Source organism: Dyella sp. ASV21, assembly GCF_016428975.1.
Classification (GTDB): Bacteria; Pseudomonadota; Gammaproteobacteria; order Xanthomonadales; family Rhodanobacteraceae; genus Dyella.
On sequence record NZ_JAELTT010000025.1, the window covers coordinates 1 to 57,671 of the forward strand.

The 57,671-nt window shown below is 62.7% G+C and carries 49 protein-coding genes and 1 pseudogene (1 of these 50 running past the window's edge); 26 read left to right on the forward strand and 24 right to left on the reverse strand.

Features of this window, described 5'->3' with window-relative positions; translation table 11 throughout:
• Positions 1 to 264: 264 nt before the first annotated feature.
• The 5 genes from JHD67_RS10440 to JHD67_RS10460 form a co-directional block, all read right to left on the reverse strand.
• A complete protein-coding gene (locus tag JHD67_RS10440) occupies positions 265 to 1,311 on the reverse strand; it encodes a TniQ family protein (RefSeq protein ID WP_199099123.1) in 1,047 nt (348 codons plus the stop codon).
• Entirely contained in the window at positions 1,292 to 2,230 is a 939-nt protein-coding gene (locus JHD67_RS10445) for a TniB family NTP-binding protein (protein ID WP_199099124.1), read from the reverse strand. Before JHD67_RS10445 ends, JHD67_RS10440 begins: the two co-directional genes overlap by 20 nt.
• 4 nt (positions 2,231 to 2,234) lie before the next feature.
• Entirely contained in the window at positions 2,235 to 4,085 is a 1,851-nt protein-coding gene (locus tag JHD67_RS10450) for a Mu transposase C-terminal domain-containing protein (protein WP_199099125.1), read from the reverse strand.
• Positions 4,082 to 4,588: a hypothetical protein gene (locus tag JHD67_RS10455; RefSeq protein ID WP_199099126.1), complete on the reverse strand. Its 507-nt coding sequence runs from the start codon at positions 4,586 to 4,588 to the stop codon at positions 4,082 to 4,084. The genes JHD67_RS10450 and JHD67_RS10455 overlap by 4 nt, the downstream gene beginning before the upstream one ends.
• A gap of 409 nt (positions 4,589 to 4,997) precedes the next feature.
• Positions 4,998 to 5,252: a hypothetical protein gene (locus JHD67_RS10460; protein WP_199099127.1), complete on the reverse strand. Its 255-nt coding sequence runs from the start codon at positions 5,250 to 5,252 to the stop codon at positions 4,998 to 5,000.
• Between the two features lie 107 nt (positions 5,253 to 5,359).
• On the opposite strand from JHD67_RS10460, the gene JHD67_RS10465 reads away from it, so the two are divergent.
• The 8 genes from JHD67_RS10465 to JHD67_RS10500 all read left to right on the forward strand — a co-directional run bounded on the left by JHD67_RS10465 (position 5,360) and on the right by JHD67_RS10500 (position 18,239).
• On the forward strand, positions 5,360 to 6,625 hold the full coding sequence (locus JHD67_RS10465; RefSeq protein ID WP_199099128.1) for a hypothetical protein: 1,266 nt from the start codon (positions 5,360 to 5,362) through the stop codon (positions 6,623 to 6,625).
• Positions 6,626 to 7,587: 962 nt separating this feature from the next.
• Entirely contained in the window at positions 7,588 to 9,135 is a 1,548-nt protein-coding gene (locus JHD67_RS10470) for an ADP-ribosylglycohydrolase family protein (RefSeq protein WP_199099129.1), read from the forward strand.
• Between the two features lie 249 nt (positions 9,136 to 9,384).
• On the forward strand, positions 9,385 to 10,215 hold the full coding sequence (locus JHD67_RS10475) for a WYL domain-containing protein (RefSeq protein WP_199099130.1): 831 nt from the start codon (positions 9,385 to 9,387) through the stop codon (positions 10,213 to 10,215).
• Positions 10,197 to 11,690 (forward strand): Wadjet anti-phage system protein JetA family protein, encoded by a 1,494-nt coding sequence (locus JHD67_RS10480; protein WP_199099131.1) that lies wholly within the window; start codon positions 10,197 to 10,199, stop codon positions 11,688 to 11,690. The genes JHD67_RS10475 and JHD67_RS10480 overlap by 19 nt, the downstream gene beginning before the upstream one ends.
• The gene (locus JHD67_RS10485; protein WP_199099132.1) at positions 11,687 to 12,346 is read left to right on the forward strand and encodes a DUF4194 domain-containing protein; all 660 of its coding nucleotides are present in this window, start codon (positions 11,687 to 11,689) and stop codon (positions 12,344 to 12,346) included. The genes JHD67_RS10480 and JHD67_RS10485 overlap by 4 nt, the downstream gene beginning before the upstream one ends.
• Complete coding sequence (locus JHD67_RS10490) at positions 12,343 to 15,786, forward strand: SbcC/MukB-like Walker B domain-containing protein (RefSeq protein WP_199099133.1); 3,444 nt, start codon at positions 12,343 to 12,345, stop codon at positions 15,784 to 15,786. The genes JHD67_RS10485 and JHD67_RS10490 overlap by 4 nt, the downstream gene beginning before the upstream one ends.
• The gene (locus JHD67_RS10495) at positions 15,783 to 16,970 is read left to right on the forward strand and encodes a Wadjet anti-phage system protein JetD domain-containing protein (RefSeq protein ID WP_199099134.1); all 1,188 of its coding nucleotides are present in this window, start codon (positions 15,783 to 15,785) and stop codon (positions 16,968 to 16,970) included. Before JHD67_RS10490 ends, JHD67_RS10495 begins: the two co-directional genes overlap by 4 nt.
• Before the next feature lie 195 nt (positions 16,971 to 17,165).
• The gene (locus JHD67_RS10500) at positions 17,166 to 18,239 is read left to right on the forward strand and encodes a hypothetical protein (RefSeq protein ID WP_199099135.1); all 1,074 of its coding nucleotides are present in this window, start codon (positions 17,166 to 17,168) and stop codon (positions 18,237 to 18,239) included.
• Positions 18,240 to 18,454: 215 nt separating this feature from the next.
• Here the strand turns inward: JHD67_RS10500 and JHD67_RS10505 are convergent, their stop codons facing one another.
• The 3 genes from JHD67_RS10505 to JHD67_RS10515 form a co-directional block, all read right to left on the reverse strand.
• Positions 18,455 to 19,042: an SLATT domain-containing protein gene (locus JHD67_RS10505; protein WP_199099136.1), complete on the reverse strand. Its 588-nt coding sequence runs from the start codon at positions 19,040 to 19,042 to the stop codon at positions 18,455 to 18,457.
• A complete protein-coding gene (locus tag JHD67_RS10510; RefSeq protein WP_199099137.1) occupies positions 19,020 to 19,901 on the reverse strand; it encodes a hypothetical protein in 882 nt (293 codons plus the stop codon). The genes JHD67_RS10505 and JHD67_RS10510 overlap by 23 nt, the downstream gene beginning before the upstream one ends.
• 544 nt (positions 19,902 to 20,445) lie before the next feature.
• Complete coding sequence (locus tag JHD67_RS10515; RefSeq protein ID WP_233171801.1) at positions 20,446 to 21,048, reverse strand: TetR/AcrR family transcriptional regulator; 603 nt, start codon at positions 21,046 to 21,048, stop codon at positions 20,446 to 20,448.
• Between the two features lie 135 nt (positions 21,049 to 21,183).
• Between JHD67_RS10515 and JHD67_RS10520 the strand changes: the two genes are divergently transcribed.
• Positions 21,184 to 22,215, forward strand: a complete 1,032-nt coding sequence (locus tag JHD67_RS10520) for an NADP-dependent oxidoreductase (RefSeq protein ID WP_199099139.1) — start codon at positions 21,184 to 21,186, stop codon at positions 22,213 to 22,215.
• 17 nt (positions 22,216 to 22,232) lie between these two features.
• Here the strand turns inward: JHD67_RS10520 and JHD67_RS10525 are convergent, their stop codons facing one another.
• Genes JHD67_RS10525 through JHD67_RS10535 form a run of 3 tightly spaced genes read right to left on the reverse strand, consistent with a single transcriptional unit; the run spans position 22,233 to position 26,328 of the window.
• On the reverse strand, positions 22,233 to 23,525 hold the full coding sequence (locus JHD67_RS10525; protein ID WP_199099140.1) for a cytochrome c: 1,293 nt from the start codon (positions 23,523 to 23,525) through the stop codon (positions 22,233 to 22,235).
• A complete protein-coding gene (locus tag JHD67_RS10530; protein WP_199099141.1) occupies positions 23,522 to 25,807 on the reverse strand; it encodes a xanthine dehydrogenase family protein molybdopterin-binding subunit in 2,286 nt (761 codons plus the stop codon). The genes JHD67_RS10525 and JHD67_RS10530 overlap by 4 nt, the downstream gene beginning before the upstream one ends.
• A 41-nt stretch (positions 25,808 to 25,848) precedes the next feature.
• Positions 25,849 to 26,328 (reverse strand): (2Fe-2S)-binding protein, encoded by a 480-nt coding sequence (locus tag JHD67_RS10535; RefSeq protein WP_199099142.1) that lies wholly within the window; start codon positions 26,326 to 26,328, stop codon positions 25,849 to 25,851.
• 194 nt (positions 26,329 to 26,522) lie between these two features.
• On the opposite strand from JHD67_RS10535, the gene JHD67_RS10540 reads away from it, so the two are divergent.
• The 6 genes from JHD67_RS10540 to JHD67_RS10565 all read left to right on the forward strand — a co-directional run bounded on the left by JHD67_RS10540 (position 26,523) and on the right by JHD67_RS10565 (position 33,175).
• On the forward strand, positions 26,523 to 27,617 hold the full coding sequence (locus JHD67_RS10540; protein WP_199099143.1) for an XdhC family protein: 1,095 nt from the start codon (positions 26,523 to 26,525) through the stop codon (positions 27,615 to 27,617).
• On the forward strand, positions 27,614 to 28,240 hold the full coding sequence (locus tag JHD67_RS10545; RefSeq protein ID WP_199099144.1) for a nucleotidyltransferase family protein: 627 nt from the start codon (positions 27,614 to 27,616) through the stop codon (positions 28,238 to 28,240). The genes JHD67_RS10540 and JHD67_RS10545 overlap by 4 nt, the downstream gene beginning before the upstream one ends.
• A 96-nt stretch (positions 28,241 to 28,336) precedes the next feature.
• Positions 28,337 to 29,320 carry a DUF1028 domain-containing protein gene (locus JHD67_RS10550; RefSeq protein ID WP_199099145.1) on the forward strand — a complete coding sequence of 328 codons (984 nt, stop codon included), beginning with the start codon at positions 28,337 to 28,339 and terminating at the stop codon, positions 29,318 to 29,320.
• 117 nt (positions 29,321 to 29,437) lie between these two features.
• Entirely contained in the window at positions 29,438 to 30,004 is a 567-nt protein-coding gene (locus JHD67_RS10555; RefSeq protein WP_199099146.1) for a GNAT family N-acetyltransferase, read from the forward strand.
• Between the two features lie 438 nt (positions 30,005 to 30,442).
• Positions 30,443 to 31,810, forward strand: a complete 1,368-nt coding sequence (locus JHD67_RS10560) for a carbohydrate porin (protein ID WP_199099147.1) — start codon at positions 30,443 to 30,445, stop codon at positions 31,808 to 31,810.
• A gap of 21 nt (positions 31,811 to 31,831) precedes the next feature.
• A complete protein-coding gene (locus JHD67_RS10565; protein WP_199099148.1) occupies positions 31,832 to 33,175 on the forward strand; it encodes an amidohydrolase in 1,344 nt (447 codons plus the stop codon).
• 20 nt (positions 33,176 to 33,195) lie between these two features.
• Here the strand turns inward: JHD67_RS10565 and JHD67_RS10570 are convergent, their stop codons facing one another.
• Entirely contained in the window at positions 33,196 to 34,101 is a 906-nt protein-coding gene (locus tag JHD67_RS10570; RefSeq protein ID WP_199099149.1) for a LysR family transcriptional regulator, read from the reverse strand.
• A gap of 275 nt (positions 34,102 to 34,376) precedes the next feature.
• On the opposite strand from JHD67_RS10570, the gene JHD67_RS10575 reads away from it, so the two are divergent.
• A complete protein-coding gene (locus JHD67_RS10575) occupies positions 34,377 to 35,468 on the forward strand; it encodes a catalase family peroxidase (RefSeq protein ID WP_199099150.1) in 1,092 nt (363 codons plus the stop codon).
• A complete protein-coding gene (locus JHD67_RS10580; RefSeq protein WP_199099151.1) occupies positions 35,465 to 36,136 on the forward strand; it encodes a cytochrome b in 672 nt (223 codons plus the stop codon). Before JHD67_RS10575 ends, JHD67_RS10580 begins: the two co-directional genes overlap by 4 nt.
• A 78-nt stretch (positions 36,137 to 36,214) precedes the next feature.
• Here the strand turns inward: JHD67_RS10580 and JHD67_RS10585 are convergent, their stop codons facing one another.
• Both JHD67_RS10585 and JHD67_RS10590 read right to left on the reverse strand, forming a co-directional pair.
• On the reverse strand, positions 36,215 to 36,739 hold the full coding sequence (locus JHD67_RS10585) for a DUF6496 domain-containing protein (protein WP_199099152.1): 525 nt from the start codon (positions 36,737 to 36,739) through the stop codon (positions 36,215 to 36,217).
• Positions 36,740 to 36,896: 157 nt separating this feature from the next.
• A complete protein-coding gene (locus tag JHD67_RS10590) occupies positions 36,897 to 38,753 on the reverse strand; it encodes an ABC transporter ATP-binding protein (protein ID WP_199099171.1) in 1,857 nt (618 codons plus the stop codon).
• Between the two features lie 192 nt (positions 38,754 to 38,945).
• Here JHD67_RS10590 and JHD67_RS10595 point away from each other — a divergent pair, with 192 nt between their 5' ends.
• Together JHD67_RS10595 and JHD67_RS10600 are read left to right on the forward strand one after the other, a co-directional pair.
• A complete protein-coding gene (locus tag JHD67_RS10595; protein WP_199099153.1) occupies positions 38,946 to 39,602 on the forward strand; it encodes a PadR family transcriptional regulator in 657 nt (218 codons plus the stop codon).
• Positions 39,595 to 39,984 carry a transcriptional repressor gene (locus tag JHD67_RS10600; protein WP_199099154.1) on the forward strand — a complete coding sequence of 130 codons (390 nt, stop codon included), beginning with the start codon at positions 39,595 to 39,597 and terminating at the stop codon, positions 39,982 to 39,984. Before JHD67_RS10595 ends, JHD67_RS10600 begins: the two co-directional genes overlap by 8 nt.
• A gap of 4 nt (positions 39,985 to 39,988) precedes the next feature.
• Here the strand turns inward: JHD67_RS10600 and nfi are convergent, their stop codons facing one another.
• On the reverse strand, positions 39,989 to 40,693 hold the full coding sequence (gene nfi, locus JHD67_RS10605) for a deoxyribonuclease V (protein WP_199099155.1): 705 nt from the start codon (positions 40,691 to 40,693) through the stop codon (positions 39,989 to 39,991).
• Between the two features lie 86 nt (positions 40,694 to 40,779).
• Between nfi and JHD67_RS10610 the strand changes: the two genes are divergently transcribed.
• The gene (locus JHD67_RS10610; protein ID WP_199099156.1) at positions 40,780 to 43,245 is read left to right on the forward strand and encodes a DUF3772 domain-containing protein; all 2,466 of its coding nucleotides are present in this window, start codon (positions 40,780 to 40,782) and stop codon (positions 43,243 to 43,245) included.
• A gap of 419 nt (positions 43,246 to 43,664) precedes the next feature.
• Here JHD67_RS10610 and JHD67_RS10615 read toward each other — a convergent pair whose 3' ends face one another.
• From JHD67_RS10615 to JHD67_RS10625, 3 genes are all read right to left on the reverse strand, one after another.
• Positions 43,665 to 44,249, reverse strand: coding sequence for a fasciclin domain-containing protein (locus tag JHD67_RS10615; protein ID WP_199099157.1), 585 nt, complete (start codon positions 44,247 to 44,249; stop codon positions 43,665 to 43,667).
• Positions 44,250 to 44,812: 563 nt separating this feature from the next.
• Positions 44,813 to 46,078, reverse strand: a complete 1,266-nt coding sequence (locus JHD67_RS10620) for a Xaa-Pro peptidase family protein (RefSeq protein WP_199099158.1) — start codon at positions 46,076 to 46,078, stop codon at positions 44,813 to 44,815.
• Between the two features lie 274 nt (positions 46,079 to 46,352).
• Positions 46,353 to 46,805 carry a thioesterase family protein gene (locus JHD67_RS10625; protein WP_199099159.1) on the reverse strand — a complete coding sequence of 151 codons (453 nt, stop codon included), beginning with the start codon at positions 46,803 to 46,805 and terminating at the stop codon, positions 46,353 to 46,355.
• A gap of 362 nt (positions 46,806 to 47,167) precedes the next feature.
• Between JHD67_RS10625 and JHD67_RS10630 the strand changes: the two genes are divergently transcribed.
• From JHD67_RS10630 to JHD67_RS10650, 5 genes and pseudogenes are all read left to right on the forward strand, one after another.
• A complete protein-coding gene (locus JHD67_RS10630) occupies positions 47,168 to 47,983 on the forward strand; it encodes a helix-turn-helix domain-containing protein (protein ID WP_199099160.1) in 816 nt (271 codons plus the stop codon).
• A 40-nt stretch (positions 47,984 to 48,023) separates the two neighbouring features.
• Positions 48,024 to 48,866 (forward strand): annotated as a pseudogene (locus JHD67_RS10635) (DUF72 domain-containing protein).
• A 57-nt stretch (positions 48,867 to 48,923) separates the two neighbouring features.
• Complete coding sequence (locus JHD67_RS10640; protein WP_199099161.1) at positions 48,924 to 49,340, forward strand: ribonuclease domain-containing protein; 417 nt, start codon at positions 48,924 to 48,926, stop codon at positions 49,338 to 49,340.
• The gene (locus JHD67_RS10645) at positions 49,337 to 49,771 is read left to right on the forward strand and encodes a barstar family protein (RefSeq protein WP_199099162.1); all 435 of its coding nucleotides are present in this window, start codon (positions 49,337 to 49,339) and stop codon (positions 49,769 to 49,771) included. Before JHD67_RS10640 ends, JHD67_RS10645 begins: the two co-directional genes overlap by 4 nt.
• A gap of 6 nt (positions 49,772 to 49,777) precedes the next feature.
• Positions 49,778 to 49,999 (forward strand): RNA-binding S4 domain-containing protein, encoded by a 222-nt coding sequence (locus tag JHD67_RS10650; protein WP_199099163.1) that lies wholly within the window; start codon positions 49,778 to 49,780, stop codon positions 49,997 to 49,999.
• A 162-nt stretch (positions 50,000 to 50,161) separates the two neighbouring features.
• On the opposite strand, the gene JHD67_RS10655 is transcribed toward JHD67_RS10650, so the two are convergent.
• A complete protein-coding gene (locus tag JHD67_RS10655; protein WP_199099164.1) occupies positions 50,162 to 50,983 on the reverse strand; it encodes an arylamine N-acetyltransferase in 822 nt (273 codons plus the stop codon).
• Positions 50,984 to 51,188: 205 nt separating this feature from the next.
• On the opposite strand from JHD67_RS10655, the gene msrA reads away from it, so the two are divergent.
• Positions 51,189 to 51,887, forward strand: a complete 699-nt coding sequence (msrA, locus tag JHD67_RS10660) for a peptide-methionine (S)-S-oxide reductase MsrA (protein WP_199099165.1) — start codon at positions 51,189 to 51,191, stop codon at positions 51,885 to 51,887.
• Between the two features lie 217 nt (positions 51,888 to 52,104).
• Here the strand turns inward: msrA and JHD67_RS10665 are convergent, their stop codons facing one another.
• The 5 genes from JHD67_RS10665 to hutU form a co-directional block, all read right to left on the reverse strand.
• Complete coding sequence (locus tag JHD67_RS10665; protein ID WP_199099166.1) at positions 52,105 to 54,855, reverse strand: EAL domain-containing protein; 2,751 nt, start codon at positions 54,853 to 54,855, stop codon at positions 52,105 to 52,107.
• Positions 54,856 to 54,929: 74 nt separating this feature from the next.
• Positions 54,930 to 55,703 (reverse strand): iron-containing redox enzyme family protein, encoded by a 774-nt coding sequence (locus tag JHD67_RS10670; protein WP_199099167.1) that lies wholly within the window; start codon positions 55,701 to 55,703, stop codon positions 54,930 to 54,932.
• Between the two features lie 263 nt (positions 55,704 to 55,966).
• Positions 55,967 to 56,356, reverse strand: coding sequence for an MAPEG family protein (locus tag JHD67_RS10675; protein ID WP_199099168.1), 390 nt, complete (start codon positions 56,354 to 56,356; stop codon positions 55,967 to 55,969).
• A gap of 70 nt (positions 56,357 to 56,426) precedes the next feature.
• Positions 56,427 to 57,449 carry a class A beta-lactamase gene (gene bla / locus JHD67_RS10680; protein WP_199099169.1) on the reverse strand — a complete coding sequence of 341 codons (1,023 nt, stop codon included), beginning with the start codon at positions 57,447 to 57,449 and terminating at the stop codon, positions 56,427 to 56,429.
• 127 nt (positions 57,450 to 57,576) lie between these two features.
• On the reverse strand, positions 57,577 to 57,671 hold part of the coding region annotated (gene hutU, locus JHD67_RS10685) for a urocanate hydratase (protein ID WP_199099170.1) (this coding region is incomplete at its 5' end). 1,377 nt of the annotated region lie beyond the right edge of the window; 95 of 1,472 annotated nt are visible.

Genomic DNA, 57,671 nt, shown 5'->3' on the forward strand with positions numbered 1-57,671 from the left:
CGCGCTCTGCCTCCCGCAGGATCGTGATGATCTGCTCTTCGGTGTGTCGCTTCTTCATGGGTTCTCCTTGCCTGTTTAGGGTAGAGAACTCACCTTCAAAGTGGCTACACGTTTCGTCTCAGGTCAGCACCCCTACGTCGGCTCACGACGTAGGGTGTCGCTGATATACCTTGATGAGAGAGAGCCCACACGGCGAAGACCTCTCATCCGAAAAGGGCAAAAACGGTTGTCCACCACCCGCGTTAACGAGCGGGAGAATCAGCACTACCAATCGTCCATGATCCGAAGCGCGGCCAATACAAGCCGGCGATCAGCGCGCTGCGCCGCAATCTCGGATGCCCATTCGACAGATCGACCCGGCGGGATCACCGCTCCGGTGGCGTACCTCAGCGCGGTACCCAACAAGCCAAGCGTATGGGCAACGAGCAGCGTCACAGCGCGGCGGGCCTGGATGGCCGTCAGAATGGTCCCGAACTCACACCAGGTCGGATTCCGAAAGCCGCGACGCTGCCGCCTAGCGTCGTAGCCCAGCACGCTATGTTGGTGAGGTGGGATATGAAGCCTCCCAGCCAAGCACGTTCGTGCCGGGTCGCTGGACGCAAGAAAAAGCACCGCCAATTTAACCAGGATGCGTTCGCGTCGGAGCATGATCGCGGTGGCATCCCGTCGCGGGTCTCCCGTACCGTCCAGGCACCACGCTTCCTCCACCTTGATCAATGCCTTCCAAAGCGCGTGATCGCCGTCATCACTCCCTGCCCGCCCTGCCCACAACTTCGCCTCGGCGAGATGACTGCTCATCCAGCCCGGCAGTGAGGCCGAAGGCTCATAGGAAAGATGGAGCTCATGAGGGAGAAGGCGCTGGCCGCTGTAGGACATCTTTCCCCACTCAAACAATGGGGTCAGGTGTCGCCGACAATGGGTCACCCACAATCGTCCCCAATCCAGACGGAAATACGGCGTGTACCCTGAGCGCCAGTCCTCCTCCATGCAAAGAGGACAATAGGCGTAACGCAGGCCTGACGAGACCAAGGTACCCGATCGATCCCTGGGAACCGCGAGCGAGACAAGGTATTCCGCGTCCGTTCCGAAGGCGCGCGCCATCGACTCCAGAAGTGGCAACGATACGAGCGTATCCAGCTCCTTGCTTCCCTTGGTATATCCCAGCTGTCGCAATAATTCGATCCTGCCGACACTCCACAGGCCAGCCACACGGTCGATGGCGGAAGAAAGCGACTCGTCGGGATGCGGTGCCATCGTTCGAAATCGTAGTTCGAATGGCACCCCTTGGATCTTAGAGGTCGTCATCGACATGATCGATCGCCTCCATATTGGGAATCGCCCTGGCAGCCTGCAGATCCCCTAACGTGATGCACTCGCTCCCCGACAAGATGGCTTCGACGGCCGCATGGCGAACAAGCGTCATCATGTCGTGCAAACTTCCGTCGGTCTCGTCGACGAGCAGTTCCATAATGTCCTTCGTTGCGAGATGGGAAGGACGCCGCAGCGGGAGGATGCGCGCCACGCTGGTTAACAACGCCGCTAACTCCGGGCCCACACTCCATGTCGGCAGCACCAAACGGTCAAAGCGCTTGTCCATGTGCTTATCGGAACGAAAAGCTTCAGCGGCGCCCTCCGTGCCCATAGCAATGATGGGCAACTGAACTTCGTTCATGATGTACTTCAGGCCATCGAGCGTACGCCGCTGTTCGTTGACGTTGCCTGCCAGGACATCCTGAACCTCATCGACAATCAGTCCGCGGCACTTGACCGCACGGAGCAAACGAAGCGCGGCCATCTCACGATCGGCAGTGTGATGGGTGGCCTTCACGGGCCCGTTGAGAGCTTCAAGGATGCGGCCATAGACGGTTCGCATGTGACGCGCCCCGGTCATACAGATCATGACGATGGGCTCGTCATCCGAATCCGCAGACGCGGGGTACGACCGCTTGATCAGATTAGCCAGCGTCGTCTTGCCGGCACCCACGGGACCAGTCACCAACAAACCGGTGGTTCGCGTGCGGCGCGGACCTTCCAGCAACCAGCGAGCGACATTTAAGCCCTGGGCGACCGCAGCGTGACGGATGACCCAGTCTCCCCGGATGATTTCGATGCGCGTCGTTCCGTTTTGGGCGGCCGCTTCCCTGGCGCGCGGGACCAGGTGTTCAAAGATCTGCGGTGCCTCGTTGCTGGGGGACGACTCGTTTGAAGCATCATTCGGCATATGGTTCATGGCATTAACTCCACAGTTCGCCGTCATAGACGGACGGCGTGGCGACCGGCTTGGTCGCAGGCATCGGAAGGAAGGCAGTTTCACGAGTGGGCGTCACCGACGCGGGGCCAGACCAGCGGGAGGCAGGCGGCGTCTGCTGCCGCGAGGTGGCCGCCCGCTTGGCGGCACGGGCCTTACGGGTCGCCTTCGTCGAGTTGTCGATCATGGCCCGACGTTCGACCAACCCACCATCGCTCAACGCCAAGAGTGCAGGATCCTGAGAAAGCTTGGATCGCTCGCCACGATCAGCCCGCCACTCGGCCAGAGACATTTCGGGAATGCCAGGCGTGATGGCCTCGGCGCGGACGACCTGACCCGACGGTGCGCGCAGGTATGCGTAACGAATGTCACGCGGGTCGTAATGGACGAAATGCTTTTCGCCATCGCCGATCCACTCACTCAAGGAGGGGTGCCAGTAGCGCACGGCGTTTACGTGCACACCATCGCGCTGTACCACACGCAGCTCACCCGGAAGAAAGGCCAGAAGAACTTCAAAATCCGTCCAATGCCCGGCCAAAATCCGCGGCATTCCCTGCTTTTCGCAGAGTGCGAGCCACTCTTTCAGAGGCGGAGCCTTCAATACCCGATGCTTGCGGGCGTGGTACTGCGTGACGATTTCATTGACAAACCAACGCCGGAATTCGCTCAGCGTCATGACCGCTTTGGCTTCCGAGTCGTAATCTCCTCGCGCCTGGACATTTCGGTGCGTGGTCCCCGGCAGCAGCCGACACTTGCCCATCATCGTGCCGATAAAACGTTCGATGATCCCGCCATAGTGGGGGCTGCCCACTGGGCGGTACAGCAGGTCGGTGCCGATGGCCTGACAGCCACGTATCAATGCCTTCGAATGAAAGTCCTTACCGTTGTCGACGTAGATGACCCGAGGGCATCCGTAGGCGGGCCACGGCGCCTCGATCCTCAGCCAAGCAAGGAACTCCTGCTTGGGCAGCAGCATGTTCAACACACAGAGCGCGACCGCCGTAGCGGAGGGAGGATCGAAGCTAATGTGGACGCCCACGACCATTCGGGATCGCACATCGATCGCAAGCGTTACCCAGGGACGTCCCAGCACCGTGCGATGTTCATCGTCACTGCACAGGATCACATCGGCCAACGTATGGTCGATCTGGACACAGTCCATGAGCGCCTCATGCAGGGTCGATCCCGGCATGGCCTGGAGCTTATATTTCGCATGCTTCGGCCCCTTACGAGCCTTAAGCACGTCACGGGCATCCTTACGTTCGATGCGACGCCGGATGGTACGGTCGACCGGAGGACTCAACCCTTGTTGGCGACATAGCGCGCGAATTTCTTCGCCGACTTCGTGGAGCGAAGGCTGATTCTCCGTGAGATAGACCTCTTCTAGGACGGCATCGATGATGGTCTCCACCGCAGGCGCGATCATCGAATGCCCCTGTGGCCGACCACCCGCGGCGGGGATGAGAGCCTGCGGATGATTTACCTCCTTCATCCGGGCGACGTCCCGCCGCAGGGTTCGTGCGGATAAGCCCAGTGCCCGCGCCGCAGCCTCGACGATGGCATTCGTCAAAGGCTCTGCCTGATCGATGAGCCGACGCGCAGTATCAGCGCGCGAACACGCGGCGGCCCAAACCTTGCCATCAAGCTGAATCGCCGGGATGACCAGCGACCGAACATCGGCAGGACGCTGCACTTCACTCTGCGGCACCTGATGAAGCACGTTCGATGGGTCGTCCACGACACGCAACGTCACGTTGCCCGCGTACTCCCCTTCCACGATTTCCACCTGGGCTCCCTGCCATAGGGCAGCATCGCCACGCTTCCACTCGCCGCTCATGGCTCTTCTCCTTGAGCCGTACGCGAGGAAAGCAGAATCAACGGACGTCCCGTTGCCGCACGGATGACATCACGCATCGCCTCCCAGACGGCCTGGGCCAGGCGCTCTCGCCCAAAGGGCTTTACTTCCACGAGGCAACGCGACTCGGCGCCCATCGCCTGCAAATCCACAGGCACGGACGAAAAGGTCACCGCCAGATCCGGCGTGTAGCGACGCACCCGCCCGCGCCACTCGTACCAGACCGTTAGGGGCTGGCTGATGATGTCCCGGCATTCTGGACGCGCAACCAATGCGTGAACGACGCGTGCTTCTTCGGCACTCTCCACGCGAACGGAAGGAGCCCCCGGCCAAGTGACCGCGTAGCCGCCGTGATGACGCCCATAAGACAAGGGAACGCGGCGGAATCCTGATTGAACAGAGATGAGTTTGGGCCGGGGTTCCGGGCGCATCGTGGCGACCGCCAAAGACGCCGGCGGTCGATGTGTAAATGCAAGGGTCTTCATTTTCAATTTCCTCAGTGACGCCCACAGGGGGCGATAGCTGAGGCCTACTGCAGCTCGATAGGCCGCACTTGCCCGAACGGTGCAGGAGTTGCACCGGTATGGGCTTGTGGTAGCCTAAGAGAGTCAGGAGTCGAAGTCTGACCTCGTCTGCAAAGACGAAATAGGCCCAAGGGTGTTCAAGCGCCCTTGGGCTTTTTTTCGCCCAGGCCTCATTAGTGGTGAAACACGTTTCGTCAGCTAGGTGGGCTTTCTCTCCTCCTTTCTACGGTTGGCAACAAACCCGGGCACCGCCCGGAATTCCTGACATGGCACCTCAACAAAAGGTGCGGTTTCGAATCGAAATCTCGGCCAACGTCGGGCTATTCATTGGCCTCCTGCAACACGTGCCAGCGCATCTCGCGCACGCCTTTCACGGGCTCGAATCCTCGGCATCCGATATCGCACTTGCGGACGCGCGCGTCTTGTGAAACAGCGCCACGTCTTCGGCGCGGGCGAACCATCCACGTGACTGACCCGGCACCGGGTAAAGCCGAATACCGGCCCGTCCGGCCTGAACAGCCCGCTGGAACGCGCGTGCGTTCTTGAATCCCAGCGCCTTCCAGAGGGCGGATCCCTGCAGGGTCGCAATGGCGAGCCTTTCCTTCGGCGGACGACGCTGGCTCATGAGGCCTCCAAAAATGCAGCCGTGTCGCACGACCGGCCAAGGGGACTCATTAGCGCACGTCCAGGAGGCGTGGCCTATTCGGTCATATTTGGCCGATACTCCGCTCCATGAAAACCAAAAAAACCACAGGACCGGGGCATCCCCCGACTGACGTCGCCAGCCGACTGCGCAATTGGGCGTGGTACTGGACCGTCAAGCAGGCCACCGGCTGCTCGGATGAGCGACTGGACGAGCTTTATCTACCGGAGAGCCCGAAGGGGAACCGAAGGCGCTTCTTTCAGCGGGTTCGTAGCGTGGGTAGCGACCCCACAAGGCTACGAGGCGACCTCGATGGCATCTCGGTGTTTCAGCGAATTCATGACGGGAGCGGTGCGCCGGCGCTACAAGCAGCGGAACGCGATTTCAAATCGTGGCTGTGGATCATGCTGACCCAGCCCGCGATCCGCATTGAAGATCATCAACAATTCATCAACCAACTGTTGGCTGAGCGTGGCTGGTACCGGCTGCGTGACGAAGACCGCCGGATCGTCGCGACCTTCATGGCGGGCGATCCCGCGTTTGGTGGTACAGACGGCCGCGATCACGTGTACAGCGCGATGCTTAGCTACCTGGAAACCCACCCGACGGCCGATCATGTCGCGCTGCTGGCAGCACTGTTCCGAGAGGCTATGACTGAGGTTGCCCTTACCCAAGCCATATCGCTTCGGTCATCGCTTCAAAAATGCGCACGCGACTGGGCCCAATCTCTTGGCATGCCGGATGTGCATCGCCGACTTCTGGTACATCTCATTGAACAACGTCTGGTCCATCGGCGTTGGTTGACAACCGATCTGGCTTTGAAGACCTACGGGTCGCAGCGACGTTACGTTCAAGCACTCATGGACACACACCTGGCATCCCTTGCCGACCGGCCTTCTATGTCCCATGCGCGCGCACCTATCGTCAGGCGATCGCCACGCATCGCGTGGATGGATGCTCACAGACATGTGCTCGCGCCCATCGTCGAAAAGCTTGAAGGTCCAGCAGCCCTTGGCGCTTGGACTCCAGGCGATCCGGATCTTCACGACATTATGGTCAATGACCAGGAGGCGCTGCAGGCGTTCTGGCGTATGCAAGAAGAAGCGCACCGAGCATGGCAGAACCTCGCGCGCCATGCTTTCAAAATCGCATCTCCGCCACCACAAGACATGCGCTACTGCCTACCGGTCGAACCCGGCTCGCAGTACCGCAACGACAATAGACCACTTCCCTACCTCGACGATGGTCATCTGGACACGCAGGCAAGGCGAAAAAAGCGACTAGCTCCCGAGCCCAGCTGGAGGCACGGTGATGCGCCACCGCCACTGAAGGCGAAGAAGCGGAGCAAAAAGTGACGAATACATCCAATCCCGGCGTGCATGGCAAGCCTTGCCCACGTCGTCGGCCGCCCGACTATCGGCTCTTGTAGTTTGGCGGTGGATTTCCCGGATACCAAAGACCTAGGCCGTAGTAGTCCCGCCCCTCGACCGATTGCACGATTACCTGTGCGGCAGCGTTCCGATGATCACTCATTGGAGCACCAATCTCGCTGAGCCCATGTGCCTTAGCGAAAACCCGCCAATCTTCGAATGTCGACCAGCTTCCCTGCATCACTAGTTTCCGACTGCTCTCCTCGAACGGTATGGGAACATCGACCTCTACCCTAGCGCTCCCGCGCGCCCCGATGAAAATCGGCCTTGCAGGCTCCTGGCCAGCCTCAAAAGTGCCCAGACTATTCGCCATGTTCTGATCAGTTATCCCTTCGGAATAAGGGGGCAGGACCGATACGGAATTCGACGACAGGTTGTTTATGTCCACTGCCCAGCGCGACATGATCAAGGGGATCCCATAACCTTTCTCTATTCGCTCGTTCCCATAGACTCTACTCACCGAGACCGCTATGCGCTCTTCGGACTGCGAAGCTGCAACAGAGCTATTGTGACAACTGACTAGGGACACACAAAGGCTGACGATCGCCAGGACGGGGGTCACGATTCCGATGAGTGCCTTCCCTTCACTCTCGTGCCACTGTCCAAGTCGTCGAGCCAATGAGAGCTTTTCAAGATCGACGCGATTCTGGGCCGAAACTGATTTCGGCGCCTTACCAGTACGCTTCCTTGCCATGCCTGCCTAATCGCTGTTTGTAGTAAGCCTTATCGGCGCTGGAGCCGCAGGCTTGATAGCAAGCAATATCATCCAACACCAATCAATAGTGGTCGACTCTTTCCGACGTCGAATCGGTGGTCGCAAGCCGCCATCGCACTCTGTGAGATCAGCCAACGCGACACTACCGGCCCCGGGAATAGAGGGCATCGCTATGAGCCGCTTGCGCAGCATCTATGTTCGTCGTGACCGCATCGCCGGCTCGCTGTGGGGCTTGATGATTGGTAGCGCATTCGGACGAAGCGCGGATGATCTTCCACCCTCGCTCGAGCCAGGCCTCACGAATCAGGGGCTAGCTCCCTCCTCTCCACTTCCACAAACGTGGTCGATGGAAGGCGCGCAGGCTCTGTGCCTGTTGATGGCACTGCAATTTCCCGATGAATTTCCTCGCGAGGGTTTGGTTCGCCGCGCCATCGAATGGTCCATCATGGGGCTGTGTTACCCGGATGCGGCCTTGTTGATCGACGACACCGGCACTCGTGCAATGGTCCATGCCATGGAAGGTCATTCCCCTGGTCTTCCTTCGAGGACTTATCAGGAATCTGTCACTCGCGGAGCTCTGCTGCGCATGGTGCCCGCTCTTCTTTGTCACCAAGGAAACTGGGAGGAGGACTTTGTCGCTCTACTTCAGATTCTGTTACCACAACCCGCCGAAGACACGACGCTTACCCCGGCATCCATGATGTACGCCCTGTGGCTGGCCGCTGAGCTCGATGGAGCCGACCAGTCCTGGGACGATGCCGCCGAACGGCTGCGCTCGCTTGGTCCCCCGGCGGGCCTTAGCAAGCAAACGATCGTCGCTGTGCTTGAGCCCTCGGGAACATGGGGCGAAAGCACCGATGCGCCCTCCCCCATCGACATGCTGCATGCTGCGCGAGAGGCCCTGAATTCAGCCCATAGCTACACGGAAGCGGTTGGTCATGCGATCTCTGCGCGAAGCTCACGAGCATTGCTTGGCGCGGTCATTGGTGGCATCGCTGGCGTCCGGTTTGGCATGTACGGCATTCCCACGGTCTGGCGTGACACCTTGCGTGGCAGACACCAGATTGAGCATGCCCTGTCCACGCTATTTGACGCCCAGGCGTCCGCCGGCGGCCAACAAAGCAACGTGGAACGTACAAGCCGAACCCATCCCCTCCAGATAGGAACGCTTGAGCTTTCAAGCGGCGGTCGTATCGGCATCACGTTCTGTCCCGGCAAGAAACAGCTGGTTGCGGTCACGGGCGCATGGGATCGTGACCTCGGGACCGACCTACGCGCCATCAAGGCATGGGGGGCAGCCCATCTGGTCACCCTGTTGGCACCATGGGAGTTCGTAGAGCTTGATGTCATTGAGCTCGGACAACTTGCCTTAGACGAAGGACTAACGTGGCACCACGCTCCCATCCTAGACGGCCATGCTCCCGACATCTGCCCCCCGGGTTATAGGCCCGAAGAATGGTTCGAGGGCCGTTGGCCAGTGATTTTCCCGGAGCTAGTTGCCGCTCTGAAGCGTGGCGAAGGTGTGGTCGTGCATTGCAAGGGCGGCCTTGGGCGTGCAGGAACCGTTGCTGCCTTGCTACTTGCCGCAAGCGAGCCAGGCTTACCTGCAGACGACGTCATTCAGCGCGTCAGGTCAGCGCGACCCAACGCGATCGAGACCGCGACTCAGGAGCACTATCTGATGCGTACGATCGCCACTGCACCGCGCCGCTCGCATTAGGTTGATCCCTTGACCTCGCCTCAACGTCCTCAAAGCGCATCCTTGAAAAATGCGCCCATCTGCTGCTTCGAGAGGTGCCGATCGTCGAACAAGCGCCGCAATTGCACGGCACACACCCGATATTGAGCAGCAAACTCCGCCCGACTACGTCCCACAGCGGAGACTTTAGGGTTGTGCAACAACATATGTATTTACATACCATATGTTTGTACATACCATAAGAACATCCATCACGAGTCGATGTCTTCAATGTCTACTGAAGGCCGCCAGGAAAGAGATGCCAAAGTAGGCCGAATCCTGCTTTGGGAGGGACGGGTCAGCCGCAGCCGGCTTATTGCCGAATACGGCCTCAGCCCCATCCGGGCCAGCGAGTGGCTACGAGACTTCCGAGAATCATTTCCCAATTGGGTCGCCTGGGATAACAAGCTCAAGGCGAACTTGGCCACATCTAAGGCTTATTCGGATGCCGAGCGCGCTACGAAGGCGTCGCAGCCCACCATCAGTACCATGTTGGTCCCTTATACGCTGGATGCACCCGGCAGACCGCTTTCCATCTCTTGGGACTTCGCGCACACCTCGCCGCGCACCTTCTCCCGATTGAACTTAGCGATCGTCGATCGCCTGCGCGTGAAATTCCTCTACTGCTCCATGAGCAACCCGGAGCTGCACGAACGGACCATTGAGCCACACAGCCTCCTGAGGGCTGGTCGACGATGGCATGTCCGCGGCTACTGCCTGCAGCGGAAGTCCTTCCGAGACTTCGTGCTGGGACGCATGAGCAAGGTTCAGCTCTTGTCGGAACCTAGTGAGGTGGATATCACGGCTGACAACGCCTGGTCCACGGTGCTTCAAGTCAGACTCATCGCTCATCCTGCACTCAGCGCGGCCCAGCAGTTGGTCGTTAGAGCCGAGTACTTCAATGGCGCCTCCGCGCGCATCGAAAGCTGCAGGGCCGCCCTCCTGAACTACATGGTGCAGGAGCTTATGGCGGCCACGGACGTGGACCGACAAGTCCCCCCCGACTATCAGCTGGCGGTTGAGAACACGAAGGAGTGCCGGCCATGGCTGTTTATGACCTGACCGATCAAATTCTTCAGGAGAAGGTGGCCGAGCGCTATCCGCCCCTCTTCAAGCGTCTGCCCGACCGATTGTTCGCGCCACTGGCTTCAGCCAATCGCTTCCAATATTGGTCGCTACTGTGCGTGCTGCACGCCAAACGCTTTGGGCCCGAAGCTCCGCTGCCACCTAGCACCGGCTTCCTGATGCGAGAGATCACGGCAGACATTGCCGAGGAACTCCAATACCAGGATTGGACCCCGGATGGCGACGACGTGACGCCAGCCACGCCACTGGCGATCCGGGCCATCATGATCTTCAACCGTTTGCGCGAAGCGGGATGGATTCGTGTAGACCGAGTGGGCGTGCGCGAGATGGTGACGATGGCACCAGCCGTCGCTCACTTCATGAGTCGCCTGGTCGAGTTTGCTCACACGGGTCCGGAATTTGTCTCCGGGAAGATCCGTAGCATCGAGGCGAACTTGAAGCTGCTCCTCGACGAATCCACGGACGGAGCGTCGCTGCAAGAAGCTGCCAGGCAGTCACGCGCCCTTCTTGAGCACGTCCGCATTGCCGGCACCAACGTACGCGACTTGATGCTGGAGATCGGTCGCGTCGATGCCACCGGCGAATTCGTGCGCCGCTTCTTCGACGATTACGTCGAGCGTATGTTTATCGGCGACTACAAGGAGCTGCGTACGCGCGAACATCCCTTGGCGCGGCGTCAAGAGATCTTGCGCCTCGTGGCGCATGTCCAGCAGACGCCAGACCTACGCGCTCGACTGATCCAGTGGTATCTCGAGAAGCAGGCCGGCCGCGACCCCACTCGCGCCGAAGCCCTGTTCGAGCGCGACATCCAAAAGGTGGAAGATCTGCGCCGCATCGATGAATACCTGGATCGGCTCGACGACGAGATCCGGCGTGCCAACAAGCTGGCGTTGGCCTACTTGGATTACCGGCTGCGGGCCGCCCGGCCCCTCGACGAGCTGATCAGTCAGACCATCGACGCCGTCATCAAGCACGGCAGCAAGGCAACCGCGCTGGCACCGTTTGCGCCAGGTGACTGTATCGCCGGCGAACGCCTGGCTTCACCCCGGGTCGAGACCAAGCGTCGGCCGCCCAGTGGCTTGCGCAAGCAAGTCATGTCCCCGGAGCAGGAGGCGCGGGCTCGCCTGGCCCTGATGGCTCGGGATCGGCGGACCATGTCGCTCCCCAAGCTCGCGGCCTTCGTTCGTCAGCAGCTCGGCGAGGCCGATGCGGTGCCCAGCGTCTCTCTCCAGGTGGACAGCATCGAATCGGTCCGCGCACTGCAGGTTCTGTGCACCATTGCCGCAGCAAACGCGACGCCCAGCAAGCTGCTTCGCGCCCACGCGCGCGCCATGAGCAGCGGATTCACGACGATCCGCATGGAAGACGAAGAGGATCAAAGCCAGGGCATCTCTCACCTGCCCTTCGTGATCGCAAGAACCACCAAGCCGGCCAAGGGAGGAAACCAATGAGTTTCTGGGCGAATGCGGTTGAGGCCACCAAGAACGTGGTCACGGAAGATGACTTCGAGGCGGCGGCGAATCGGTTGATCACCGAACAGGTGCTTTATGCCGCTGATCGTGGAAGCAAGGTGGCCTATGGGCTGATTCGCGACTTCGAGCGTGATTTCAAACGCGCCCTGGATCCTTTGGGCTACGTTGTGCGGATCAACAGCCAGTTGCGCTATGCCTGCGCCATCCCCAAGCACGCCAAGACCTCGCCGGCCACGGTGGAGCAGACGCTGCTCGCGCTGGTGTTGCGCAAAATCTTCGATGAGGAAACGCGTTCGGGGCACCACGACGAGAACGGCGAGGTGGCCTGTGACTTAGTCACGCTGGAGATCAAGTACAAGCAAACAACGGATGGGCGCGAGTTGGCCTCTGGTGGCAAGCTCATTTCGCTGATGCAATGGATGCGACGTTGGGGCATCGCCCGGGTGTCAGAGGAAGATGGGGATCAGTTCGGATACGAAGCGGATCAGCCCTACGTCGTCATCATCCGACCCGGCATTGCCGAGGTCCTTGGAGAGGCCGCGCTCGCGCGCATCGCCCTATTCAGCAGCCCGGACACCGAGATCGATAGCCCAGACCGCACAGTTACCGCCACGGAAGAAGGCGATGCCGCATGAAGAAGCTAATCCGGATCCGCGTGGTCCAGTTCTTCCTGTACGAGATGCGCGACGTCGATGTCGGCATGACCTGCGGCATCTTTGGCGCCAACGGCAGCGGAAAATCCTCGCTCCTGGACGCCGTGCAGATTGTCATGCTGGGCGCCAACGAGAGTCGCGGCAGCTCCGGCGTCGCTTTTAACGCGCAGGCCGACGAGTCCAATCACAATAGCCGAAACATTCGCAGCTACTGCTTGGGCCAATACGGCGACTCGCCGGATGCGCGCGTACGCGACAGCGCCAACACCTATATCACTTTAGTCTGGCAGGACACGGAGACCCAGGAGATCGTATCTACGGGCGTGTGTATCTACGCGAGCGCCGACCGTGAGAAGCCGGATGTGCAGGGTCGCTATATCCTCCCAGCAGAGATCGCGTTCTACGATCACCTCGAGCTCGTCGACGGTGAGTATCAACCTCGCCCTTGGGCGAGCTTCAGGCAGATGCTGTCCCAGCGCGCTCCAGGGGAGGAAGTGCTCTTCCACGATTCGGAGCGATTCCTGAAGGCGATGCTATTTCGGTTGAGAGGCACACGTGGCGCGCCACGCCTGGATGCCTATCGCCAAGCGTTCCGCTTCGGACTGCGCATGAAGTTTGACAAGAGCGTCGACGACATCGTCCGCCAGCAGGTGCTGGAAGTCCGTCCGACCAACATCAAACGCTTCAAGGAGGTACTGCACACCTTCCAAGAGATGGCAGCCTTGGTGCGCGGCGTGCAGGCCAAGCTCGACGAGGCCGAGGTAATTGAGGCGGACTTCGCGGATGCGCACCGGCGCAACAGCCACTCGGTGTCGCTTTTCGCCTTAGCTCAGGCAGCGGAGCTGGAAGTCGCCAACCAGGAGGTGACCGCCGCCGAAGAAGCTGAAGCCCGCGCACAGGCGGCCCTGGCCGCCGCCAACGCACGACGCGACGATGTGAATTGTCAGGTCGAAGCTGCTGAGCGGCAGGCTCGCGAGAGCGCCGCTAACCGGGACATGCACGCATCCCATGCGGATGCCGCACTGCTGCGCGAGAGCCTCGACGGCGTGCAGAGGCGTCTCAGCGAACAGAGGACGGGACTGCATCGCAGCATCAAGGCTATCGGCAAGGCCATCGATGTACCGATCCCCGGCAAGCTCGTTGCCGACAGCGCCAAGGTCACCGCGAAGGCCTACAGCGACATACGCACCCTACTAGAGGGTGACCAGATCGGTCGTCGAGACGCCGTGGAGTCGACCATCCGCCAGGCGCTGCGCGCGGCCAAGGTACTGAGCGACGAGGTGCTTGAGGAGATGCGGTCTGTCGGACGTGCACAGACATCAGCCGAAGCCGAGCTCACCAGCGTTCAGGAGAACCTGGAGCGCGTCGCCAAGGGCAAGCCTCCTCTAGAAGGGCCGGCGGCGGCGCTCAAACGCGCCCTGGCCAACGCCGGTGTGGAGGCGATTCCAGTATGCGACTTGGTGCGGGTCGATGCCTTGGACTGGCAACCCGCCATCGAAGCTTATCTGGGCACGTCGAACATGCAGGCCTTGCTGGTGGACGAGGCGGACGAGCGCAAGGCGTTCCGGGTGTCGCGCCAGGCCGGCGTCTACGAGGCGAAGGTCGTGATGCCCAGCAAGTTCTCCAACCGTCCCAGTCCCAAGCACGGCACCGTGGCGGAACTCATCAGTGGCAACAGCACAGCCGCAGTCAACTACTTACGATCTAAGTTCGGTGATACCCAACAAGCAGAGACCGAGGATGAATGCTTCGCTCACCGGTTCGCAATGACCAAGGACGGCATGTTGCTGGCCGACGGTGAGATGGTGCGCAAGAAACCGACGAATCCCGCCCTCTTCAAGATCGGCCCCACCTCGACAGCGACGCGCAGCTCGATCGCCGAAGAAGCCCGCCATCTTCAAGCACGGATTGACGAACTCAAGGATCGGTACGCGAAGCTCAAAGTGCTCTTGAATAACCTCGGCCCGTTCGTGGGCGGCGAACAGGACAAGGTTCGCGACATCCTCGAGATCGTCGAGCGCGTGACCAAGGAAACCCACGACGAGGCGGAGTTGACGCGGCGACTGCAAGCGCTGGACACCGAGGAGTATCGCCTGCTGGTCCAGGCCGTCCAGGAGGCAGAGACCGCCGTGACCGAGGCGCGAAACAAGCTCCTGATTGCCGCCCAGGCGGTCGGCGCAGCTGAAACGGCCCACCTGCAGAAAAGCGAGGATACCCAGAAGAAACGGGAACAAGCCGTTACGCAGACAGCGGTGGCTGAGGCAGCGCGTGCAAAGGAGGGCTATGACGCTGACTACGCGTCAAGCCAATGGGAGAGGCTCTTGGCGCGTCAGGGCTTGTCGTTTCGCGAGATTGTCACTGACTGTACTCGCCGAAGTAACGGTGCGAAGGAGGACTCCCGCCAGAAGGCGACTAGCGCCCTGCAGAAGCTGTCAGCGTTCCTTGTCAGGCACAACGAGGTCATGCCAGCCGGTGCTCAAGACGACTGGCGTACTGCACGCGGTTGGCTGGAGACGCGCGTTGTCATCCTGACGGAGACCGGCCTGCGCGAGAACAAAGCCCGGATGGATGACGCTTTGAGCGCCGCCAAAAGCACCTTCCGCAACGACGTCGCGGTGGCCTTGCACGAGCACCTTGAGTGGTTGAGCGACACCATCAACCGGATGAACGAAGCCTTGCGACTTGCGCCGATGTTCACCAATAACGAGCGCTACCAGTTCCGTTCGCACATACGTCCGGCCTACGCCTCGCTGCTGAAGTTCATCAAGGACGTGGCTCAGTATGGTCCAACCGAGGACTTGCTGGGCGGCGCCGGGGAACTCCCCAAAGAGTTCGAAGAGCTGATGCGTGAAAAGACGGTTATCGGTGCGGCCGCGGTGAAGTCGCCACTGGACGACTACCGCGAATTCTTCGACTTCGACATCGAGGTGCTTCGCGAAGCAGCCTCTACCCGTTCCACCAAGCACATCGGCTGGCTTAGTAAGCGCGTCGGCTCCGGCTCGGGTGGTGAGCATCGCGCGCCGCTGTATGTGATCGCAGGCGCAGCGCTGTCGTCGGCCTATCGATTGGAGCGCGGCGACCACTCCGGCATCCGGCTGTTGGTCATCGACGAGGCCTTCATTAAGATGGATCCACGGAACATCGTGGCGACCATGCGCTACTTCGAGGAACTGGGCTTGCAGGTATTCATGGCCAGCACCGGCGACGCCTTGGGTAGCTTGACCGCCTTCCTCGATCGGTATTACGACATCATGCGCGACGCGGAGAGCAACGTGGTGGTGCTTGAAGGCCACGACGTATCCTCCGAGACACGAGAGATGTTCCGCGCCGACATCCCTGAGTTCAATCCGGAGCTGGTCGAAGCAGAGATCCGAAAGCAGTACCAGCCACGGATCGACTCGGCGGATGGCCCATCCGCATGAGCCGCCGAGACCAGACCGAGATGAATCTGCTGGCTAGAAAAGCGCTGGAGCGCCTGCTCAAATCTGCCGACAAACACGAAGCCGGCGCAGCCGTGCGACGCCCTGCCCTGACGGACGTTGCACTGTCCGAGTATCGCGAGCTGCGTAGCCTGAAGGCCAAGGAAGACTTCGAGGCGGTGATGGCGTACGCGCAAGCAGAGGGCGCGATCAAGGCCCAGCGCCCTCGGCACGACCCCCATGGCCTCATTGAGCGCATCGAATTGGTCAATGTCGCTAAGCTGGCCTCGATCCTGGACAAGGTACCCCATGCGGTGCGCGTCCAGTCGGCGAGACAGGCGCTCTCCGCGCGCCTCGGCGAGCACCCAGTCCTGATCGACGTCCTGTCCCACTGGGAGAAGCTCAAGAAGGTCCGCGGCAGCGGACCGGGCGTCGCCGCCAGCTGGGCGATGGCTTGCGACGTCATTGCCTATTGCCAGGCCCAAGTGGCGCTCGGTGCGATGGAGATGCCGGTGCGCGATGCCAGTGCACGCCTGTTCAAGGACAGCAAGCGCATCGAGTCCCTGACGCCTTACCTTGATGTGCTGCTGACTGGCAACGTCGAGGGTAACGCGCGCTCGGAAGCCGAAGTTCTGCAAGAACTCGGCCTCTACCGCGAACCGCAGCCTTCGCGTCTGGCCGGTAATATTGTGGTCCGCCGAGAGCGTGGCGCCTTCCCTCTGGACCGCCCGTACAGTGCCCTGCCCTCGTCTACCGTGTTGGGCCTCGGCTCCATGCCTCGCCAAGTGCTAACCATCGAGAACCAGACTACGTTCCACGTCTGGGCGCGTCAGCACTGCGACTCCGATGTACTATGCGTCTACACAGCTGGCATGCCCTCGCCCGCCTGGCGGGCCATGTACCTCCGACTGCTCTCCGACCTCCCGGTTTCAACTCCCGTGCTGCACTGGGGTGATCTCGACGAGGGCGGTTTTCGGATCGCCGCCTTCCTGAGCCGATGTGTGACGGAGGCCGGCCATATCCTGTTGCCCTGGAAGATGCGTCCGGCTGATATTCCGGAGTCGCTGCGTCGCGCAGCGCCAACGCGCACCTTAGATCGAATGGTCAAATACGCTAGCGAGGCCGGCTGGAACGACATTGCACGCGAACTCGCAGAAGCGAGGGTGCTGGCCGAACAAGAAGGTTGAACTGCCTCCAGTACATGGGTTGACGACTGGTTTAGTACCAAGAAAATACTGTGCCCTCCTCCTGCACTTGATAGCACTGCCGCTCACGACCGCTTGCTCAACTCAAAAAGGAGAGACGTCTTGGCAACGAGTAGAGATGAATTTTCGCAAGGAACAAAGGTCGCTCTCGCAATGCGGGCGGGATGTCGATGCTCGATGACCGGCTGCGGCGCACTAACAACGGGCCCGAGCGCCGAAGGGGATGACAAAGTTATCAACGTGGGGGTTGCAGCGCACATTCATGCGGCAGCGCCAGGTGGTCGTCGCTATGACGCCAGCATGACATCAGAGCAACGGACATCCATTAAGAACGGGATCTGGCTGTGCAGCACACACAGCGTCGAAATCGATCGCGACGAGGCGACCTACACGTCAAATCTACTTCTCCGCATGAAGCTCGATCACGAGAGGAGCTGCGCCGAACAGCTGAACGCGATATCCGGGGCGTTCTACAAGCAAGATTTCGTTGCTATCGGACCGTATGTGGTTGGCATAGGTGAATTGACCGCAGTTGAGGAGAATCAATGGACGATTCGAATTAATCAATTTGTAGAGGGCAATCTTCGATCACTGATAACTTATGGGGAGAACTTCTCATCATCGGACCGCGACGATCGCTTCGTCCTCGTCAACTCTCTCGGGGATGGCCGTCGCTTAAGTCGTGGGCCGACGTGGAGGAAGGACGGAACGTCAGTGGTCTTGATTTGTGAGGTCGAACCAAGTTTCCCCAGGACCGATGCAACTCGCCTGGGAACGACACTTGCAACGAATGATGCTAATGACATTTTCGTTGTTGATGGGAACATGGCAATAGTTTCGGGTCTTGACGCATTGCCTCAACGAATCAAGGAGGGGCTTTCTATGATGCGGGGTGAATCCCCCTTCCACCCCAGGGCGGGCTCTCGCATCAAGGAGTACTACGACGCCTTTGTAGACACCCCATGGTTTCAGCGATGGGTAAAGATGGAGGTCATTCGATTGGCCAGCATTCCCTATCAAGATGAAGCTCTCCGAACAGAGTACACCCCGCTCCGAAGCGTTCTTCATGTCGATGACGTACGCCAGGTCGGCACTGAGCGCGCTGGAAACTGGGTCACGTTTCGCTTCCTACTAACCATATCCGGGATCGGGCAATGGGAGCGTGAGATACCTATCTGCATCCCTCAGGGGAAGGTGCAGCTTCAGCCCGAAGCTTGGAGCCACCTGGGTTCCGATCTCACAAATGGCTGAGTTCCTGGCGTTCGCACACGCTCTATGCGTTCGGCCAATTCCACCTGACCACTTCTATCCATAGCTAGTGACAACTTTCATTCAGTCCCTTTAGTAGAGAGCCACTTCGCTTCAACCCATGCATGCGCCATAGATCACATCATGAGCAATCTTGCGTGCATCTTGTATGGCGAACAACCTTGGTTCGGAGTTGCGCGAGACCCCCGAAGGTTGTGCTACGCGCCTTTGGTTCGTAGTTGTTTGGGCAACAGCTTGTCTAGCTCCTCGTCCGTGAAGAACAGTTCCTCTGCGCTCTTTAGAGCCTTTTGCGCCGCCCGATAGGCCTTGTCGTTGGTACGTGGAGCAATCGCATAAACGCCTTCGAGGACTGCGTTCAGTTCATCCCGCTTGATGCGCGTTGTTTCGACGTTTACATCATCGGTCATATCGACCAGTAGCGAAAGAAGCGCCTCGCGAACAGCCCACAACTTGGCTGCAATCTCCGTGTGCTCCCGCGCCTTTTGGGTCAAGCTGGCCTCCTTGAAATAGAGCGTAAGGCCTAGCAAGACCGCCGAGACCATTGAGCCCACGACTGTGCCTGCGCGTGAGTCTCCAAATAGGGCTAACAGAAAGCTACTGGACGCGATGGCCGACAGCACGATCTCTGTCACTTTGATGTGCTTGTAGCGACCGATATATTGGTCCGCCATCTTTTCGTGTGCCTTATGGGTGTACGCGGATCGCCCATACATCTCGCGCAGCTGGCCCTCCAGCGTCGTCGCAGCCACGGCCGAAAAAGCGTCACTCTGGGAAGAATGTTCCATAGATATCTCGGTATTTTTGTCGCGCGGACCAGTTATGGTTTGCAGCCTGAAAGGCGATGGCTTCGCGAGCGCGCAGTTCAGCCGAGCGGGCTTTGTGTTGAAATGCAGCGCCTCGATTCACATACGAGCCACTCCCCGGTGCTTGCCAATAGGCTTTGTTGAGATCCAAGCCGGCCAGGTACTGAAAAAAATCGCGCGTCAGATAGTCATAGTAGACGTACGATTTGTCGCGATGCTCCCAGGTAGCAATAAATTGGTACGCCAACGTGTCGATGAGCATGCCACTCATATCAACGTCGTTGCGGTCACGCCACGCACGGACCATGCGACAAAGCCGCACCAGATTGGCATTACAGGCGGCGTTGCGCTGGGAGAACGCATCCAGCTCCTGCCTGGGCTTGCACTCGCGCCATCTTCCGCCGCCGTTGGAATCGGCGAAGGTATACGCGCCGGCAGTGTTGTAGAAGGCCGGTAGAACCTCAAATCTGATTCCATCAGTGAAGTGGATTGCCACGACCTGCCCGTCTCCCGTGACGGCCGACGATGGATAGGTGTTTAGGATGCAGTTCCTGACGAGCGCAAGCAGCGCTGACTGCCCATTTCCGTTGTGTCCGCCAAAGCGCGCATACAGGGCGGCCGGCAACTCGTAGATCACATCGACGTCGCTTACGCTCGGGATGGCTGTGTTGCGGCCGTAGGACCCAGCGTAGAAGCGGTTGGATATCTTCGAATCCAGATCCCTTAGATCATGGTTGAGCTGCCCGACGATGCGGCCCGTGCGCGAAGCGATAGACCCGCGCTTGTCTGTCCCAATGGTCAATTCCGTGCAAAACGCAGAAAACCACTCTCCCTCGCCCATAGTCCCCTTGCCCCCTGTCGTTTCGTAGGCGGCTAACGCCCTTCCGCGCCCTCTTGTCGGTAACCTAGGGTATCCCGTCGGAAACCCACCGTTGGCCTGCCGCCTCCCCCCCCTCACGAATCAGTACAGCATTCTCGGACCGCACGGCAAGTGATAGCGGGCCTCCGGAGATGCGGCCCACGGCATGGCGGATCTGGAAATGCTCGGCTATCTGGCGGGCTTGGCGGCCGGTAACTCTGTCATTGGGCTGCAAACGGCCATTAGCCTTGACGCCAAGGCTCCGACTCAGTCGTTCGACGAGTCAAAATTTCCTTCCCTGACAATAATTTGCGCCAAGTGCCAGGGTTAAGGGCTCTCGACAACTTTGTCGAAAGCCCTTAACCTTGTCACCAGAGCCCCTAACCTTGGCACTGGCCTTTAACGTCGATTTCAGTCGACGACTGATGTCGCGTAACAGGTCCTGGAGAGAGGGTCGGTGCGAGGCGCAGAGCACGAGGTACCAGAACATCCGGGCAACCCTCGCTTGCTCGCCAGGCGCAGCCGATCAACATCGGCGACGAAGACGCCCACGCAAGTACGCACATAGCAAATGGTTGAGTTCGACTTTCAATTCAGCGGAGTCCAACGTGCCGTAGCGCGCGGCCGCATGCACTACCCCTTCCACCGCGCCCGCGAGTACATGGGCGGACAGGCCGTCGTCCGATGCCCGCTGCCGTGGTGAAATCGCTTCAATCAATGCCAGGTAGCGACGCAGGTATTCCGCTTCGAAGACCTTGTAGGTGGATCGCGCCGCGAGCGGTACCTCGTCGAGCAGTACGCGATGCAATTTCGGGTTTATGGAGTGGGTGGCGATAACGCCATCCACCAGCGCCGCCACTCTGCGTTCGAGCGATACCGCACCCTCGCTACTCGCGGGATCGGGTAGTGCCGCCAGAACGTTGTCCAGATGCCGCTGCCGGATCGCTTCAGCCAGCGCCAGCTTGCTGGGAAAGTATTGATACAGCGACCCCACGCTTACGCCGGCCACTCGCGCCACCTCGTTGGTGGTGAATTTCGCCCAGCCAAGCCTGGCTAAAACGCGAGTTGCCGCCTCAACGATAACGTCCACCGTTCCCCGCGAGCGCTGCTGCTGGGGTGTTCTCCGCATCGACCGATGCTTGCTGGAAAGGCGAGTAGCCATGTCGCGACGCCGGCAGGAAAATATGAATACACGCTCACATTATCAGCTTGATGCGGGAAGCGTGAAGCGTTGCCTGTACGTCGATGCAAGGAATACACAGCCATGAACATGAAGATGACCTCTTCCCGAGAGGTGCGGCTTGCAGCGCATCCCACGGGCACGCTCCTTCCGGAGCACTTTGTCATTACCGAAGCCGTACCCGTGCCGGGAGCGAACGATGTCGTCGTACGCAATCGCTGGTTTCGCGTATCCGTATCCACGCGCTTGATGGCCACCCACGGCGCCGAAGCGGTCAAGGGCATTCCTTTTCCCGTACTCAAGCCGGGTGATGTGCTGGCGGACGGCGCCATCGGTGAAGTCGTTTCCTGTCCTCACGACAGCGGCTTTCGTGTGGGCGACCTGATTTATCATCCCTTGGGCTGGCGTGAATACGCTGCGGTCGATGCGAGCCAATGTGTAGCGCTGGGTAACGAGCCCATCGACCCGGCGGCCTATCTTGGCCACGGCTGGACGGCCTATGCGGCGCTGACACGGGGAATACAGATCCGCGAAGGCGACACTGTCTTTGTTTCGAGTGGCGCGGGAGCCATCGGTTCCATGGCCGGACAGATCGCCCGCAAGCTGGGCGCGGGCCGAGTGATTGGAAGTACCGGTACGAAGGACAAGGCCGAATGGATGAAAGCGGAGCTTGGCTACGACACCGTAATCATGCGCAACGGCAGACCTATCATCGAGCCATTGGCTGAAGCCGCGCCCGATGGCATCGATGTGTTTGTCGATATGGTGGGTGGAGAGCAGCTATCCGCCGCGATGGCTTGCGCGCGCGAAGGTGCGCGATTCGTGCTGCTGGGTGCACTCACGGCCGAGTTGAATGTCAGCGAGGCTAGCCTTCGTGCTCCGCTGGAAATCGATTCCTTTCAACTGATCATCAAGGGCATAACGCTGCGAGGCTATAGCGCGGACAGCGATGCCACCGAGGCGTTCGCGGAATGGCTTCAATGCGCGCGCCGGTGGCAGAGCGAGGGGGATTTCCACCTTACGCACACAACGTTCCATGGCATCGATAGCGCGCCACGCGCGCTGCATGAGGCATGCGCCGGAAAACTCCGGGGCGTCGTTATGGTGGCGCTGTAATTGCCGCCACGCGGGCTTCAGCGTCGCCCGGCCACGTCCGCCGCGCTCAATGCGCCGGACTGGCCGCCGTAATGGGTGACCACATAATTGGACAGCGCGGCGATCTCGGCGTCGGAATAGGCCCGGCCAAACGAAGGCATGAAGATGCGTTGGCCGCCGACGTTCAACTCCGTGCCGTGCAGGATGACTTGAGTGAGGTTGGTTGCGTGCGGATCGCGTACCGAACGAATGCCGGTGAGTGTGGCGTAGTCGCTCTGCCGGCCTTGTCCGTTATCCAGGTGGCATCCCGCGCAGGCGCCGACGAATAGCTGCTCACCCATGCTCGCCGAGGCGACGGCCTGCGATGGAGGGGTAGAGGGCATGGAAGCCGGCCGTACAGGAATGCCGCTCTGCTGCGGTTTGACGTCGCCAAGATAGGTGGCGAGGGCAGAAAGATCGGATGGGGTCAGGTACTGCAGGCTGTACTCCACCACCTCGCCCATCGGGCCGGAGGCCGTGCCACGGCCGGCCGCATGCCCCTTGGAAAGGTATTGGATGAGTTCCTGGCTGCTCCACGAACCGATCCCATGATCCTTGTCGGAGGTGATGTTGTAGGCCTTCCAACCTTGCAACTCGGCACCGGCGAGCGCTTCGCCATTTTTCATGGCGAAGGCGACATTTCGCGGCGTGTGGCATTCGCCGCAATGACCGAGTGCCGTGGCGAGATAGGCGCCTCGGTTCCAGGCTTCCGTTTTGCCTTGCTCGGGCTGGAAACGCTCCTTTTTCAAGAACAGCGCATTCCACATGCTTACGGCCCAGCGCTGGTTGAACGGAAATGACAAGTCATTGGCCGGCGTCGGCGCATGCGCGGCCGGCAGGCTGAACAGATACGCCTTGATGGCCAGGATGTCGTCACGGCTCAGAGCCGTGTAAGAGGTATAGGGGAAAGCCGGATACAGCGGCCGACCATCCTTGTCCACGCCCGCATGCAGGGCACGTACGAAGTCGTCATCGCTCCAGCGACCGATACCGGTTTCCGCGTCTGCCGTGATGTTGGAGGAGTAGATCGTGCCGAACGGCAGCTTGAACGGAACACCGCCCGCGAACGCGCGGCCGCCGGCTACGGTGTGGCAGGCCTCGCAGTCGGCGGCCCGCGTGAGGTACTCGCCGCGCGCCACCTGCGATGGCAGATCCGCCGGGGTGCCGGTGCTCGCCGATGGGGTTGCTTCGTTGCCGGTGTGCGTCACCGTGATCCACGCGTAGGCGGTGAAGATGATGCCGACCAACACCAGCACGCCGATGACGGTTCCCACGATGCGCCCGATTTTCATGCGAGCCTCCCGAGTTGCCCAGGCGTGACACTGACATGCGGCGATGCGGGGGTCGCCTCCGTCACCGCGGCCTTCAGGGCGTCCTTGTTCTGTACGAGCGCCGTTACATCGATAGGCAGCGTCCGCAGCCGTACGCCGGTGGCGGCGAAGATGGCGTTGGTCAAGGCTGGCATGGCCATGACGGTGCCCGTCTCGCCGATGCCTCCGGGCGACTCCTGGCTGGGGACGAGGTGAACCTCGATCGGTGGCGTCTGATTGAGCCGCAGCACGCGATAGTCATTGAAGTTGCGCTGTTCCACCGCGCCGTTTTTCAAGGTAATGCCGCTGTACAGAGCCGCGCTCCAGCCAAACACGAGACCGCCCTGCACTTGTGCTTCTACCGTATTCGGGTTCACCACGGTGCCACAGTCGACGGCCGCCACCGCACGCAACAGGCTCACCTCGCCCTGCGGCGATACGGCCACATCCACCACAACGCAGAGATAGCTGCCGAACGGCGCGGCAAGCGCGATACCCCGTCCTTGGCGCGCACCCAGCGCAGCCTTGCCCCAACCCGACTTCTCGAGCGCGAGGTCGAGCACGGCGTGTGCACGCGGATGCTCGCCCAGCAAGTCACGACGGTACGCTGCGGGGTCTTTACCGGCCGCGTGCGCGAGTTCGTCGATAAAGCTCTCCACCACGAATACGTTGTGCACCGGCCCGACGCCACGCCACCAGCCTACGGGAACGCCTGCGGGCATGTCGTGGCGTACCCATTCCACGCGCAGATTGGGCACTTCGTAGGGGATCTCGGCGGCGCACTCCACCAGGTCCGGATCGAGGCCGTTCTTGCCCATCCCGGGCGGTGCGAAGACGGCCATCACCGACGCGCCGGTGGTGCGATCAGTCCAGGCCTGCGGCCGGCCCTTGTCGTCCACGGTGGCCGCGATGCGGTCGTAGTAGGCCGGACGATATCGATCCTGCGCGATATCTTCCTCGCGGGTCCAGATCACCTTTACCGGGTAGTCCACCTGCTTGGCGATGGCGACCGCCTGCTCCACCGAATCTTCGAACAGGCGGCGCCCAAAGCCGCCGCCCATGTACTGGTTATGCACCTGGATGCGCTCCGCCGGGAGGCCGGTGACCTTTACCGCCACATCGACACAGCGGGCGGGCACCTGTGTGCCCACCCAGATCTCGCACGCATCGGGCCTTACATGCACCGTGGTATTGAGCGGCTCCATGGTGGCGTGCGCCAGCATGGGTAATTGGTAGGTTGCCGCGATGACCTTGCCTTTCACGTTGCCGACGTTGCCCACCTCACGCGCCACGATGGGCGTGCCGTGCTCGGAAGCGTTAGCCATGTCCTTGAACAGTTGCTCGGTGGTGAACGCGCCATTGGCGCCGCGATCCCACGTAATCACCAGCGCCTCCAGCCCCTTCTTGGCAGCCCAGAAGTGCTCGCCAATCACGGCGACGGCGTTATCGAGCTTCACCACCTTGAGTACGCCGGGTATCGAGAGCGCGCGTGCGTCGTCCACTGACGCCAGCTTTCCGCCAAAGGTAGGGCTCGCCTGCACGGTGGCTACCTTCATGCCGGGCACGCGGATGTCGATGCCAAACGGCAAGCTGCCATCGACCTTGCCGGGCGTGTCCACGCGACGCAGCGGCTTGCCGATCAACTGGAAGTCCTTGGGGTCCTTCAATGGCGCCTTGTCCGGGGGCGGCACGTTCCATGCCGCATCGACCAGTTCACCGTAGGGCAAGCTGCGCCCACTGGCGGTGTGCGTAACGACGCCACGCGATGCCGTGCACTGGCCAGCATCCACCTTCCAGCGCTGCGCCGCTGCTGTCACCAGCATGTAGCGCGCCGCCGCACCGGCATCGCGCAGGGTCTTCCAGCAGTAGCGAATGGTGGTGGAGCCGCCGGTCGCCTGCTCGCCCAGGAGAGGGTTGGCGTAGAGCTTGCGATTGGGCGGAGCGTGCTCGACGGTGATCTGATCCAACCCGACATCCAGCTCCTCCGCCAGCAAGGTCGCCTGGCCGGTATACGCGCCCTGCCCCATCTCGATACTGGGCATTACCAGTTGCACGCTTCCATCGCGGCCCACTCGGATAAACGCGTTGGGAGCGAATTCCGGGGCGCCCGCCGGGACGGGGCCGTGGTCGGCGTACCCCCAGACGCGGCTGCCGCCGCCCAGCGCCATGAAGGCAACCACCAGTCCACCCCGCTTGATCAGCTCGCGGCGTGCGGGGTTCTCCAGTTCAACCTCATCCGGTACATGGTCAACGCGTAGCATCATGGCGAACTCTCGACAGTGAGGCGTTGGGAGGGGCGCGGCTATCAGGCGATGGTTTGTGGCAAGGTCGCTTGGCCCGTCGCGGCCTGTTTGATGGCCGCGCGTATGCGCACATAGGTGCCGCAACGACACAGATTGCCCGACATGGCCGCGTCGATATCGGCGTCGGTGGGTGACGGCTTCTGCGCGAGTAGCGCCACGGCCGACATGATCTGGCCGGTCTGGCAATAGCCACACTGGGCCACTTCGATGCCCAGCCACGCCTGTTGCACGCGCTTGCCGATATCCGTGTCACCAATGCCTTCAATGGTGGTGATCTTTTTGCCGACCGCGCCCGCCACGGGCAGCACGCAGGAGCGAATGGCCTGCCCATCCAGATGCACGGTGCAGGCACCGCATTGCGCCATGCCGCATCCAAACTTGGTGCCATTGAGGCCAAGTACGTCGCGTAGCACCCACAGCAGCGGCATGTCGTCTGGCACGTCGGCCTGGGTGTCCTGGCCGTTGATGGAAAGGACAATCATGAAGACCTCCCTGGCTGGCGGATGCTGGCATCACCGTGGCCGGTAGCCACGATACGGGCGATGGACTGGGGGATTCTCCCCCGTGGAAACGAAAAGACAAGTGAAGACATCTTCACGAGGTCACCACAGGCGGCGCTGGCGTTTACCCGTCGCCATGTCGGAACATCCGCAGGAACCGTCGAAGATGGCAGGCCATGAACGTCGCCCAGGAATTCCAGTCGCTCTATCGCGCCGCGCGGTCGCTGGACCTGCGGCGCGACCCCGGCGCGGCCGCGTTGGTCACCATCACCCGTACGCGCGGCTCCACCTTCCGCCGAGCCGGCGCCAGCATGCTGGTGCTTCGCGATGGCGGGCTGGTCTGCGAACTCTCCGGTGGCTGCCCGCAACGCGACATCGTGCTGCACGCCCATCAGGCGATGAAGGACGGCCAGCCGACCCTCGTCGCATACGGTCGCGACAGCAACTACGACGTGATGATCGAAACCGGCTGCGGCGGCGAGTTGGAGGTATTCATCGAACCGTGGTCGCAGCCGGAAGACCTGCAGTTTCTCGACGCCATTGCACAGCTTCGCGAGCAGCGCCAATCCGGCACCATGGCATCGGTATTCGCGGTCGACGGCATGCCCTTGGCGCGGCGCCCACAACGGCTAGTGCATGGCGGCAACCATCGCTGGAGCAATATCGAGAGCGCGGCGCTGGGCGAGCAGGTTCTTGCAACCACCCTGTCCACGGCCTCCTCCACGGCTGCCGTGGTGCAGTCCGTGCAAAGCCAGGGGCGGCGCTATGACGTGCTGCTGGAGGCGCTGCATCCGCCGCACGCGCTCGTTATCATCGGCGACAGCATCGGCGCACAGACGCTTGCACAGCTGTCGTTCCAATTGGGTTGGCACACAACCCTGGTGAGTACCCGTCGCAGCGAAGGCACGCCACTCAGCGGTATTCATCATCTGGTCGCCTCACCGCAGGCGCTGGTCGAGCACATAGCCTTCGACAGCACAACTTCCGCCGTGGTCATGACCCATCGCCTGGACCGCGATCTCGCCTATCTCGGGCCGCTGCTTGCCACCCCGCTTCATTACGTCGGGGTCATCGGTTCACGTCAGCGTGCGGCGCAGATACGGGCAGCATTCCCTCATGCGGATGAGCGATTGCATGTGCCGGCCGGGCTGGATGTGGGCTCGGAAACGCCGCAGGAGATCGCCCTGGCCATCGCCGCCGAGGTATTGGCGACGCGCAATGGCCGTAGCGGCGGGTCGCTGAAACAGTCCCGAACGGCTATTCACCCGTGAGTACCATCCATACGCGCACGGGCGCGGTCATTCTTGCCGCCGGCAATGCCAGCCGGTTTGGCTCCCTCAAGCAGGTCATCGCTATCGACGGTGAACCGATGGTGCGACGCGCCGCCAGGAACGCCCTGGCCGCCGGGTTAGACCCCGTGGTCGTCGTCGTGGGTGCGCGGAGCCATCGGGTGATCGCCAGCCTGCATAACCTAGGGGTCTGCGCGATCACCAACGACGACTGGCCAGCCGGCATGGGTGGCTCGCTGGCGATAGGCGTGAAGGAGCTGCTGCTGCAGGCGGAACCCGTGCAGTCGCTGATGGTGTTGCTGGCGGACCAGCCGGCGATTGAGGTCGCCGACCTGGAAGGTTTGCGGCTCACCCATGCCGCCTCGCCGGAACGCATTCTCGCGTGTCGCCACCAGGATCGCCTCGGCCCACCGTGCGTCTTCCCGATCGCCCTCGCGGATGAACTGATGACGCTGTCCGGGCCGCGCGGCGCGCACGCCGTGTTGCAAAAGCACGCCGCACAAGTCGACACGCTCGATCTGCCGGCGGCGTTCTTCGATATCGACCAACCCGATGACTACGTTCGATGGCTGGCTTCAAGGGCTGGGGCCCCATCCGATCGCTAGACGGCGGCCGAGATGCAACCCTTTGGCCGGACGCGGCATCTAACCCGGCGTTCGCCAGGCATTTACCGTTGCGGCCATGTTCGTCCGGGAGGCTTCATGCCAGTCCACGCGCTGAAAGCGTCGTTCTTCGCCCGTTGGTTGCGGTTATCGGCCACACTGTTACTCGTTACGCCGTTCGCCGCTGACGCAACCTTCTCCATCGTCGCCTGCGACCATGCCGGCAATTGTGGTGCGGCCGTAGCCACGAACAATCTCGCCGTTGGCGCCAGCGTGCCCTACGCCCAGGCTCGGGTGGGCGCACTCGTGTCGCAGTTCGAAACCAATCCCACTTATGGCCCCAAAGGTTTGGCGCTGTTGGCATCGGGGCAATCGCCCACCGCCACCATCCAGCGACTGCTCGATGGCGATCAGCACTTCGACGGTTCCACCATTGCCGAGCGACAAGTCGGGGTGGTCGATGCACAAGGTCACTCCGCCAACTATTCCGGCGCCGAAGCGTTGAACGCCACATGGGCTGGCGCGGCCCACGGCGACGGCTATTCGGTGCAAGGCAACGGCCTGGCAGGCGCCCAGGTGATATCGGCCATGCAGCAGGCGTTCCTGTCCTCGAGGGGCACCTTGGCGCAGCGGCTGATGGCCAGTCTTGTGGCCGGCCAGGATGCCGGCGGACAAGTCACCGGGAGAATGTCAGCCGCCTTAGTGGTGCGCACCACCGAGGGAAACTGGCAGGACATCGATCTGCGCGTGGACGGCGCCGCGGACCCCATCAAGGACCTGAGCCGGTTGATGGATCAGCACGATGCATGGCAGGCGATCATCCACGCCGAACAGCAAGCAGGGAAAGGCTCGCATGGCGCTGCGCGCGCCTCCCTGGCCGATGCGCTGCGCCTGAGTCATGGCTGGGACCGTATCTGGCGGCGTGCCGCACGCCTCGCCATAAGCATGGGAGACAACGATGCCGCGCTGGACTATCTCGGCGTGTTCGTTTCGCTTAATCCGGTGTGGGGCCGGATCGAATTGAAGGACCCGCTCTATGCGCCACTGCACGGCAATGCGGCATTTGAGTCGTGGCGCAAGTGAGCGCACGTCATTATCCTGCGCAGGCGCGCTCTCGCCGCAGCGAAGAGCGCACGCATCGCACTCGTGCTCGCCCCCTCCTCACATGCTCCTGACAGGGGCGCATTGTAGTTTTCACCCATGACGCTTCAGCACAACAACGCTTCGCTCGTCATGCGCACCTTGCAGCGCGATGAAATTGAGCAGGTCTGGCGCATTGACCGGCGCGAAGTCATTCATCAGATCTATCGACTGGAACAAGGCCGTCTGCGTCTGTATCCAGCGTTCTTCGATGTGGAGGGCTGGCCCGAAGGTGAGCCCGAACATTACACGCCACTGCTGCTCGACTGCTTTGATCGTGGCGGCTGGCTCGCGGGCCTTTTCGATGGTGAGTGCCTGATAGGCGCGGTGATCGTGGACAATCGCCGGCTCGGGCAGCACGGCGGTGGGCTGCAGCTTAAATTCCTGCATGTCAGCCATGCGTATCGGGGCCGCGGGCTTGGCACGCAGATGTATCGCGCGGCGCAAGCGCATGCGCGCGATCTGGGGGCGCGCTTTCTGTACGTCTCGGCAACACCTTCGCAAGCCACCATCCATTTCTACCTTGGCCTCGGTTGCGTGCCAACCGCGCATCCCGATCCGGCCCTTTTGGCGCTGGAGCCTGAAGACATTCACCTGGAAGGGTGGATAGAGGCCCCCACGCCGTAAGCGCGTGATCGCCTGGCAGCGCAGCGGCGGGCCGCGGCGCATAGCGAGCATCGCCACACGCCGAGTAGTCAAACAACTCGGGCCATGACTTTTCCGCATTGCCATGAAATAAAACGATTACAGCAGGGGTGAAACCCCATGCTATCCAGAAGGCCATGTACGTCGCCTCGGGCTGCGTCCCGGGTCATGCCCAGGGGCCGCGGCACGATCAGCGGATTTACCCAACCGTCCTAGCCTGCCCCAGGCTTCGCATCGCGGACGCCGTGTCCGTGTGAAGCGCCGTTGCGCTGGGCTCAGGACTTGCCAAGGAATGCACGGGCCACATGTCTACTTCGCCACGACCGCCCTCCCCGCCCGTCTAATGCCGTCGCGTTGACGGTGCCATCAGGGCTCCGCCGGATCGGCGGCAGCTTTTCATTCGTTTTCTGGGGAATCATCATGATCAACGCAACGCGCCTCGGCGCGTCGAACCGCTTTGCCCTGCGCATCGCAGCACCGCTGCTGGGCGCGACGCTGCTCTCGCTGTCGGCCACGCCCGCCCATGCGGACGACAGCATCGCCCGCGCCGCCAAGGGCACCGGCTGCCTGCAATACGACAGCTTGCGCCTGCGCGGCTCGGAAACGGCCATCCTCACCAATTGCGACACCATCGCGCCGGAACTGGGTGGCCTGCGGCAGTCGATGTACCAACACGGCTGGCTGATACAGAACTACACCGCCGTGCAAGGTGCCTACGATCTCAAGGACGCCGACCGGCGGGTTCCTCAGCAATACGCCGGCCAGCGCCCCACGTTCCAGGGCACCAGCAACATCTATCTCACGTATGACCTTTCGCGCGTGGGTGCGTTCGGCAACAACGCGCAGTTCGCCGTGCAGCTCACCTGGTTCCAGAACAGTTACCGAGGCAATGGCCTGCGCTCCACCTACGTGAATCAGTTATCCATAGAGCAGGAGTTCGCCGATTCGCGCGTGCGCCTGGAATATGGCTTCTTCACCATTGGCGCCAAGTTCTATGGCGCGATCCTCGGCACCAGCGTAGCGGCATCGGCCTTGGGTCCCACCAGCAACCTGATGTACGAATCGGGCATCGCAGTGGGAGGCTTCAAACCCGTGCCGGCGATGGATCTGCGCTTGTACTCACCCAGCATGCGCTACTACAACCATTTTGGCGTGGCGCGCAGTAGCAGCCCGCAGGGCTTTCAGGAGGACTCCCGCCAGAACCCCTCCGGGCTCAGCATCCATGTGCCTGACGCCAAGACGCTCTACATCGATGAATTCGGCTATCGCCTGATGCCGAAGGCGGGCCAGCTTTCCAGTTGGGTACGCGCGGGTGGCGTGTACAACACCAGCGACTACTTCAACTTCAAGGAAGGTCGCCCGACGGTAAGCAATCACATGTACTACCTGGCGTTCACCCAGCAGTACACCCAGCCGGACCCGAACAACCCCGTACGCGGCCTTTACACCGACCTTAAGCTGGATCAGGTGCCGAGCACCCGCAACGCCTACGACAAGGACGTGCTGTTCACCCTGTACAGCATCGGCCCATTCAACAGTCGTCCCTACGACATGGCCACGCTGGGCTACCAGTACAAGCGGGTAAGTCGATGGGCGCAACAAGCCTTGCACCAGCGCACGGGCCTCACCCCTATCGAAAGCAGCGAAACGGTATCGATAGGCTATGCGCTGCACCTGATGCGTGGCGTGTATTTCAACCACGCGTTGTCCTACACCGATCACCCCGTGCTGGTGCCCAAGCACTCACCGTCCCTGGTGTGGATGTCGACGCTGTACGTCTCGCTCTGAGCAGCCCCCAAGGAGAACACCATGATTCGCAAGCATCACCTTGCCCTGTCGCTTTGCCTGTGGGCGGCTGCGCTGCCTACGGCGTCGCTGGCCTTTGAGCCTTCCGCGAGCAAAGCGGCCATCGATCAACAGCTCGACAAGGACTACCCACGCCTGGATGCGCTCTACAAGGATCTCCATGCGCATCCGGAGTTAGGCTTTCAGGAGGCGCGCACCGCCAACCGGCTGGCCAAGGAAATGCGCGCGCTGGGTTTCCGGGTGACCGAGGGCGTCGGCAAAACCGGCCTCGTCGCCATCTACCAGAACGGCGAAGGGCCCACGGTCATGGTGCGTACGGAACTCGATGCCCTGCCGCTGGAGGAAAAATCGGGCTTGCCTTATGCCAGTCGGGCGCGGCAGATGTGGCATGGCGAGGAGATGCCTGTGGATCATGCCTGCGGTCATGATCTGCATATGGCGACCTGGGTGGGCACGGCCAAGAGTCTGCTGGCGATGAAGGATCAGTGGCACGGTACGCTCATGTTTATCGCCCAGCCATCGGAAGAAGCCGCCGTGGATGGCATCAGCGGCGCCAAGGCCATGTTGAATGACGGCCTTTTCACACGCTTTCCCAAGCCCGACCTGGGCTTTGCCTTGCACGTCATGCCCGCGCCACTGGGGGTGTACTACCGCGCCGGCACCGCCACATCGAGCGCGAACGATTTGTTGATTACCTTCCACGGCAAAGGCTCGCATGGCTCGATGCCGCAGGAGGCGATCGATCCCGTGCTGATGGCCTCACGCTTTGTGGTGGACGTGCAATCGGTGATCAGCCGCGAGAAGGACCCGGCCGCATTCGGCATCATTACCGTCGGGGCTATCCAGAGCGGCAGTGCGGGCAACATCATTCCCGATACGGCCGTGGTACGCGGCACCATCCGCAGCTACGACCCCGCCGTGCGCGACCAACTCTTCGCCGGCATTGATCGCACCGCCCGTGGCGTGGCGCAGATGGCCGGGGCGAGCGCACCGGAGCTGCGCCTGAGCAGCGCCATGAATTATCCGTCGGTGGTGAACGACCCTGCGCTTACCGAGCGCACGGCCGGCGCGTTCAAGGCGGCGTTCAGCGACAAAGCCAGGGCGATGCCCGCGCCCACCGCCGGCAGCGAGGACTATTCGGAATTCATCCTTGCCGGCGTGCCCTCCGTGTTCTTCGGGGTGGGCGTGTATCCCGCCGAAGCGTTTGCGCAAGCCAAACAGCACGGCCAAAGCCTGCCGGTCAATCATTCGCCGATGTTCGCTCCCACGCCAGAACCGGTGATCCGCACGGGTGTGGCGGCGATGACGCTTGCCGTCATCAATGTCATGCAGCCCGTAACCAAGTAAGGGGCGCGCGCCGGTCGCCATCAATCGACCGGCGCGTACTGCCGCTGCAACGATGCGTAGACAAGATCAAACAGCGCTGCCGCCGAGCTCGGCAGCAACGCACGACGCAGTGCGATCAAACGCACGGATCGTTCGGCAGGACGCTGGGCGATGCGCAGCGTCTCCACCTGATGGCCGAACGATTGAATCATGCGCGGACTCAGTTGGGGCCCCAGCACCACGGCATCCAACGCCACCATGGCATCCAGCACAAGATTGAGCGACGAACATTCGAACACGCGCGATGGCGGCGACAAGCCGTTTTGCGCAAAGAGCTGATCGAACGCCGTACCCGGTCCGGCAACGGGGGTTACCCATAGGCAGTCATGCAATTGGCCAAGATCCGAGGCCCCGGCCAAGGGATGACCTAGACGCACCGACAAGCGCGTCGCGATTCGACAGGCTTCCAGCGTCTCCAGCCCGCTCCAGTTCTCCGCCGGATGCGTGCTCACCGCGAAATCCAGCGTGCCTTCGCGCAGCATGGTGGCTATCGCCAGCGGACCAAGTTCATGGATGCACAGCCGCGTGGCTGGGTAGCGCGCATGAAACGACGCCAAGGCATCCTCCAGCGATACGGAAAGCGCCGAGACGGTAGTAATACCAACGGAAACGCTCTGCGCCACCACGCCTTTCATCTCGTCGATGTCGCGTCGAGCCCGCCCCACGCTTTCCAGCACATGCCGCGCATGGGCGATCAGGCGCACGCCGAACGGTGTCAGGCTGACGCCCTGGCTCGAACGCACGAGCAGCGTCACGCCCAGCTCCTCTTCGAGAGATTGCAGTGTACGGCTCAGCGCGGGCTGACTGATGTGTAGCCGCTTGGTCGCCTGTTGCAGGCTACCGGCCTCATACACTGCCACCAAGCTACGCAAATGTTGCAACTTCATGCAGGGATGACTGGCTGTGCGTGCGGCGATACACCGATTCCGCCGACCTTAGCATCCAGCAAGCCCACAACCAGGAAGGCGTTTTCCGACATTCGTGGCGGCCCAGGGCGCGTCGAGCGATGCTGCCATCGCCGGAATGACACCGGGCGAGGACAGTTCCTGCACTTGGGCTTATCTACACTGCCAGGAGCCGCTCGGATGGAAGGCGACAGGTAACCGCCGAAAGGACTCGGGCGAACACAGAGACTTCCCCCTCGGTCCGCAGGACACCGACCATGCCAACGCCGTCCCCCCGCGCACGACCGTCTCACCACCTCGGACGATGGGTGCTCGTTGGAGCGCCCGTGCTCGCGCTCGGCGTTGCCTTTAGCTATACCGCTGGCTGGCTGGCCCCCTCACGCTTGAGCGCACAACGCATCGTGGACGCGCTTCAGCAAAACGCGGGATGGCATCCCGGCTACCGCCGCAACCACGCCAAGGGCGTGTGTGTGAGCGGCTACTTCGAAAGCAATGGCGCCGCCGCGGCCTACTCGGTCGCCCGCGTGTTCGCCCAGGGCCGCACGCCGGTGATCGGGCGACTCGCCATTCCCGGCGGCAACCCCGCGGCACCCGATGACAGCTCGCCCGTGCGCAGCCTGGCGCTGCGCTTTGACCTGCCGGGCGGCGAGCAATGGCGCACCGGCATGAACAACATGCCGGTATTCGTGGTCGCCACGCCCCAAGCCTTCTACGAGCAGCTGCTCGCGGCGCGACCGGACCCCGCCACACATAAACCCGACCCCGCGCGTCTGGCGGCGTTCTTCGCCGCGCACCCGGAAACCGGCCCCTTCCTTGCCTGGGCCAAGACCACCAGGCCATCGGCCAGCTTTGCCACGCAGAGCTACTACGGCCTCGATGCGTTCTACTTCATCGATGCCGCTGGGCGAAAGCACCCTGTGCGCTGGCGTGTAGCGCCGGAAACCGCCGACCACACCGATGCGCCCGCTGGGCCGCCCTCGAAAGACGATCTGACAGACGACCTCGATCGACGACTCGCGCAGGGACCGCTGCGTTGGCACTTGCTGGTAACGCTGGGCGCGCCCGAGGACCCCACCAACGATGCCACGCGGGTGTGGCCTGCCGAACGTCCCACCATCGACGCTGGCACCCTGGTCATTGAACACGCGCAGGATCAGGCAAGCGGCCCCTGCCGCGACGTCAACTACGACCCCACCGTGCTGCCCCACGGCATCGCCATTTCCGACGACCCACTGCTTGCCGCCCGCGCATCCGCCTATGCCGACTCCTATCGACGACGCACCGGCGAAGAAGCCCATGTGCCAGGCAGTGCCCCCGCCGCCGACGCGACGAAAGCGAGCCAGCCATGAATACGCATCCGGCCTTTCATCCGTTGGCGCGTGTACTGCACTGGACCATGGCGGTGCTGATCCTCGCCATGTTGTTTATCGGCGTGGGCATGGTGTCCACCGTATCGAGCAAGCACACCTGGCTGCTGGCCATCCACAAGCCGCTCGGCATCGCGATACTGGTGCTCGCCATCATTCGCCTTGGCGTGCGGCTACGCTTCCGTGCACCGCCGCTGCCCGCCGACATGCCCGCCTCGATGCAATGGGTGGCGCATGCATCGCACTGGGTGCTGTACGCCTTGATGTTCGCCATGCCATTGATCGGCTGGGCCATGCTGTCGGCGGGGGGCTATCCCGTCACCATCCTGCACGGCTGGCCGCTGCCGCCACTGGTTCCGGCGCATGGCGCGCTGTTCGGCTGGCTGCGACTGGCCCATGGCGTGTTGGCCTATGTGTTCTTCCTGGCGATCCTGGGGCACATGGGCGCCGCGCTCTATCACGGCCTGATCCGTCGCGATGACGTACTGCCCAGCATGAGTTTCCCGCGTCGCGAGCCATCGCCGCCGCAAATGTCTGATGCGCCCGCCACCACTCAGGCGTCGGCGGTGGGCACGGCCCTGCCCGAACAACCGCCCGAGGCCCAGCCGGCCGGCGATCCAGCGTCGCCCGGCCAGGGCGATGCTGGATAACCATCCAGGCAGGCACATCCATGCCGGGCCAGCGCGCGCGGAAGAGCGATATGTGCGTCGCCGTCGTAGCGGTGGACGCTAACCACCGCGCGATTGCATGGCGCGATGCCGAGCAGCGCGGGTGGCACCGGCGGCACGACTCACCGCGCGAGTGCTGGCCGCTTTCTTGGCGGCTGCCTTGCGGCCCGCCGCACCTTTGGTGCGTGCGGCCTGCTTGGCCGAAGCAGAGCGCTGTGCCGGCGTGCGCTTGGCCGCGGCCTTGCGCGCCTGGCGTGACAACGCCTGCGTGGACGCTGCCGCAGAATCTTCGCGCTTGAGCGCGGCGGTGGACGCGCGACTGCGCTTGGCGGAGGCGGCCTTGCTGGATTTCTTTGCAGCCGGCTGCTTGCGCGTGCTGCGCTTGCCTGCGGCGGGCAGCTCGATGCCCGCGCGGCGCGCTTCGGACAAACCAATGGCGATCGCCTGCCGCGCCGAGCGCGCACCATGCTTCCCTGCGCGAATGCGTTTGATCTCTTCCCGCACGAATTCGCCCGCCTGCGTGCTGGCCGACTTACCTTCACGCCTGTCCTTGCGCGCACGCGCCAAAGTTTTTGCAGTAGGCATCACGCACCTCCGATACAACCGAAGGGGCGATGCTGGCGGCTGCACCGTGAAGCATGGGGCAAGGAAAGCTGAAGGAAGCGCCTGCCGTTCACCTTCTGGAACCGCCGCTGTCGCAGGCGTCACCAAGGCGACAGCGGCATTCACACCGGTTCAACGCTCAGGCGACGGCACCGTCCTCGGCGGGATCCTCGGCCGCGACAAAGCCACCCGTCTGCCGTTGCCACAAGCGGGCGTAGAGGCCGCCCTGCGCGATAAGCTCGGCGTGCGTGCCGCTCTCCACAATCAGGCCCTTGTCCATCACCACCAGCCGATCCATGCGCGCGATGGTGGAAAGACGGTGCGCGATCGCAATCACGGTCTTGCCGCGCATGAGCAGCTCCAGGCTTTCCTGGATGGCGGCCTCCGCTTCCGAATCCAATGCCGAGGTAGCTTCGTCGAGGATGAGGATAGGCGCATCCTTGAGCAGCACGCGGGCGATGGCGATACGCTGGCGCTGGCCGCCGCTCAGCTTCACGCCGCGCTCGCCCACATGGGCGTCGTAGCCCGAGCGGCCCTCGCCATCCACCAAGAGCGGAATGAACTCGTCCGCGCGCGCCTTGCGCACCGCGTCGAGCATCTGCGCCTCGGTGGCATCGGGACGACCGTACAGCAGGTTGTCGCGAATCGAGCGATGCAACAGCGAGGTATCCTGCGTGACCACGCCGATTTGCGCACGCAGGCTCTCTTGCGCCACCCGCGCAATGTCCTGCCCGTCGATCAGGATGCGTCCACCCTCCAGGTCGTAAAGGCGCAACAGCACGTTCACCAAGGTGGATTTACCCGCCCCCGACGGCCCTACCACGCCGATCTTCTCGCCACCACGCACGGCCAGGTCGAGCCCGGCGATCACACCGCCTTTCTTGCCGTAGTGAAAATGGATGTCCTGGAAATGCACGGCGCCCGTGGTGACTTCCAGCGGCATGGCGCCTTCGCTGTCCTGCACGGTGCGCGGCCGGGAAATGGTCTCGATGCCATCCTGCACGGTGCCCACGTTTTCGAAGATGCCGTTGATGACCCACATGATCCAACCGGACATGTTGTTGATGCGGATAACCAGACCGGTACATAGCGCAATCGCGCCGACGGTGACCTTGCCCTGGCTCCATAGCCATACGGCCAGGCCCGACGTGCCCACGATCAGAAAACCATTGAGCGTCGTGATGGTGGCGTCCATCGCCGTGGTCAGCCGCGTCATCGCACGCATGCGCGTGATCTGCTCGCCCATGGCATCGGCCACGTAGGTTTCCTCGCGCAGGGTATGCGCGAACAGCTTCAGCGTGAGGATGTTGCTATAGCCATCCACGATGCGCCCCATCAGGCGCGAACGCGCTTCCGATTGCCGCCACGAACGCTCCTTGGTGCGCGGCACGAAGTACGCCAGCGTCGCCACGTAGGCACCCAGCCACAGTATCAGCGGCAGGGCCAGCCAGTAATCGGCCTGCGCGAACATGACGATGGCGCTGCCGGTGTAGATGGCCACGTACCAAATGGCATCCACGATCTGCACCGCCGATTCACGCAGCGCACCGGAGGTCTGCATGATGCGGTTGGCGATGCGCCCGGCATAGTCGTTCTGGAAAAAGCCCAGGCTCTGGCGAATCACATAGCGATGGTTCTGCCAGCGAATGCGATTGGTGAGGTTGGGCACGATGGCCTGATTGACCAGCAAGTCATGCAGCCCGATCAGTAGCGGGCGCGCAATCAACGCCACCAAGCCCATCCACAGCAGCTTGTCGCCATGCAGGCGAAAGAAATCCGCTGCCGGCGTTTCCTTGGTCATGTCCACGATGCTGCCAATGAAGCCAAACAGCGATACCTCCACGATCGCCACCCCAAAGCCGACCACGATGGTGGCGGCGAACACCGGCCACACCTGGCGCAGGTAGAACACGTAGAAGCGCCACACGGACTGCGGTGGCATGCCGTCGACGGGGTCCTTGAAAGCGTCGATCAGCGACTCGAACCAGCGGAACACCATGGGGAATCGTCCTTGGGGGTAAAGCCTTGGGGGCAACAGTGTAGGCCTGAAGGCGTGCAAGCCCGGTTTCAAGCCAAGCTGCCGCCCAGAACCACCCCCAAACCCGGGGGCACTTGAATTTCGGAAATCTTACGATATATCTTAAGACTGTTACTTAAGACTGTTACTTACGATATATCGGAGAGACATATGGGATTCCGTCATTTGTTTGATTGGCACCACGCCCACCACGCTCACCATGGCCGGGGCGGCTGCGACAGCCGCGACGCCTGGGCGCGCGAAGCCATGGGCATGGGTCGTGGGCACGGACGTGGGCGCGGCTTCGGCCGGGGCTTTGGCGACGACGAAGGCCAGGGCGGCATGGGCGGTCGCTTCCGTGGCGGCCGCGTATTCGGCCACGGCGACCTCAAGCTCATCCTGCTGGCCTTGATCGCCGAGCAGCCGCGGCACGGCTATGAACTGATCCGCACCATCGAGGAGATGTTCGATGGCGCTTATGCGCCCAGCCCCGGCGCGGTCTACCCCACCCTCACCCTGCTGGAAGAGCTCGGCCATACCAGCGTCACGGCCGACGACGGCAAGAAGCTCTACACCATCACCGAAGAAGGCAAGGCATTCCTCACCGAGAACAAGCAGGCAGTGGATGCGGTGATGTCGCGCATGGAGGAGACGGCCAAAATGTTCGCCCGCGCCGCCGCCCCGATGGCGCTGCGCGATGCCATGCACAACCTCAAGCGAGCGCTGTTCATGCACGGCGGCCCGTGGAATGCCGCCGAGGTAAAGCGCATCGGCGACATCATCCGCCGCGCGGCCGAGGACATCGCCAAGGGCCGCCAGGATGGCTGACGTCACCGTCGCCATGACCACCGATGCGCGCGAAATGCTGGCAAGGGCGGGATGGCGAGTGACGCCGCCACGCGTAGCGATCTGGCAGGTGTTGTGCGACGCCACCGACGAACCCGACGCAGTAGAAATACTGCGCCGGGCTCGCTTGTGGGAGCCGCGCACCAGCCTCGGCACCGTCTATCGCTTTTTGCGCGATCTGGAACAACGCGGCCTTGCGGCCTGTCGCCTGCTTCCCCATCAGCGGGCACGCTGGCGCATCGGCTCGCCCGAGCCATCCGCCGCGCCGCAAGGCGACCCGGTGACGCTGGCCGCGATCACCCAATTGGCCGCCGCCTTCGGCTATCGCCTGATACCCAACACGTGGCATCGCGCCGGCACATAACCGCTCACCCGGCGGAACGCTTGCGCACGCGCTGATCGCGACGCGAGGCCAGCCGATCGGCCAGTCGGGTGGGTTCGGGCAAGCGGTACGTGGTGCAATAGGCCAGCACCAGCGCCGGTGCGCTCGCCATGCTCACGCGATGCCCGGGCGACACGATGAGCGGGCGCGTGCGGTCCTTGCTGCGCAGGACCCAGCCGATGACCTTGCCCTTGTAAAGCAACGGAACGCGCTCGCCCTTACGCGGGCCGACCTCTTCATGGGTGCCCACCAGAATCGACTTGCCCACGCCAATGGTCGGCAAGCCCGTCACCACGCCCAGATGCGCCGCAATGCCCAGCCCGCGCGGGTGCGCCACGCCATGCCCGTCCACAAAAACCAGATCCGGCGTGCGCGGCAGCTGCTCCAGGGCGAGCAATGCCGCCGGCAACTCGCGAAACGACAACAGGCCCGGGATATACGGCATGCGCGTGGGCAGGCGCGCCACTGTTTCCGCCACGGGCTCCATGGTCTGCGCATCGAGCAGCACGGCGGCCGCACGCGTCACGGCGCCGTTGTCTTCGAATCCCACGTCGACGCCGGCTACATAAGGCAGGGGCGGATGCTCGTCCACCAGCCGCACCTGCGCGGCCAGTGTTACCTGTAACGCACGCGCCTTGGCGGTGTCGCCGTCCCACGGCGGGGCCTCGTAATGCGTTGCTGGGTCCGTCATGGTGAAAGCGTGAAAGCCCGGGGCTGAACGCGGCGTCAAGGCAATTATTCATTGACCGCTCTGGAACGCGCCCGGATCATGCCGGCATGCCTATCCTGTCTCGCTTGCTGCTGATCCTGCTCCTCGCCGCCGGGGCCTCCGCGCCGGCCTGGGCGCAAAACGGCCAGAACGCCGCCACCCCGCAGAACGCGGCGCAGATTCCGCAGGCCACGCAAGCCACGCCCGATCAGCTCAGTGCGCAACTGGATCAGATCAAGCAATCGCTCACCGACCGCAGCAAGCTCACCGACGCCTTGCTTACCGACGCGCGTGCCAAGGCCCTGGCGGTGCAGCAACAGGCGGACCAGCTCACCGCAAGCCTGACGCCGCAGGCCGATGCGCTCAAGGCCAAGCTCGACGTGCTCGGGCCGGCCCCGGAAAAAGGCGCCCCAGCGGAAGCGCCCGAGGTCGCGAGCCAGCGCAAACAGCTCAACAAGGACAAGACCGACCTCGCCGGCCAGCTCACCCAGTCCAAGTCGCTGAGCCTGGAAAGCCAACAGCTCATCACCCAGATCGCCAGCTTGCGGCGCGACCTGTTCCAGGCGCAGATCAGCCAGCGCACGGCCTCGCCGCTCAGCGTGGTGTTCTGGACACGGCTCTCGCAAAACCTGCCCGACGACGGCGCCAGCCTCAACGCGCTCGGCAAGTCACTCAAGGGCGCGTTCGCGCAGGCGTGGCAACCAGGCAATCGCATTCCGCTGATCGCCTGCCTGCTGGCCGGCATCGCCTTGTTCGCGGTGGGTCGACGCCTGCTGGAACACCAGATCCTCGACCTCGCCAGCAAATACCTGCCCTCGGGCCACCTGCGCCGTAGCGCGATGGCCGTGCTGATTACGCTGGGCACCGCCCTCACCTACGGCTTGGCCGCATGGCTGATTTACCTTGGCGTGAACTGGAACGGCGCCTACGACCCGGACCTGGACGAGTTGATGCAGCCCATGGTGCGGGTGGTGTTCATCGTCGCCATCCTGGGCGGACTGGGGCGCGCGCTACTCAGCGTCAAGCGACCCTCGTGGCGCCTGCCGCCCATTTCGGACGATCTCGCCAAGCGCCTGCGCCTGTTCCCCACCTTGCTCGCCTATAGCGCGCTGCTGCTGGCGGTGATCGAGCACGTCACCAGCCATATCGGCGCCAGCCTGGCCACCGCCATGGCCGCCAATGCCTTCGCCGCCACCTTGATCGGCGGGCTGATAGGCGCGGCCTTGATTCGCATGGGACGCGCGCGCCGGGCGCTCATCATCAGTGGCGGCACGCCCGCCGAACGTCCGCTATGGGTGGGCTTGCTGGTGGCTGGCGCCTTTGCCTGCTCGGTGCTGACCCTGGTCGCCGTATTCACCGGCTACATCGCATTCGGCTTTTTCATGGCCCGGCAGATGCTCAGTGCCGGCTTCCTGATCGCCGGGCTGTACCTGTTCATGCATCTGATCAATGACCTGTGCGAATCGCTGCTCTCGCCCGATTCGCGCACCGGCGTACGCATGCAGGAAACCTTCGGCATCGCCCCCGCTCGGCTGGAACAGGCGGCGACGGTGTTGTCGGGCGTGGGTCGCACTTTCCTCTTGCTGCTTGCATTGCCGCTGATCCTGGCGCCGTATGGCGCCGGCCCCTCCGAACTGGTCGATCGCGGCACGCGGCTGTTCGCCGGCCGCTCGCTGGGCAGCCTCACCATCAACCCCACCAATATCTTCAACGCCCTGCTGGTGCTGCTGCTGGGCGCCATCGTGGTACGCCTGATCAAGCGCTGGCTCGGCAAGCAACTGCTGCCCAAGACCTCGCTCGACCTGGGCATGCAGACCTCTATCGTCACCCTGCTCGGCTACGTCGGCGGCATCCTGGTTTTCGTACTGGTGCTCGGTGCGCTCAAGGTGGACGTGCAGAGCATCGCGTGGGTCGCCAGTGCGCTGTCGGTGGGTATCGGCTTCGGCCTCCAGGCCATTGTGCAGAACTTCATCTCCGGCCTGATCCTGCTGGCCGAGCGACCGGTGAAGGTCGGCGATTGGGTGAGCATCAGCGGTGTAGAGGGCGATATCCGCCGCATCAACGTGCGCGCCACCGAAATCCAGTTGAGCGATCGCTCCACCATGATCGTCCCCAACTCGCAGCTGATCACCCAAAACGTGCGCAACGTAACCCTCGCCAATGCCCTGGGCCGCGTACAGATCCGCCTGCCGATGCCCTTGAGCACGGATGCCACCAAGGTGCGGCAGATCGTGCTCGATATCCTGCGCAACCACCCCGGCACGCTCAATACGCCCTCGCCCAGCGTGCAACTGGACAGCATCGACAGCGGCTCCATGCTGTTCGTATGCACTGCCTACGTCGGCAACCCGCGCGACGCCGGCAACGTCAAGAGCGACCTGCTGTTTGAGGTCATCGAAAAGCTGCGTCAATCCGGCCTGCCGCTTACCACCCCGCAGGACATGGTGGTACGCACCATGCGACCCGAACGCAACGACACCGGCGGCGGCGAAAGCAGCAACACCACCACGGTGATGCCGGGCGGCAAGAACTAGGGAAGCCCGAACAACGGTCGCCTTCTCCGCGGAGGCGCCCCGAGCGAACGCGGACATCGTACGTCGGGCCGAAAAGAACCGCCTTGCTTGTGACGCAAAGGCATAGCGTGAGATCCCGGCATCGCCTCGCCTGCACTCTGCATCAACACCCATGTTGTCTTATGGATCGATCGACCTTCAGCCGGCAAATGCACATCGGATGGTGTCTGCGTCAAACCGATAGCGAACATTCAACGTCGCCAGTTGCCACGATAGAGGAAGGGCCCTCGCTGCGGCGTCCACCAGCAGCGGCAGCGCCAACGCTGCACGGCCAGCATCCAGTGGACTCGCCACAGCAGCAGAGCCACACCGATAGCACCGACTCGAGGCCAGCATGGTTGGCCGTGCCGGCCTCGATGGTGCTTGCTAGCGCTTAGCCATCAGGGCATCAGCACTTTGTCGACAACATGAATCACGCCATTGGACTGGATCACATCGCCAATGGTGACGTGGGCGGTATTGCCTTTGGTATCCGTCACGGCCCAGCCGTCGCCATCCTTGCTTACCACCAGCGTCTCGCCCTGCACCGTCTTGAGTTCGGCCTTGCCGCCGCCGGCCGCAACCTTCGTCGACAAGTCATTCGCCGTGAGTCGCCCCGGCACCACGTGATAAGTCAGTATCTTGACGAGGCTCGCCTTGTTTTCCGGCTTGAGCAGCGTATCCACCGTACCGGCCGGCAGCGCAGCAAATGCTTCGTTGGTCGGTGCAAAGACGGTGAAGGGACCCGGGCCGGACAAGGTATCCACGAGCCCGGCCGCCTTCACGGCTGCCACCAGCGTGGTGTGGTCTTTGGAGTTCACGGCGTTCTGGATGATGTTCTTTGTCGGATACATCGCCGCACCACCGACCATCACGGATGCCGGCGCATCCATCGCGCCAGCCATGGCCAAAGGTGAAAATGCCGCGACGCCGAACACCAGGGCCGTGCCCACCAGCATCGAAAGCCCGCGTTGATTGCTCTTCATGATTATCTCCGTAGCAAGCGACTTCCGGTTGGAAGCACTCATAGATACGGAACCTGGCGGCCATCAGATGCAGGCGGCTTGAAGAAAAAGGGGCGCGAGCAAGGTATTCGGTCTACTTGAGACCACCTGAACGGATAACTGCGGCGCAGCAAGGGCGCGCGGTTAACGGAGAGGTCCGCTGCGAATCGCGAGGGACGCCAGAGCTATGGAGGAGTTTGCCATGGGAATGAGTCCATCTACGGACATTGTTGAGGCGGCAGACTCGCTCGAAGACGACGGCCTTAAAAGGGCGTGACGGTGAACCCACCGCTCGCTCGATCTTGTTCTCGCAACACCCTATCAAAGGCGCCCAAACAGGAGGACCATCAGCGCACGCATCCTGCGGCGCCCTCGCCTGGATTCCACATGTCTTGGCTAAAAAACGTGGCAAACGTCAGGCCGCTCCAGGTCCGCCCAAGCGAGCGAGTAGAAGCGTCCGACGCTCACGGCACAAGCCCTCGCATATCCGATCCATGGCTGGAACCATCGGCTTTACCGGACATCCTCCATTGCCCCGATCCCCATCAGATCGGGTCTTCGATGGATTTGGCGAGCTGGGTAAAAAGTTTCGGGCCACTCTCGGTCATATGCCAGCAGTCTTCCAGCCGGATGCCGAATTCGCCGGGAATATAGATGCCGGGCTCATCGGAAAAACACATGCCGGGTGCCAACGGCGTGGCGTCGCCATGGACCAGGTAGGGAGGCTCGTGGCCGTCCAGGCCGATGCCGTGGCCGGTACGGTGAGGAAGACCGGGCAGGTGGTAACCAGGACCCCAGCCCTCCTTTTCGTAGTAGGCACGCACGGCGTCATCGATGGCGCCGACCGGAGTGCCCAGGGTGGCCGCGCTCAACGCGATCTCCTGGCCGCGCTTGACGGTATTCCAGACCTTTCGCTGTTTCGCGGTCGGCTGGCCCATCACCCAGGTGCGCGAGATGTCCGACTGATAACCATGCACGTTGCAGCCCACGTCCATCAGGATGACCGAACCCTCGCGCAGCGTCTGCGGTTGATGCGAGCCATGCGGATAGGCACTGGCCTCGTTGATCAACACGAGCGCGAACTCCGGCGCGCCGCCAAGAGCGACGGTGGCAGCGTTCATCATGGCGGCGATTTCATCGGGGCGCATGCCCGAGCGCACGTTGCCGTGGACGTAGCGCAGCGCCGCCAGGGTCACGTCATTGGCGGTTTGCATCAGCGCGAGTTCGGCCGGGGACTTGATCAGCCGAACGGCTTTCACCAGCGCGTCGCCAGAGACCACAGGGTAGGCACCGGCGCTTGCCTCACGCACACCGTCGACGATAAACAGACGCGTCGTGGCTTCGAAAGCGATCGGGCCAGAGGTAACGCCACGGTCGCGAAGCGCTCCGACAAGGCGAGCGAACGGATTTTCATGCTCGTTCCAGGGACGCACATCGCCACCCACCGCCAAAGTCTCGCGGATCGAAGGTTCTTCAAAGGCAGGGGTCACGACGACGATGTCGCCCCGCGCCGGGATCACGGCGGCTGTCGTACGCTCCGAGCGATGCCACTGGACGCCGGTAAAGTAATCCAGGCTCGAGCCCGACTCCAGGATCAAGGCGCCGATCTTCTGGTCGACCATGAGCCGCTGCAGCTTGGCGATTCGCGCTTGGCGCTCCTCCACCGAGATGGGCTTGGCACCCGAGGTCATGGAGGCCAACCCGGCCAGGGCGGCAGGCGCGGCGTGAGCCGGAGAGCTGCCCAACATAAGGGCGGTGGACGCCGCGGCGGTGACGGTTACAGCTCCAGTGAGAAAGTCGCGACGACGCATGATGACTCCGGACCGATGTAAAGGACGCCCCGCAGTATGCAGGCGTTATGGCTTGCAGAGCGAACCCTCGCGCTTTTTTACCGCGAAAGGATATGGAGTCCGCTTTGGCTGGGAAGCGAACATTTCTCACATGGGTGAATAGGACGACTCGGCCACGTTGGAAGGCGCTCCCCGCATGCCCCCTAACGCTGGGCACCCGAGGCGCCGGCGCGGGCGTTCGACCAGCAGCCCCTCATGCTCGCCCGCATGGACAGCAGGACACCCGGCCGACGTATCAGTCACGTGCCTTTATGCTCGGTGGAAGCACGACGAAGTCATGCGTCCTTTCCAGAGATTGCATCGCTGCGATAAGTGCGGGAGGTGGGGCAATAAGCTTGCGCTCGTTGAGGTCCAACCATCCTCCCGCGCTGGTCACTCGCGCGCTGAGCTTCCCGTCCTGTCGAAATATCTCGTGCCGTAGCAGGAAGCGACTGCCGTCGTCGGAGTGGCCGGCAAGCGCGTAAGTCACCGTGATCTGCTGTTGCAGCCCAATTTCCTTGAAATACTCCACCTCGTCCTTCATGACCACCGGGCCGATCTTTAGGCGCAGGAACTCTTCCATGGGAAACCCATGCTCCATCAGGAACATTTGTCGCACGTCCACCGTCTTATCGAGGTAGGCGGTGTTGCGCATGTGGGAGTTGAAGTCCATGTCGCTCCAACCCGCATAAAGAGTCTTCGTATACATGCGCGTGCTCCTGTCGCTGCGAATAGGCGTCTTGGGTTATGCCGCCCGCGCCATCCGGTGGCGACGCCCTCCAAACGGCCGGAGTCTATGACATTCCGTGACAGCGGGTTTGCCGCGCCTGGCTGGCCACCATGCGTGCTTCCATGGCCACGTGTGTGGCGGTAGGTCGTATCCGTAAGGTGCGCCTATGGCCTGAATGTCCACGCGCCCATGCTGTACATGCCGCAACATGGCCACTCCCCTGGAATACGGCTGGGAGAGCATCGGAATCTGAATGGGCCGCGCCCCCTATGATCGTAGCCAGGCGATGACCACCCCGCTCCATCGGCCTTTATACTCGGGGAGCCGCCTGGAGCCTTCCGATGGGACACCTGGTCGTCACCCCTGCGCCGCCACTGGACGCCCTGGTCTCCCGTCTGTGGGACTGGGACATGCCGCCGCCCGGCCATCACTACGAGCGCGTGCTGCCCGTGCCCGGCGCCGGGCTGATCATCAACCTCCACGAGAACGAGACCCGCGTCTATAGCGACGATCTGGAGCGACGTTGCCTGCGCGCCCCAGCGGCGGTGATCGGCGGTCCGTGTTTGCGCAGCCAGATCATCGACACCGCTGAGCAGGTGCGCGTGATGGGCGTGGTGTTCCACCCTGGTGGTGCGCATGCCTTTACCGGGGAGGACCATACCGCCTTGGTGGCGCGGGATATCGGGCTGGAGGACCTCTTCGGCTACAGCGCCCACCACTTGCGCGAACAGTTGCTCGATACGCCCAGCGCCGCGCAACGACTGGCCGTGTTGGAGCAATGGCTGCAAGCGCGCGTGTACACGCCACAGCTTGCCCCTGAAGTGCGCCATGCGCTGGGCGAGTTGGAACGGCTGCCGCAGGTGACGCGCATTGCCTCCCTCGTGCGTGACACGGGCCTGTCTGAGTATCGCTTCGGCCGCCTGTTCCGGCGGCAGGTAGGCATGGGCCCCAAGCGCTATGCGCGCCTGATGCGCTTTCGCCGCGTGGTCGATGCCGCCTATCGCTGCGAAACCGTGGATTGGAGCAGCGTGGCGTTCGATGGCGGCTACGGCGATCAGGCCCATCTCATCCATGAGTTTCGCGACTTTGCCGGCATGACGCCCACCGCCTTCATGGCGGCACGCGGCCCGTATCCCAATCACGTGCCGCTGGATTGATCGTGCCGTGGCATCATGCCGCCCCCGCAGGGAGTCCCCGATGCACCATGACCTGTTCTCCAGCCCCGCCGGCCACGGCACCGCCTCGCATGTACGCGTAGGCATCGGCGGCTGGAACTTTGCGCCCTGGCGCAACAACTTCTATCCCTCCGGCCTCGTGCAGCGTCGAGAGCTGGAGTTTGCCAGCCGCCAACTGCGGGCCATTGAAATCAACGGCACCTTTTACGGCGCGCAAAAGCCGGCTACCTATGCGAAATGGGCCGCCGAGACGCCGGCCGGTTTCGTGTTTTCGCTCAAGGCGCCCCGCTATGTCACGGAGGGCAAGCGGCTGGCCGACACCGCCCGCGGTATCGATGGCTTTGTGTTTGGCGGCCTGGCCGAGTTCGGCGATCGCCTGGGGCCAGTGCTTTGGCAGTTGCCGCCATCGCGTCCGTTCGATGCCGATGACCTGGCCGCCTTCCTCGATCTGCTGCCGCGCGAACTCAACGGCCAGGCCATGCGGCACGTACTGGAAGTACGTCATCGCAGCTTCCTGGACGAGAAGTACGTTGAACTGGCACGTAGCCATCGCGTGCCCACCGTGTTTACCGATTCGCCACAATACCCCTCGCTGGCCGACCTCACCGGCGATTTCGCCTATGCCCGCTTAATGCGCAGCCAATCGCATATCGATACCGGCTACGCACCGACCGAGCTCGACCATTGGAGCGCGCTGGCCCGCCAGTGGGCCGAAGGTGGCGACCCGGCCTAGTTGCCGCACGTTGCCGCGCCACTCGCGAACGGCGTGGCCCGGGATGTGTTCATGTATTTCATCAGCAGCGCCAAGGAGCGCAATCCGGCTGCGGCCATGGCATTGCAACAGCGAGTCGATGCGGGCGGCTAATGCCGCCTTGAAGCACAAGAAGCTCTACACTCGCGCCACTCCGCCGGAACCCTCCCCATGCGAGCCCTCAAACCCTTCCTGTTACTGATCGTGCTGGTGGTGGCTGCCCTGTTGTGGGGGCGGCACGGCACGGAACCCGCGCCCACCGGTGGCACCGTTGCCGCGCCGCAGGCCAACAGCGTAGCGTCACCAAGCACGCTGCCCGCATTCCTGCCGCCGGAAGCGGCGGATATCCTGGCGCGCATCGCCCGGGGCGGGCCGTTTGAGCATCGACAGGACGGCGTGGTGTTCCAGAACCGCGAGAACCGCCTTCCCGCCCAGCCCGAAGGCTATTACCACGAGTACACGGTGGATACGCCCGGGCTGGATTACCGCGGTGCACGCCGCATCATCACCGGCGGCACACCACCGCAGGTCTACTACTACACCGACGATCATTACCGAACTTTTCGCCGGTTCGAGGTCACCCCATGAACGCCAACTTCGACCTGGATTTCAACGATGCCGAACACGGCGGCATCTTCTTCGTCACCTCCGATGACCTGATTCCGCTCGGCGATGCCGCCGGCATGGAAGGGCTCGCGGTGTGCCGTGCCAGTCTCGCCGACTACACCCATCATGAAATGCTGTTCGATCGCCTCACCGTGGCCCTGCGTTTGCCCGCCGATTTCGGCCGCAACTGGGACGCACTGGCCGACAGCGTGCGCGATCTCTCCTGGCTGAAGGCGCCCGGTGTGATTCTGCTGCTGGATCACGCGGAAGCCATGCGCAACGCGGACGAGGACGATTTCGACACCTTGCTGGACATTCTCGAGGAGGCCGTCGATTTCTGGCAGGAAAACGGCAAGCCCTTCTTCGTATTCTTCGCGCTGCCTGAAAGCGCCTTCGACGACACCGACGCCTGACCCACCATGCAAGATATCGACTTTGAACTGGACCGCGACTTTGTGGAACTCAACCAACTGCTCAAGCTGGTTGGCCTGTGCGATAGCGGCGGCGCCGGCAAGGCCATCGTGGCCAGCGGCGCGGTCGCGGTGGATGGCGTACAGGAGCTGCGCAAGACCTGCAAGATCCACGCGGGCCAGGTAGTGCAGATCGAGGATTTCACCATCTACGTCAACGCACCCGCTTAAGCGGGTGCCCTTTGGGGGGCGCTGATTGCTCTCTCATACGCGCGAGAGCCGGGACGCCCTTCCACAACCGAGGGGCGGATCGCCCCGTGCCTTTGCATGGCATGATCCGACAGCGGAATGCGTGTTTCTTCTGACCGGCCAGGGTGATCGACCCGAGGATGCTCAGGCGGGTTCCGGCAGGGCGGCCAGCGTGCGCTCCAGCGCAGGATGCGTCGGCAAGCGGATGCCGAACTGCTCGCGCAGCACCTGCCTGATCTCGTCCGCGCCACTCAGCACACGCCGTAGCGATTCTCCGCCCGTCGGATGAATGGAAAATTCGCGATTGCGCAACCCCAGGCGCCGATCGGGCAAGGTGCGCGCGGCGATCAGGTCGTGCAGGAAGCGGGAAGCGGGAAAGGTCGAGGTGTAGTGGTTGGCCACGACATAGTCGATGGGTTCGCGCGCCTGCAGATCGAAGCGGTAAAGGGTTCGCCACTCCTCGCGCACCAGCGCCTGCATGCGCCACTGGCCGTCGCGTTCGAGCAATCGAAACGGTTCGTTGCCCGTCGCCTGCTCGCGCGCGTGTTCCAGGCGCAAGGCGCCAGTCAAGGCCATGCTGCCGAAACCCACATCCACCAGCCAGCTTTCGCCATCCAACGCCACCCGCAGTAGCTGATGCGTCTGCGCGACCTCGGCATCCTCGGGCTTCATCCACAGCACTCGCGCGATAAGACCGGTGACGCTGAAGCCCAACGACCGCAGCACGTCCATCATCAGGCGGTTCTGCTCAAAGCAGTAGCCCCCGCGCCCCTGCTGCACCAGCTTGTGCTGCACCGCGGCTGTATCGATGGACACCGGCACCCGCAACAGCGGGTCGAGGTTCTCGAACGGAATGGCCGCCACATGGGCGGTGGCCAAGGCCCGTAACGTGCTGAACGAGGGTGCCAGCGAGCCGTGATAGCCGATTCGCGCCAGGTAGGCGTTCAGGTCGATCGCATCTGCCATGGGCGATACCGCAAGCAATGAGTGCGGGCACGATAACACCGCCTTTGCGCGGCCTTCGCATCGGGTCGACCGGGTCATGCCAGGATGAAGGTAACCGGGCCGGCACGGTCAGCGAATAGTCGAGTGTCAGGCGGATCGAGCGATCCGACCATGACGTACCGGCAGCGCGCGCCGCGCGCCGCCATCGACCGATGGAGCGTCCGCAATGAGCATTCGCTTTTCCGCCCTGTTCACCGCCCTGCTGGCCATCAGCGGCCTGGGCGCCTGCAGCCTGGCTTCCGCCGGCAGTGGCATTGCCAACCTGCCCGACCCCGCACTGGATGCAACCGCAGCCCAGGGCGACCAGACCGCCGTGTTGGCGGGCGGCTGCTTCTGGGGCATGCAGTCGGTGTTCGAGCACGTCAAAGGCGTAAAGAGGGTCTGGGCCGGCTACGCCGGTGGCTCGGCCAACACAGCGCAATACGAGCGCGTAAGCGATGGCGACACCGGTCACGCCGAGTCGGTGAAGATAGTCTACGACCCCGCCAAGATCAGCTATGGGCAGTTGCTGAAGATCTATTTCTCCGTGGCCACCGACCCAACCGAGCTAAATCGCCAGGGACCGGACACCGGTACGCAATATCGCGGCGTGATCTTTTACACCAACGATGAGCAGAAGCGCGTAGCCAGTGCCTATATCGCGCAATTGACCGCGGCGCATGCATTTGGCGACCCCATCGTGACCCAGCTGACACCACTGCAAGGTTTCTATACGGCGGAGGCCTATCACCAGGACTACGCGCAACGGCACCCGGACGAGCCGTATATCGTGTTCAACGATGCACCCAAGGTGGCCCACCTCAAGCAGCAATTCCCGGCGCTCTATCGCCCCGAGGAAAACGTGGTGAGCGTGCAGCTGCACTAGGGATGCTCTGATCAGTCACCCGCACTGCTCGAACGAACCACGCGCCCTGCCTTCACATCACGCAATGCAAAGGCGCAGGGGGACACGCCCTTCGGCGGCCGAAGGGCGTCTCCCGTTTTCGGGGGAATGACGGCAAGACTCGGGGCATCGCCAAGCCTCCATCAAGGATGAAACAAGCATGACGCGTTGCCGACGCATGCGCGGCAACGCCGCCGGCTTAGAGCGATTCCGGTGGCACCAGCCGCAAGTGGGAGCCCACGGCGCGGCGGCCGGAGCCCAGCAATTGCACGATCTGCTCGGGCTCTACGGGTCGCGAATACAGATAACCCTGGCCTTCCTGGCAGCCAGCGCGCAGCAGGAAGCGGTGCTGCTCCTCGGTCTCGATGCCTTCAGCAATCGGGCTGATATCGAGCCTGCGGCAGAGGGTGAGCATCGCTTCAATGATGGCGCCGTCGCTTTCGTCGTCGGGCAGGCCCGCCACAAAGCTCTGATCGATTTTCAGATACGCGATGGCGCGTAGCTTGAGGTAACTCATGGACGAATAACCGGTACCGAAATCGTCAATCGCCACACCCACGCCCAGGGCATGCAACGCCAGGAGGGTGCGCTCCATTTCCTCGCCCAGGCGCAGGATGGCGCCTTCGGTGATTTCCAGCATCAGGCGCTCCGGCGCAAGGCGTCGCGACTCCAGCAGCGAACGGATGTCGTCCACGAAGTTGGCTTGCCCGAACCAATGCGCCGATACGTTCACGGCCATGCGCAACGGCGGTACGCCGTCGCGGTCCCACTGCTGCATCTGCGTGCAAGCGGCCTGGAGCACCCACTGATCGATACGGCGGATCAGGCCCAGCTTCTCTGCCATCGGAATGAACTCGATAGGCGGAATCTGTCCACGCTTGGGATGATGCCAGCGCAGCAAGGCTTCCACCGCTACGATGCGCCCGCTGCGCATCTCCACCGAGGGCTGGAACACCAGGTGGAACTCATTCTCGGCCAACGCCTTGCGCAGTTCCGATGCCAGGGCGATACGGCGGCGTGCGTCCGCCTGCATGCGTGGCGAGTAAAAGCGGAACGCGTTGCGCTCTTCGGTCTTGGCCGCATACATGGCGGCATCGGCATTCGTGATAAGGGTTGGAACATCCGCGCCATCCAGCGGATAGCAGGCGATGCCGATGCTCGCGCTGAGCGCCACCTCGTACTCGCCCACCACCACCGGCGCGGCCAGCGCGGTCAACAGGCGGCCGGCCGCAGCGCTGGCCTGCTCGCGCGAATACATGTCACCCAGCAACACGGTGAACTCGTCGCCACCGATGCGCCCCGCCAGGCCACGATCACCCAATTCATAGACGATGCGCTCGGCGACCTTCACCAGCAGGTGATCGCCGATGGCGTGCGTATAGCTGTCGTTGACCGCTTTGAACGCATCCAGGTCGATGAACAACACCGCGATCATGCCGCGCTCACGTTCGGCCCGGACCAGGGCCTGCACGCAGCGCCGCTCGAACTCGGCGCGATTGGTCAGCCCCGTGAGTGGGTCGTGCGCTGCCAGGTATTGCAGGCGCTGCTCATTGGCCTTGGTGGCGCTGATGTTGTTGATCACCGCCACGTAGTGCTGCACATGCCCGTCCGGGTTGCGGATGGCGCTGATGCTCAGCAATTCAGGGTAGCTGGTGCCGTCGTGGCGACGAGTACGCACCTCGCCGACCCAGTTGCCATCCAGCTCGATGGTTTCCCAGATCGAATCGGGCAGGAAGGATCCATCCGGCATGGTGCGGACATCGTCAAAGCGCATGCCGTGCAGCGCTTGCATGGTGAAGCCGGTCATGCGGATATGCGCGGCGTTCACGCGGGTCACGCGGCGGTCCGCATCCGCAATGATCACGCCCTCGGCGATACCCGCCAGCGCCTCGGAGGCAATACGGCGCTGCTGCTCCAGATTCACGCGCTCGGTGATGTCGCGCAGAATCAACTGACGCACGCTGCGTGTGCCCCAATGCGCCACGCTGCTGCGCATCTCTACCGGGCGGGGCTCGCCAGCGGCACCGTGCAGCTCGCCGGTGACCGCACCGTCCGCCCGGTGCAGCACCGGGATGAACAAGTCCGATAGCTGGATGCCCTGCAAGGCATCCAGGGAGCGACCCGTCCATTGCAAAGTGGTGCGGTTGGCGCCCAGGACGGTGCCGGTGGCTTCGTCCACCATCAGGATGGCATCGGCCGCGCTGTCGAACAGCAGGCTGTAGCGCTCCTCGGTGCCACGGATTCGCGAAAGTACACGCTGCGCCATGCGCAGCCAGATGAGGGAGGCCGCGCACGCGGCAAAGAACACCGCCGCGAACAACACCCTGCCCAGCCAGATGGCGCCCTGGGCAACCTCCAGCGAAAATTGCTTGGTAAGCGGCTCCAGCTCATCGTTGATGGCATTGATGGCGGCCAGCTGTTCGGTCACGGCCTCGTGATCGAGGGCGCCCTGGGCATAGGCGCGCTGCAGTTGCGCGGCGATGGCGTCCAGGCGCTTCAGCGGACCATCGGCTTGCCGCCACACCAGCACGGCCTCGCGCATATGCGGCACGTCGGTGCAGTAGTGCAGCATGAAGATCATGCCGGACTTGGCCGACGGAAGAATCAAGCCGCGAGCGAAGGCTTCGTCCACCGCCGCCTTGTCGTAGGTGCCCGAGGCAATGGCGTCACGAGCCCAGCTATCGGAGGCGAGCAATTCGTAGTTTTTGCGATACGTGCGCAGACGGTCTTCGTTGCCGGTTTCGGCATAGACGGTCAGGTCGATCACCGCCTGCTTCTGCGCCTTGCTCCAAATGCTCTCGCCGTTGAGGAAACCGGCGAGAGTCACCTGGACCTGGAGGGCGAACCAGGTCAAGAAGAGAATGAGGCCGATAACGGCCACTAGCCCGTAGGCCAGTGGCCTCAAGCGTCGGGACAGCGGTCCTAGCGAGGTGCTACGGATCAAATCCATGGCGTCCCTTGTATATGACCACTTCATAAAACTACATCGCGTCCCGTCACACTGTCGACGACGAGATCTCTTCGTTACGCCGCCTGATCTTCCACCTTCTCCGCGACCGGCTGCAGCAAGCAGCGCTCCAGCCCATAGTGCAGGCTGACGTAGCTACGCTCGATGCATTCCCTCACGTGCTCCACTTCCTCGGGAGCTGGGTGACTGCCCATTAGGGTACAGACAATCTCCAGCGCCTCCCATGGGTGGGTATCGTCATAGGCTGCGTGCAACTGTAGCCACCGCAACGTTGCCTTCCGTCCAGCGGGAGACAAACTGTCAGCGTAAGCGGCACTGTCGTACACCTTCTGTGACCATTCGCCCGTAACACCCTCGATGGCGTAGTTCGTGGCGGCAATACCGGCCGCCAGCGTGTCCTTGCCGCAGACCTCATGGCACCACTCGGCCGCCATCTGGGTACCACGCGGCGGGCGGCCTTCCAGCACCTGCTGACGAGGCACCCCAGCGCCGTCCGCCCAGTCCAGCCAGTACTCGGCATGGTTCTGTTCGACCCGGATATTGCGTACCAGCCAGCGACGGGCGAGGTTGTCGCCCGCGCTGCGCCCGTACTGGGTCTTCAACAAGTTCTGTGCCATGAACGAGGGAAAGCGCTCGATCAGGGACCACGTACCCACCATGAAATTGCTCATGGTGGTCACGTCGATGCGTCCTTCGCTCATCAAATCCCACATGACATGCTCTCGAACGCTACGGCGGGCGGGTTCACAGGCCTCAACCATGGCTTGCGCCCACTTGGGGTAGCTGGTCAGTTCGGTCAGTGAGCCGGTGCGTACGAATTCGGTATTCATGCTGTTCTCCAGTTTCAGTGAGGAAACCGCCGGCCCCTTTGCCGGCGGTCCGGTGCAAATGCACCGGAACCGCAGTGTGGTCATGCATCGGCCTGTTGCGTACCTCGATGCTTACACACGGCCCAATAAAGGCGGCCCAACTCACTGAAAAAACTGGAAAACACAAAGAAATCACACACCCGTCCCGTTCCCTGGTTCGAGCGAATCGTCAAGCCTGTGACGTCAAAATTTTGACATGAGGCAACTTTTCGACGCGCGTCGCCCTATAGCAATGCCGACCACACCATCACGATGCCTGCCATCGAGACGGCCCAGACGAGGGTGCGCAGGTAGGGAATGCCAATCACGTAGATCGGCAAATAGATCAAGCGTGCCCAGAAGTAGAGCTGGACACCGAGTGCGGTCGTGGCGTTGGATCGTTGCGCCAGCACCACCGCGAGCACGGCGGCGGCGAAGAACACGAACGTCTCCAGGAAATTCCGGCTGGCACGGTCGGCACGGCCACCTGCCCCGGTCAGCGCCCGGGGCTCACCTTCGCGATTGCTCGCGTTCCATTTCAGGCCGCGTTGCTGGGAGCCCAGCGTGGCGGCCACCATCACGTACACCAGGCCCAGCAGAATCGACCACCCCAGCAGCTTCAGCTCGATCGCCATCGCACGCTCTCCCAGGTCAATGTGGGCGCATCATGCGCTCACCGCCGGGATGGCGCCATCACCGCGATGCTCACGGCTGGACGGATGCCGCCAGCGTGCGGGCCAGATCGGCGAACAGGGCGTCGCGCTCGGCCGGCGTGGCCGGCGAGTCGGAAAGGAACGCCGCCACGATCACCGTACGCCCATCGGGCCAGGTCAACAGCGCCATGTCGTTATAGGCAGCCGTGCGCTTTTCGAAGCTGCCGGAGGTGCCCGTCTTGTCGGCCACCACCACTCCTGCGGGCGCACCGGCGCGCAAGCGATTGGGAATAACTTGTGCTCGCATCAGCGCCAGCAAGTGCCCGGTTGAGGCATCGGACAGCAGCTCGCGCGCTTGCAGTTTGCGCAGAAAATCCACGGCGGCCTGGGGCGTCGTGCGATTGCGCGGATCGGCCAGGAACGCCTGGTAACCACGACGATAGCGCGCGACTTCCGCCTCGGCGGACTCGTTGGCCGGTAGCGACTGCCCCGGCTCCAGCGCCTGGAACACACGCGACACGCCCGCTTCATCCTGGTCTACCCGCATGCCATCGATGCCATGCGCACGCAGAAACGCCGTGACCTCCTGCGGGCCACCGAGCAGCTTGATCAGGGCATCCACGGCCGTGTTGTCGCTTTCGCTCACGGCCGCTTGCAGCAGACGCTCCACCGTAAAGCTCATGCGCTCGCCGTGGAACTTGGCGCCAATCGAGGGCACCGCCGAACCGCTCAATACCTCGGACCGCGTGATGATCACCGGGTGATCGAGCGTGAGGCGTCCGGCATCCACACGCGCCAGCACGGCGGCGGCCACGGGCGCCTTGAACACGCTCATCATGGGAAACGGCTGGGCGGCATTTGCGCCGGCCTGCGCGCCCGTGCGTACATCCAGCACCGCCACCCCCAACACGCCGGGACGTGCGCGCTGCACGGCGGCATCCACCGCCTGTTGCCACTGGGTCTGCTGCGGCGTGGTGGCGGCCTGGGCAACAAGCGGCGTCCAGAGGGCCGTCGTCGCACACGCCACGATCAGGGCAGCCGCCCGCAAGGGGCTGCCGAACATACGATCCATCATGAAGACATTCCTGTCGAAAAGAGTTCGGCAGGAATGTGACACCGCCATGTGGCAAAGCGCTGGCCGGACGATGGCCGGCCAGCGATGCGGCCCGTGCCCCGGGTCACCTCCCAGGGCACGGCGCTCATCAAAGCATCGGGAGATTGAGCCCCTGCTCCTTGGCGCACTCGATGGCCATGTCGTAACCCGCGTCGGCATGACGCATCACGCCGGTGCCCGGGT

Bases quoted from the DNA above. Each gene is read 5' to 3' on its own strand.
- JHD67_RS10610 (WP_199099156.1), top strand. From the start codon at position 40,780: ATGCCTATCCTGTCTCGCTTGCTGCTGATCCTGCTCCTCGCCGCCGGG.
- JHD67_RS10515 (WP_233171801.1), bottom strand. From the start codon at position 21,048: ATGCGGAGAACACCCCAGCAGCAGCGCTCGCGGGGAACGGTGGACGTT.
- JHD67_RS10480 (WP_199099131.1), top strand. From the start codon at position 10,197: ATGGCTGTTTATGACCTGACCGATCAAATTCTTCAGGAGAAGGTGGCC.
- JHD67_RS10550 (WP_199099145.1), top strand. From the start codon at position 28,337: ATGCCAGTCCACGCGCTGAAAGCGTCGTTCTTCGCCCGTTGGTTGCGG.
- JHD67_RS10465 (WP_199099128.1), top strand. From the start codon at position 5,360: ATGAAAACCAAAAAAACCACAGGACCGGGGCATCCCCCGACTGACGTC.
- JHD67_RS10500 (WP_199099135.1), top strand. From the start codon at position 17,166: ATGACCGGCTGCGGCGCACTAACAACGGGCCCGAGCGCCGAAGGGGAT.
- JHD67_RS10475 (WP_199099130.1), top strand. From the start codon at position 9,385: ATGTCTACTGAAGGCCGCCAGGAAAGAGATGCCAAAGTAGGCCGAATC.
- JHD67_RS10540 (WP_199099143.1), top strand. From the start codon at position 26,523: ATGAACGTCGCCCAGGAATTCCAGTCGCTCTATCGCGCCGCGCGGTCG.
- JHD67_RS10620 (WP_199099158.1), bottom strand. From the start codon at position 46,078: ATGCGTCGTCGCGACTTTCTCACTGGAGCTGTAACCGTCACCGCCGCG.
- JHD67_RS10510 (WP_199099137.1), bottom strand. From the start codon at position 19,901: ATGGGCGAGGGAGAGTGGTTTTCTGCGTTTTGCACGGAATTGACCATT.
- JHD67_RS10665 (WP_199099166.1), bottom strand. From the start codon at position 54,855: ATGGATTTGATCCGTAGCACCTCGCTAGGACCGCTGTCCCGACGCTTG.
- JHD67_RS10655 (WP_199099164.1), bottom strand. From the start codon at position 50,983: ATGGCAGATGCGATCGACCTGAACGCCTACCTGGCGCGAATCGGCTAT.
- JHD67_RS10565 (WP_199099148.1), top strand. From the start codon at position 31,832: ATGATTCGCAAGCATCACCTTGCCCTGTCGCTTTGCCTGTGGGCGGCT.
- JHD67_RS10640 (WP_199099161.1), top strand. From the start codon at position 48,924: ATGCGAGCCCTCAAACCCTTCCTGTTACTGATCGTGCTGGTGGTGGCT.
- JHD67_RS10650 (WP_199099163.1), top strand. From the start codon at position 49,778: ATGCAAGATATCGACTTTGAACTGGACCGCGACTTTGTGGAACTCAAC.
- JHD67_RS10470 (WP_199099129.1), top strand. From the start codon at position 7,588: ATGAGCCGCTTGCGCAGCATCTATGTTCGTCGTGACCGCATCGCCGGC.
- JHD67_RS10560 (WP_199099147.1), top strand. From the start codon at position 30,443: ATGATCAACGCAACGCGCCTCGGCGCGTCGAACCGCTTTGCCCTGCGC.
- JHD67_RS10490 (WP_199099133.1), top strand. From the start codon at position 12,343: ATGAAGAAGCTAATCCGGATCCGCGTGGTCCAGTTCTTCCTGTACGAG.
- JHD67_RS10440 (WP_199099123.1), bottom strand. From the start codon at position 1,311: ATGTCGATGACGACCTCTAAGATCCAAGGGGTGCCATTCGAACTACGA.
- JHD67_RS10445 (WP_199099124.1), bottom strand. From the start codon at position 2,230: ATGAACCATATGCCGAATGATGCTTCAAACGAGTCGTCCCCCAGCAAC.
- JHD67_RS10520 (WP_199099139.1), top strand. From the start codon at position 21,184: ATGAACATGAAGATGACCTCTTCCCGAGAGGTGCGGCTTGCAGCGCAT.
- JHD67_RS10505 (WP_199099136.1), bottom strand. From the start codon at position 19,042: ATGGAACATTCTTCCCAGAGTGACGCTTTTTCGGCCGTGGCTGCGACG.
- JHD67_RS10455 (WP_199099126.1), bottom strand. From the start codon at position 4,588: ATGAAGACCCTTGCATTTACACATCGACCGCCGGCGTCTTTGGCGGTC.
- JHD67_RS10645 (WP_199099162.1), top strand. From the start codon at position 49,337: ATGAACGCCAACTTCGACCTGGATTTCAACGATGCCGAACACGGCGGC.
- nfi (WP_199099155.1), bottom strand. From the start codon at position 40,693: ATGACGGACCCAGCAACGCATTACGAGGCCCCGCCGTGGGACGGCGAC.
- JHD67_RS10450 (WP_199099125.1), bottom strand. From the start codon at position 4,085: ATGAGCGGCGAGTGGAAGCGTGGCGATGCTGCCCTATGGCAGGGAGCC.
- JHD67_RS10580 (WP_199099151.1), top strand. From the start codon at position 35,465: ATGAATACGCATCCGGCCTTTCATCCGTTGGCGCGTGTACTGCACTGG.
- JHD67_RS10460 (WP_199099127.1), bottom strand. From the start codon at position 5,252: ATGAGCCAGCGTCGTCCGCCGAAGGAAAGGCTCGCCATTGCGACCCTG.
- JHD67_RS10585 (WP_199099152.1), bottom strand. From the start codon at position 36,739: ATGCCTACTGCAAAAACTTTGGCGCGTGCGCGCAAGGACAGGCGTGAA.
- JHD67_RS10495 (WP_199099134.1), top strand. From the start codon at position 15,783: ATGAGCCGCCGAGACCAGACCGAGATGAATCTGCTGGCTAGAAAAGCG.
- JHD67_RS10595 (WP_199099153.1), top strand. From the start codon at position 38,946: ATGGGATTCCGTCATTTGTTTGATTGGCACCACGCCCACCACGCTCAC.
- JHD67_RS10570 (WP_199099149.1), bottom strand. From the start codon at position 34,101: ATGAAGTTGCAACATTTGCGTAGCTTGGTGGCAGTGTATGAGGCCGGT.
- JHD67_RS10530 (WP_199099141.1), bottom strand. From the start codon at position 25,807: ATGATGCTACGCGTTGACCATGTACCGGATGAGGTTGAACTGGAGAAC.
- JHD67_RS10630 (WP_199099160.1), top strand. From the start codon at position 47,168: ATGGGACACCTGGTCGTCACCCCTGCGCCGCCACTGGACGCCCTGGTC.
- JHD67_RS10675 (WP_199099168.1), bottom strand. From the start codon at position 56,356: ATGGCGATCGAGCTGAAGCTGCTGGGGTGGTCGATTCTGCTGGGCCTG.
- JHD67_RS10600 (WP_199099154.1), top strand. From the start codon at position 39,595: ATGGCTGACGTCACCGTCGCCATGACCACCGATGCGCGCGAAATGCTG.
- msrA (WP_199099165.1), top strand. From the start codon at position 51,189: ATGAGCATTCGCTTTTCCGCCCTGTTCACCGCCCTGCTGGCCATCAGC.
- JHD67_RS10535 (WP_199099142.1), bottom strand. From the start codon at position 26,328: ATGATTGTCCTTTCCATCAACGGCCAGGACACCCAGGCCGACGTGCCA.
- JHD67_RS10670 (WP_199099167.1), bottom strand. From the start codon at position 55,703: ATGAATACCGAATTCGTACGCACCGGCTCACTGACCGAACTGACCAGC.
- JHD67_RS10575 (WP_199099150.1), top strand. From the start codon at position 34,377: ATGCCAACGCCGTCCCCCCGCGCACGACCGTCTCACCACCTCGGACGA.
- bla (WP_199099169.1), bottom strand. From the start codon at position 57,449: ATGATGGATCGTATGTTCGGCAGCCCCTTGCGGGCGGCTGCCCTGATC.
- JHD67_RS10615 (WP_199099157.1), bottom strand. From the start codon at position 44,249: ATGAAGAGCAATCAACGCGGGCTTTCGATGCTGGTGGGCACGGCCCTG.
- JHD67_RS10485 (WP_199099132.1), top strand. From the start codon at position 11,687: ATGAGTTTCTGGGCGAATGCGGTTGAGGCCACCAAGAACGTGGTCACG.
- JHD67_RS10555 (WP_199099146.1), top strand. From the start codon at position 29,438: ATGACGCTTCAGCACAACAACGCTTCGCTCGTCATGCGCACCTTGCAG.
- JHD67_RS10525 (WP_199099140.1), bottom strand. From the start codon at position 23,525: ATGAAAATCGGGCGCATCGTGGGAACCGTCATCGGCGTGCTGGTGTTG.
- JHD67_RS10625 (WP_199099159.1), bottom strand. From the start codon at position 46,805: ATGTATACGAAGACTCTTTATGCGGGTTGGAGCGACATGGACTTCAAC.